Raw genomic sequence first — 57,671 nt, forward strand, 5'->3', positions numbered from 1 at the left:
AAGTAAACCACTTGAGCGACGTCTTTGCCGTCATCAATTGGCAGGTAGACGTCAACTGGAGCAGTTGGCTTGACGATGTTTCCATCTGTGTCAACCAGCTCGATGTCAAAGAGGTCGTAGTCGGTTCCTTTGAGGATGGCTGGTGTTTCAGGGTTGTTGGTTTCTTTGTGGAAGACCACTCTCAAGCCTGCCACCTTGGCATCCGCTGATTGAACCTCTGCAATGATACCTGAGTCAGTATCCTTAATCTGACGAGATGGTTGTATGGTATCAGGGGTAGTTGTGTTGTCGCCTTGGTTAGTATCGGTGTTATCACCTGAGTCGTTATCGGCGTTATCGCCTTGGCTGCCACCATTATTCTGGTCATCGCCCGGGGCTGGGGTGGTACCAGCTGAATCGTCGGTTGCGCCTGAATCTTGACCTGCATCACCTGACTGATTGCCTGAATCGCCCTGATTTACGTCAGTGTTGCCACCTTCATTGATATCGGTGTTGCCGCCTGCGTTGGTATCGGTGCTACCACCTTGATCAGCGCCGGTGTTGCCATCTACATCGGTACCCGCGTTGTCGCCCTCGTTGGTATCGGTGCTACCATTTTGCTCATCGCTTGGTTTTTCAGGTAGCTGGTCTTCTTCGGCCACTTGTTGTTTTTTCTCCAGTTTAGCGAGAGCTTCTGTGATAGTTGAGATATAACCATCAACGATAGCTTGATCTGAGGCTTTTTTATCCAACTGAATAGCCGAAATGGCACTTTCCAGAGCAACTAAACTTTCGTCCGTATACATGGTGAGGTCTTCTGGGATACTCAATAGCAACTCTTGCAAGCGGCTGTAATCGGCTGGCTTGTAAGTTAATCCCTCAATAGCTTGCTTAACAGAGGTCAGATAAGCATCTACTTCCGACTGTTGATGACGTTTTTTCTGCCAATCAATTGCTGACACAGCATTGACTAAACCAGTATAGCTCTCATCAGTGTAGTATCCTTTTGACAGATCCTGAGGTAGCTGATTTAACACTTCTAAAAGTGGGAGATAATTGGCACGTAAGTGAGTTGCATTAGCTTCTGCAAAAGCAGTTACGAGACGATCAAATTTCTCTTTCTCAAATACCGCACTCGGATTATCTGCCCAAATAGCAACCATGCTACCAATTGTAGGTACACTACCAGCAGTTGTTCCTGGCACTTGATTTATTGGTGTCCGACCAATACGTTCCAAAGCACTTGCAAGGTTATAGCCTCCTTGGTCATCGCGTCCCAAAACGTAGTACCATGCATCGTTGGTGTTAATCAGATGATGTCCTTTTTTATTAAAGAAAGCAGGTTTTGCCACATCATAACCACTCCAACCAGATGTCCAATAAGAAATTAACAAATCCTTGTCAAAGCTACCGCTAGCTGTATGATTATTGTAATAAACACCGTCGTTAAACGCCATCGGCTTCAAACCAGCGGACTTGACAATACTTGATAAATCGTTAGCATAAATTATGAATTTATCATAATGCCCATCAGCTTGCAAACGATAAAAGCCTCTAGCATTTGTGGCATCGTTAGCATACTCATCTAATCCGATATTGAAAATACCTACTTTACCAGCAAAGAAGTCAACATATTTCTTAATCAATGCTTTGGTAAAATCAACTGCCTCTTGATTAGTTAAATCAATCGTCGTCTTAGATAGTTTTCCGCCAAAGCTATATTTAGGATTAGCTATGCCAAGACTAGCCATAGCTTCCAAAATAGTATCCATATGACCTGGGCTATTAATCGTCGGAATTATGTTAATTCGACGTGATGCTGCATAAGTAAGAATATCTAGCATTTCTGATTCTGTCAGAGCATTACCATTTGGATCATCATAATATACTTTGTTACCATTTTTAATTGCTGCTTTGACAGCATCACTAGCATAGACTTGATTATTTACCTCAAGGGTCATGTCATCCAGTACAAAGCGCAGACCATCATTTCCAAGTAAAAGATGCAAATCAGTAAAGCCGAGTTCACTAATCTTATCAATCACTGATTTAATAATTTCAGGACTAAAGTATTTCCTTCCAGCGTCAAGAGAAACAATCTTCATATCCAACCAAGCTGCTGGCAAAGCTTCTTGTGGTAAATAAGGCAAAAGTAACTGCTTAATCTTTTCAGTAGCTATGTCCACTTCTACTTGCTGATTCCTAGTCTTATCTCGTGAAATAGAAGTCAATAGTTCTGTCAAGGCTTCTTGAACGCTTACTGGCAAGCGATCCAAATAATGCGAAGCTAAGTTCAATGCTTCATCAAATTGCTTGTAGTTAGCGTTGAAAACATCTGGATTACGGTCTGCAAAAGCTACTAACAGTTCATTCACTAATTCAGCTCTATAAGACATTCGGGGCTCGTCTGCCCAAGCTGCAACCATAGCTCCGATAACAGGTACTGTTCCTGTGGTATCACCTTGCAGTTTCGTATAAGGTGTTCGTTGAATACCACCTTTACCTTGATCTAAGTTGTACCAACCTTGCCCATTTCGATTACGACCAATAACGTAGTACCAGTCATCATTCGTATTGAGTAGCTTATGCCCTTTTTCATAGAGGAAGTTTGGTGTCGCAACGTTGTAACGGTTGTCTCCTTCTCCCCAACCAATCGTCCAGTAGGACACAATAATATCCTTATCAAAAGTTCCAGCTGTCGTGACATTATTGTGATAAATACCATCATTAAATGCCATTGGAACTAGTTGATGAGATTTGACAATCGCAGCAAGGTCATTTGCATAGCTAACAAACTTATCATACTCTCCACGCTCTTGCAACGTTTTGAAACCAAATTTAGGTTTGGTAATATCGTTAGCATACTCATCTAAACCGATATTAAAGATACTGGATTTTCCTGAGAAATAAGACGCATACTTATCAATCAAAGCCTTGGTAAAGTTAACAGCAAAATCATTGTTAAGATTGAGCGTTGTTAGAGAAGTTTTTCCATCATGCTTAAACTTGGCATCTGCAATGCCCAACTCCTCAATGGCAGTTACAATAGCATCCATATGCCCTGGACTATTGATTGTTGGGATGATGCGGATATTCTTGGACTGTGCATAGGCAAACAAACTATCCAATTCCGACTGCGTCAGAACTTGAGCATTATCACGAGAACGCTTGCTTTGTTCATAAGCTAAGTTCCCTCGTCTTAAGGCTTCTTTAACAGCTTCATTCGAATAAGTCTGCCCATTAGCTGATAGGCTCATGTCATCTAAGAAGAATCGCAAGCCATCATTTCCCAAAATCAAATGGAGATCCGTATAACCAATCTGACTCAAGGTATCAACAAGTTCTTTCAGGCTATCTAAATTAAAGTATTTTCGACCAGCATCCAATGAGAAAACTGTCATCGGCTTTTGGTTTTGCTCACTAGGTTGCTCTTGACTTATGGTTTGAGCAAGGAGTTGTGACTTATATTTGCTAATCACTTCACGAACTTTGTTAAAGACAGCTCTGACATCAGCTTCCACCTGGCGTTCCTGATTTACTCCAGTTGATTCCATAGCACCGTAGCGGTTACGACGACCTTCTGGGCGTCGCATATTGAGGACGAAGTGGTCAAGCTCCTCACCAGCCTCTGGAACCGTCGCTTTAATCCAACGTATTTTTTCAATCAGACGCTCGGCTTCTTTGATTTGTTCATAGCGTGGCGAAGTTCGTGGAGTCTTATCCGAACCTGTTTTATCCCCTGGGTAAATCAAGAAGGGGTCACCACTCTCCCACCACCAGTGATCTACAGTTTCCAGAGGTTCTTTAACCCATGCATCATAAGCCCAACGCAGATAGCCGTCAAGACCTAAGCTGTGGGCATACAGTAGCACCCAAGCAGCTTCCACAGGAGCACTTCGAGTGAAGGCATTTGGATACTGACCTACCATAGAATACATCGTTGTCGTCTGACCACGTTCACGACGTTCTTTAGCATATGAACGAAGAAGCTCTGGAGATGATTGTCGCGCTGGATTATCAATTTCTGTCATGCTAACAGAAATATCATCAATTTTATCCAATAATTCCTTCATTGCAGGTTCATAGTGGTCAATCGCTACACTGAGTTTCAGTGTTTTTCCGTCTTTGTTACGGTATTTAGAAAGTAAATCTAACACCTCTTTCATGACATCAGCGGGTCGCTCATCAAGGGCAATATAGGCCTTATCAAACCACCCCTTTTCATCCAAATGCGCAATATAAGCTGGTAAAAAAGCTCCCCAGGTCTCTTTCCACTGCTGACTACCTGGTGTTAAGCGTTGTGAACGTGGACGATTCTGCGCTTCATCAAAATAACCAACTCGGTTATCCCATGGTGCAATAGAGAATGATTTAATTTGTTGGTCAATACCCAATTCCATAGCCAAGCTAACGTATTTGTCAAAATGGTCAAAGTTAAATGTAAAACTACCATCTTCCTTTTTCGTCCATTTTACCATTGATGGGTACTTGTCATAGGTCTGGTTATTCCAAGGATCTTCGACAACCGTTGCAGTAATTGATTTTCCACCAACTTTTTGGTATTCGGACAATTGCTGACGTAAGATGGCTAAATGCTCTTCACCAAAAAGTTGCTCATCAGAAAGCCCATAATAGCGAGCCACCGTGTACGGATACTGCCATAATTCGACACTAAAGCGGTCAGTTTTTGGCTGCTCAAACGGCAAGACTTCAAAACTGTAAGGCACGACAATTGCTTCTTCAGCATTGGCTGCTTTATAAGTCAGACTACCAGTATAGACCCCTGCCTTAGCATCTTCAGGAACATCAATCGTTACCCAACTGCCTTTTAGGCTACGAGCAGGTATCGTGACACTCCCTGCCTTATCAATAATATCTGGCACCATCTCCCTCGGAGCATCTGGAATACGGAATTTATCCCCACCACGAGCAATATGAGCACTCGTTTCTCGAAGGAATCTTATCTTAACCTTATCAGATGAAATTATTCCACCTGTCGTCATAAAATCCGAAGCTGTTCCTGTCACTTCTTCCAAGTCATGATTCGCCGCTAGTAAAAGAACTTCTGCATTGATTTGATCATTTCGGAAAGCGAAGGGACGCTCTGAACGACTAGGAATATTTGTTCTGAGCTGATCATAATCTGTTTGCTTGTAGTGGTGTCCATTGCTCACCAAATGAGCTTCGAGATTAACCCTCTCTTCTGATGTCACCTCAACAGTGCTATGTACCTCAAACCGTCTAAGGTAAAATGAAGTATCTTGGGCTGGAACCAGTTTTATGACATGATTACCACTTAATAGGCTTGGTGTTGTATAAAGTAACTGATTTTGATTAGCCGGATCTTCATCGTCATCGCCATAGGCACTAAAGGAAGCAACCTTGCTCCCGTCGAGAAAAACATCAACCTGACCATTATAAGGTGCTTTATCGCCAAAGACATGAACTTGGTCCCCATTGAACCGTAAGGTAGCAGAAGGACTATCACCACCGAACAACACTTTGACATTGTCCGGATAATCAAACCAATCACCAGAGTACTTTATTTTACCTGATTCATCTTCTGCAGTTTCAGCCGTCGCCAAGATAACCTCTTTCTGCGACTCCGTTCTTGGTTTAACAGGCGATTCTTTTGGCTGTAAAGCTTGCAAAGCTGCTGTCAAAACCAAAACATAAGAGTCAACAAACTCCTGCTCTGACACAGGATGGTTCAGGCGAATACTAGCCAAAGCAGCCTTCAACTGATTCAAACTTTCCTCTGTATAGACATCTGTTTTTAACAATTCAACATTTGCACGTTCAACCAGCGGAAGTACAGCAGTATAATTCGCTTTCTCATCCGAAGTTTCCGTATTAATCGGTTGTAATTTGACAATAGCATCGTTGATTACTGTAATATAAGCATCTACCTCTGCTTGCTCAGAAGCTGGTTTGTCAAAAACAATCTGATTGACTACCTGATCCAGATAAGCCAAACTTTCTGGTGTATAGGCATCAGCTTTTAATAGTTCATTGACCGCTTTTTGAAGAACCTCAAAGACAGCAGAATAATCAGCAGTTTGTCTTGGGGTTATTTCTTCAGAGGTAAGAGAATTATTAGAAGTTGTATCTGCTACCTGAGCTTCAACAATCATAGTTGATAGGGGTAGAAAGGATATGGCTGTTAGTAACGTAAAACACCAACTTTTACCTCGTTTAAAAGTCCTATAACGAATTTTTTCTTGTTGCAAAGCACGAAAAAGAGACGTTTTCCTCATATTGTTCCGACCTCCTTAATAATATTGTTATCGTTTTCATTATATCAAAAAAACAGAACACCGTCAAGAAATTGGTGTCTTTTTATATAATAAGATTAAAAGTAAATCATAGATATTATACCTGTAATCATCTGTTAAGGTTGATACAGTGTTAAGGTATTTTATAATAGCTCGGTCAGAGATTGAACTTTTTCAAGATGTATTCACCTATTATTTAGCTGATACATCGCAACAATCTCACCTGCATAGGTTTCTCCTCTTTCGATAAAGCCATAGTGACGGTAGCAGGATCTGGCATGGTGATTTTCGGCTTCGTAAGAGAGCCAGATTGCAGCTCCTTCTCCAGCTGGATAGGATTTAATGTAGTTCACAATACTGTCCATCACAGGGATAAAGTAGCCTTTTCCTTGATAATTTTGATCAATCATCAAACGAAACAGCAGATAATTTCCAGGACTAATGGCTAAGTTGTCATCATAAACGATAAAGGTAAAGCCGATCAACAAATCCTGATCATAAATCTCTAGAGGAGCGACAAAATGACCAGCCTTTTGATAGACATAAGCCTCGGCAAGACTGATAGCGTTTGAGGCGACAAAAACTTCTTGTTCTTTTGTCACACTGAGACCAATAACGGACAAATAATTACTCAGTGTAATGTCTCTTAGATTAATGGACATCCTAGTTTTTCTCACATCTCTGGATTAAAATAATGCTTACGGCAAACAGGAATATAGGTTTCATTACCACCGATTTGGATTTGCTCACCTTCATAGACTGGCTTGCCATGCACCGTACGTAAAACCATGGTCGCTTTTTTGGAGCAATACTGGCAAATTGTCTTAATTTCATCAATCTTATCTGCTAAGAGCAAGAGGTATTTTGACCCTTCAAAGAGCTCATTACTAAAATCATTTTTAAGCCCAAAAGCCATGACAGGCACATGAAAATCATCGACCACACGAGCAAAGTCATAGACGTGCTGCTTGGTCAAGAACTGACTCTCATCAATCAAGACACAATAAGGTTTTTCAGGTAGATTTTCAATATAAGCATAGACGTCCATGTCATCTGTAATCGGCACCGCTTCACGCCGCATGCCAATCCGACTAGATACAACGCCAAATGCATCACGAACATCCAAGGCAGATGTCATAATAACAACAGGCTTGTTCTGCTCCTCGTAATTGTGGGCAACCTTGAGAATCTCAATTGTTTTACCAGAATTCATGGTGCCGTATTTATAGTATAACTGTGCCATCACAGCTCCCATCTAAATCTTTATTCTCCCTATTTTAGCATAATTCACTCTTTTTTTCATCAAAAATCAGCCCAAGGATAAGAAAAAGCAGTTCCGATAGGAACTACTTTTCATCAATGACAAGTCTTACTTTTTTGCCTTGAGTTGGAACAGAATAGACAATCGTCCTTATCGCTGTAATCGTGCGACCTTTTCGACCAATGATACGACCAATATCCTGCTGATCCAAATCAAGGTGATACTCCAAGAATTCTGGTGTATCTTCAATCTTAATGCTAAAGGCGTCTGGTTGCGACAGTAAAGGATCCACAATCGCAATAATAAGATTTTCTATTGTGTCCATAGGCTCAACCCATTATTTTGAAAATTTTTGCTCATGGAATTTTTGAAGAACCCCAGCTTTAGACAACAAGCTACGCACAGTGTCAGACGGTTGTGCACCATTTGCCAACCACTCAAGCACACGGTCTTCTTTGATGGTTACTTGATTCTCAGCCACAAGTGGGTTGTAAGTACCAACAGTTTCGATGAAACGACCATCACGTGGTGAACGTGAATCTGCAACATTGATACGATAGAAAGGTTTCTTCTTAGAACCCATACGTGTTAAACGGATTTTTACTGCCATTTTTAACTAATCTCTTTTCTATTTCTTTTTTGAGGTCAATAGCAGAGCTATAACCTTACTTTAACTATTCTACCATAAAATAATCAGGTGTCAAGAAAAAAACTTGACACCTTAAAAATATTTTTTTACTCATACCGTAGAGCTTCAATCGGATCCAACTTGCTGGCTTTATTGGCTGGCAAGAGGCCAAATAGGACACCGATAAAGGCCGAAAAGAGCATGCTACCGATGGCAATCGGAAGAGAAACCGACACCGCTACACCGTCCAGCATGGCGCTAGCAGTCGCATTGGTGACACCGACGATGCCGTAAGCCATCAATAAACCAATCAAACCGCCCAACAGCGTTAACACCATAGCTTCAATCAAGAATTGCATCATGATATTGCCACGAGTAGCTCCTAAAGCCTTACGTAAGCCGATTTCCCGCGTCCGCTCTGTCACAGATACCAGCATGATGTTCATCACACCGATACCCCCAACAAGCAGAGAAATCCCTGCAATAGACCCGATAACTGCCGTCATAATTCCGTAAACTTGATTGATTTGTTCCGTAATCTGACTCAAATCAAAAATACTGTAACGTCCTTCTGTTACACCTGTCAATTGCGTCAATTGATCTGCGGCTGCTTGACCAATTTCAGAAGCTCTCGCCACATCCGACACATGGACGTAGATGCTTGATGCTTCGTCTAAACCGTACTCAGCAGCCAGCTGACTATTAGCCATCACCGCATTACCACCTGAATTAAAGGCAAACAAATCTGTTCCCGCATTAGGATCCTCATAGACTCCCACCACCAGATAAGATTTCTCACCTACAGAAACCACACGGTTGAGGGCTTCTTCGTTCGAGCCAAAGAGTTTGACAGCTAACTTGGTATCTAGCATCATGACACGGGCAAACTGGCGATAGTCAGCCTTTTCAAACCGTCGACCTGCTAAAATATCATATTTTTTGACATCAAAATAAGTTTCATTTATCCCAGTGATGTTGACATTTTCAGCTTTTTTATTCCTGAACTCGACGGTGGATATGGTGTTATTTGTCAAATAGTAGTTATCCACCCCATCAACACGCTCAACCAGTTGCTGCATGAGCGAATCTGTAATCGGTGGTGGGGTTACAGGGACACTCTCAGTCGCCGTAAAAACTGAGAGACCAAAACTGATTTCGCCGTCTGCTTCCTCAGGTTTAGGTTCATAATAGATGTTGATGTCCTGCTTATCCTGTGAAAAACTGTTGGTGACAGACGTTTGCAGCCCATTTCCCAGTGCCATGATAACAACGACCGAAGCTACGCCGATGATAATCCCCAACATGGTAAGAAAGGAGCGTAGTTTGTGCCCTAAAATCGATGAGAGGGCAAATTTCCAATTTTCCATGAGACCTCCTTAACGATTTTGTCTATCTTCAGTAATTTCACCATCGCGTAGGACGATGACACGTTTAGCATAAGCTGCAATTTCTGGCTCATGAGTAACCATAACGATGGTTTTACCTTCATTATTTAAGGCTGTCAACAGTGCCATAATCTGCTCACCTGTTTTGGTATCCAGCGCACCTGTCGGCTCATCGGCTAAGATGATTGAAGGATTATTGACCAGAGCTCTTGCGATGGCAACCCGTTGTTTCTGACCACCTGATAATTCAGATGGCAAATGCTTCACACGATTCCCTAATTCTACTTTTTCAAGATAGCTTAGGGCCAATTCCTGTCTTTTGCTGCTAGGAACACCTGCATAGATAAGGGGTAACTCGACGTTTTGCAAAGCATCAAGTTTCGCTAAGAGAAAAAACTGCTGAAAAACAAAGCCAATTTCCTGATTACGCACCTGCGATTGTTCCTTTTCAGTGAGATCATCGACCTGGGTGCCATTGAGTTCATACTCACCTGAGGTCGGACGATCTAACAACCCAATGATATTCATCAGAGTTGATTTCCCCGATCCAGAAGGTCCCATAATGGCTAAAAATTCCCCCTCTTCCACGGTTAAATCAATCCCCTTTAACACCTGCAAGGCCTCATCACCATTGCGGTAGCTTTTCGTAATTTGATGAAGAGAAATCAGTTGTTTATTGCTTATCACTAGAGACCTCCGTTCCAAAGTCAGACAGGTCAATAACCTCCTCAGGTTTCAGTGTCTGACCATCCTTAAACTCTGGACTTGGGTTAGCGATGACCGTCTGTTCTGTTTCCAGACCTTCAGTGACTTCCTGATTGAGGGCATCAGAACGTCCTAGACTAACCGTCGCCTTTGACAATTTGCCGGTTGCCTTATCATAAATCCAAACGTAAGACTGTTCTCCCTCAGCGACGATGGCACCGGTCGGAACCAGCTTATTCACTGCCTTATTGGTCACTTCGATATTAACTTTAAAGCCTTGTTTTAAGCCTGTTGTCTCACCAGTAAAATTCACCTTAAATGGATAATTAGCTGAGTTTCCTGTACCTGCTGATGGGGTTGACGTCTCGCTTTCAGAAGGATAATTAGAGATGTAGCTGATTTTTCCTGACCAAGATTTATCAGGGAAAACTTTTGAGGTCAATTTGACGTCTTGATCAACAGCAGTTGTTGCTAAATCATATTCTGTAAGCATGCCTTCAACCTGCAGTTGTCCTTCACTAACAATGTGAACGACCACCTGTCCCCCTGTTTTTGACGGGTCAATGGAACGATTGACCTCGACAACCGTGCCTTCTACTTTACTCGTTTCAAGGAGTTTATCTAAGGCTTCCTTAGCCTTGTCGACATCCTGTTGCGCACTAGCATAGGCATCGTTTAAGTCAGCCAGCTGATTATCTGCACTTCGTTGGACTTCTGCCACATTGCTGCTAACGCTGCCGTCTTCGTTGACGGTTTCAGTTGCAGGCAAACCATAGGTCCTTAAATCGTAAATCTGACGACCGATTTTGTTGAGCGCACGGACGGCTTGATCGTAGGCTGCTTGAGCAGTTTTGGTGGAATATTGCACCAAGGGTTGACCAACTGTTACTTTATCACCAACATTGACATGAAATTCTGAAATCTCACCCTTACTGCTATCGAAGTAAAGTTTCTGCTCACTCAACGCCTTAACTGTCCCTGTGAGCAATTTAGAAGAGGCAATTGAACCTTCAGTGACTTGGGCAATCTGATAGGGCTCTACCATCTCTTGACCTTGCCCTGCTGATCCACGACCTAGCAGAAAGTATCCTCCTAAAACAGTCACTCCTATCAGACCTGCAACGATGCCCCATGTTTTTTTAGACATCTGAAAAGGGTTCTTTTTCTTTGTTGTCATAGCAACTCTCCTTTTGTGTGTTTTATTTAGGACAATTATAGGACGATACCCTCTTTTTGTCAAGTAAAAACCTTACCATTATATAAAAAACTGGGTTACCCCAGTTAAACGTTTACTTCACTTCTTGTTGATAAAAGGCTTCTAAAGCTTCTTGCCAGGTTGGAATGACAAATCCTGTCGCCTTAGTTTTCGCTAAGCTCATGGTTGAGTTGAGTGGACGCTTGGCCTTGGCTGGGAACTGGCTGGAGTCCACTGGCAAGACCTCAACGTCAGTATCTTTCAAAATTTCCTTTGCAAAATCATACCAGGTCGTATCCTCTGTCGCATCGTTGGAGAGGTGATAATAACCGTAAGGAATATTTTTTTCCACCGCGTAAACCATGAACTCAGCTAGCGTCCTTGTCCAAGTCGGACGACCGTGCTGGTCATTAACGACCGTTAACTGTGAACGGCTTTTGGACAAGTTCTGCATGGTGAACACAAAGTTCTTCCCGTAATTACCAAACACCCAAGCCGTTCTAATGATATAGAATTTGCTAGCCAGCTGCTCAACAGCCTCCTCGCCCAAGCGCTTGGTCCGCCCGTACTCAGTTTGCGGGTCAGGCGTGTCTTGCTCCAGCCACTCCTCTCCGACTGGCTTTTGCCCATCAAAAACATAGTCTGTCGAGATGTAAATCAAGGTCGCATCGTATTTATTCGCTGCTCTGGCGATGTTTTCTGTCCCTGTCACATTGACAGCATAGTTGAGTTCCTTGCCCTCGTCTTCTGCAGCATCGACCGCCGTATAGGCCGCACAGTGGTAAACCACACTTGGCTTGACGTCCGCAAAAACAGCATCCACTTGTTCCCACTTGGTGATGTCCATCTCCGCCACATCCACCGCTACATAAGTTTCTTGTCGTTCATCCAACAAATGGCAGAGTTCTGTCCCGAGTTGCCCTTTGACACCTGTTACTAAAATCATCAGATTATCTCCTTTAATTATCTTATTTTTATTTTACACTAAATTTAGGCAAACATCAGCCCTTTTCTTTAACAATATAAACAGGGCGTTTTTTGGTTTCAAGGAATATCTTGGCGATGTATTTCCCAATAATCCCTAAACAGAGCAACTGAATCCCTCCGATAAAGAGGATAATAGTGACCAAACTCGCCCAACCTGCCACAGGATCACCAAAGAGTAACTTCTTAAACACAACAGTAATAATCCCAACAATTGACAGCCCAAACGAGGAAACCCCAGCCCAAATCGCTAAGCTCAAAGGAGCATCGGAAAAGTTGATGAAACCATCAATAGAATACTTGAGCAAGCTCATAAAGTTCCAAGAGGTTTCCCCAGCTACCCGTTCACGGTTCTCATAGGAAATATAAGTCACGTCATAGCCGACCCAAGAAAAGAGACCTTTAGAAAATCGATTGACTTCGCCAAGTTCCAAGATGCTGTCAACCACCTGACGGGTCATGAGACGGAAATCACGCGCCCCATCAACCATCTCTGTCTCAGAGACCTTATTAATCAGGTAATAAAAGGTTTTAGCAAAAAAAGAACGAATCGGAGGCTCTCCTTTGCGGTCAGCTCGTCTAGTCCCCACTACATCGTAGCCTTGGTCAATCTTGTTCACCATTTCCACCAGAAGTTCAGGCGGATCCTGCAGATCAGCATCCATAACGGTCACCAAGTCCTCACAACACGCCTCGAGACCAGCCAAGAGCGCTGCTTCCTTACCAAAATTTCTCGAAAAGGACAGGTAGTGTACATTGGCAAACTGCCCAGCCAGCTCTCGCAAAAGAGCCAAGGTCTGGTCTTTTGAGCCATCATTGATAAAATAATAAGAAAACCGCACACGGTCAGCTAACTCTTGCTCTACCCGCTGACAGGTTGCTAGAAATGGGCGCAAGGTTTCTTGCTCGTTATAACAGGGCACGATGACAGCTAATGTTTTCATTGTCTGGTCTAACTTTCCTATGGTATAATAAAGGTTAACAATGCTTACAGTTAACCAATCAATCGTCCTATTATACCATAGAAAGTTAAAACATGTGTAAAAAATTCTCTCCGTCTCTTTTCCCTCTACTCATTATCGTAGGATTTTCAGTCCTTCTTCTCTGGGCACAGATTGCCACTCAAGCGACTATTGTTGGATCAGATGCTATTTTCCACTACAATCGCTTTTATGACACCGCCATGCAATTAAAAACAGGGGAGTTTGATTACTTTATCAGCACCTTTGGTTACCAGCAATCAGGACGGATTGTCAATGCCTTGTACGGTCCTTTTTTTGCTTACCTGCAAGGCGGTCTTCTTCTCATCAGCGGCACATGGTTTAAGTATCAACTTCTGTCGCGTCTCTTGCTCAGTCTTATAGCAGGCAGTGGGATGTACCGCTTACTACGCCAAGCAAAAGTTGAACAATGGCTCTCTTTGGTACTAGCCTTATTTTTCTTGACAACATTCGCTGTTCAATACTGGAGCATCCGTCAAGGTTTTTCTAGCTGGGGTGTAACTTTCTTTCCTTGGTGTCTCTTGCCCGCTATCGCTGCCATCCAAACCAAACAGGTCAAGCCCCTAACCCTTGCTGTGGCAGTTGCTCTCATGCTGCAAATCCATACCTTGAGCACCTTGCTCCTCGTCCTGACTTTCATCCCATTTTTTGCCCATGCTTTTTTGACCAGTCCAAGAAAATGGTTTTTCCTGAAGCAGATGATGATAGCCATCGGTCTTTGTCTCCTGCTAATGGCTAATGTTTGGCTACCGCTCATTATTTTGGGACAAGCTAATGAGTTGATTCAACCCTTTATCAATAAGCGTCTACCTGAAAGCACTATTGACCGCAGCAGCATTGTCCTCTTGTTTCAACCTGTCGGACTAGCTTACTTACTGATGGCTCAGTTACCTCTGACTGTTCTAGCCATAAAGAAAAAGGCTTCACCTCTTTATCATCTGAGCCTTCTTGCCTTTCTCATCATGTTCGGTCTATCAAGTAGCTTATTCCCCTGGGACAGCCTGAGCGGAAAAAATATTAAACTAGTTGAGTTAATCCAGTTCCCTTTTCGCTTTTTCCTGATTGCCACACCTCTCTTTCTCCTTGTCTTTGGGCAAGGTCTAACCATTCTCAACCGATGGAAAAAAACGATTATCGGCTTTATCGCTTGTTTGACCCTAGCTGGCGCCTACCAAAATATTCAAGAAGAATATGATATCATTGCTAGCCAATATGAAACTGACACGCCTATTCAACTACGAAAACACACCAAGCTATTAGGCAGTGCTGACGAGGTCCGACAAAGTCTACACAGTGCTGACCTTGAAAGATTTTTAACCTTGGCCGTCAAATCAACCCCCGACTATCTCCCACTCTACCATCAGACCAAGGAGAACAGGTACAAACTCTACGAAAAACTCGTTATCGACCAACATCATCTGGTTGAAAAAACAAAGCAGAATGGGCAACTGCTACTATCTTGGACATCAGATGCTGAAAAAACGATTCACCTTCCTGTCATTATCTACTCTGGTACTCAAACAAAGCTCAATGGCCAAGCGCTTCATCTAACACCTGAGCAACTTAGTCCTATCGGCACACCGACAGTCATGTCTCAAGTTGGCGAGAATAATCTTGTCCTGACCTACCAGCCAAATAGCTCTCTTTATCCTGCTATTTGGGGCAGTTTGATTGGTTGGTTCGGTCTTGTCTGCTCAGCTATTCTCATGAAAATGAAAAACAAACCACAAACGAAAACGTTTTTCTAAAAATATCCTCGCAATCACTAGGCATATTTGTTGCTATTTCACGCTAAACTCTAAGCAGGCTTAGCCTGCTAACCCATGACAGAAAATAATTCTTACTTTATACTATAAGGGAACAATACAAATCCGTGGTCTTTAATAGGGCTTTGCCTAGCCTGTACGCCAAACTGGATGAATAAGAGTCATGAGATAACTCGATTATGCCTTGAGTGTGGAAATAAAATGACTAAAAGCCTCTTATTCAATTGTTCAAAAAAGAATAAGAGGCTTTTTCTATGGAAGTAATGATTGAAACCTGTTGTGGCATTGATGTCCATCAGAAATCTATCGTTTGTTGTATCTTAGACGGTCCACTTGATACCAACAAACCTAAGAAAATCCAAAAGACATTTGGAACAACGACCGTAGCTCTTCAGAATGCCCTAGCTTGGCTTGAGGAAAATCAGGTGACTCATGTGTTCTTTGAATCCACTGGTCAGTACTGGGTGCCATTGTTCAATATCTTCTCTGATTCTGAGTTGACCTTAGTTCTAGCCAATCCACAGCACATCAAGAATGTGCCTGGTCGTAAAACTGATGTCAAGGATGCCGAATGGATTGCCCAACTGGAGCGGTGTGGCCTGATTGCACCCTCTTATATCCCAAGTCCTAAAGTCATGCAGTTACGATTACTCACTCGTCGCAGACGGTCTTATAAGCAGCGTCAAACACAAGTGAAAAACGAGATGCACAACCTCCTGCAACGGGCTAATATCAAATTGACCAGCTACCTGTCCGACATCTTCTCTAAGACTGGACAAGCACTCTTAACCTTATTTATCAACGGTCAGACCATTGATGTGGCTGCGGTTTCCTCTTGCATTCATAAACAGGTTAAGGCAAGTCCAGAGGAGCTCGTTGAGACCATGAATGGGAAATTGTCCCTAGAAGACCAATTTCTGTTAGACCAAAGTTTAGAAGAATATAGGCTGTATCAAACATTGATGACCACATTAGACAAAGAGATTCAGGCTTATATTCAAAAGCATTTCCCCGAGGAAAATAAACGTCTTCAAACCATTTCTGGCGTGAGTGAAGCTTGTGCGGCAGTTATATTAGCTGAGATTGGATCAAGTATCGAAGCATTTGAGACCGATGGCCACTTGGCTTCTTGGGCAGGTCTCTGTCCTGGTTCTTATGAAAGTGCTGGGAAGAAGAAATCTTCGCATATCACACAGGGAAATCGTTACATTAAACACGCTCTAACCTTAGCAGGGCTGACTGCCGGACGGTCTAAAGACCCAGCTTTTTCATCCTTCTATCACCGAATTTCCCAAAGAGGAAGCAAGATGAAAGCAGTCATTGCCTGTGCACATAAGCTACTCAGAATCATCTACAAATTACTCGCCACACAACAAAACTATCAACAAGAAAAGGCGTTAGGGCTGAGGCAACAGTTCTAACACCTAAAGTTTTTTAAAAATTCCAATTCCAGTATAACACAGGGAGTGACTTTTTGCGCTTTTTTACTGTATATTTTCAAATAAAAAAGGGTATACTCGTTAGGTAAAAAAATTGAAAAGGAGTTTCTTTACATGTTTAAAGAATTAAAAGCATTTTTGTTCAAAGGCGATGTCCTTAACCTTGCAGTAGCAGTTAGCATCGGTGCAGCCTTCAAAGCCATCATTGACTCACTGATTGAAAATGTTATCACCCCTCTTATCCTTAACCCAGCCCTCAAAGCTGCTGGTGTTGAGAAAATCGCTCAACTTTCTTGGAGCGGTGTTGCCTACGGTTCATTCTTGAGCGCTGTAATTAACTTCTTGGTTGTTGGTACGATTCTCTTCTTCATCGTTAAAGCAGCTGAAAAAGCACTGCCTAAAAAAGAAGAGGCACCTGCTGGTCCAACTCAAGAAGAACTCTTGATTGAAATTCGTGACTTGTTGAAAAAACAAGCCTAAAATTAATACTAAAGATTCGGAAAGGTTAAGTGGTCAAACGACAGCTCAGCTGCCGAGTCTTTTTTTATAAAACGCTTTTTATAGTTCTAAATCAAACAAAGAGTGGTCACTGTTTTTTCTCCAACTGACTAATATGTTTAGCTAGCACAGACCATAATCTCATCTAAAGACAGACTTCTTTTCCCCATAGCCCTCCATCTCCAGACCGATTTCCGTCAAAAACGGAGCTTTTCCAGCCTATTCTAGCTAAAATATGATAGAATAAGAAAGCATGACATTTTACAGAAAAAGGAAACTATTATGACTATCGGAATTGACCGCATCGGTTTTGCGACCAGCCAATACCGTCTTTCTCTGGAAGACCTTGCTCAGGCACGTGGTGTCGAACCTGCTAAATTTACCAAAGGACTGATGCTGGACAGCATGAGCATCACACCTATCACCGAGGACATCGTGACCATGGCAGCCTCTGCAGCCAGTCAAATCCTGACTGATGAAGATAGAGAAACCATCGACCTGATTATCTTTGCGACCGAGACTGGCATTGACCAGAGTAAGGCAGCCAGTGTCTTCCTGCACGGGCTCTTGGGCATCCAACCCTTTGCTCGCTCCATCGAGATGAAAGAGGCTTGTTATGCCGCCACAGCGGGCCTGGACTATGCCAAGCGCCACGTGGAAAAATTCCCAGACCGTCGCGTCCTCGTCATCGCCAGTGACATCGCCAAATACGGCATTGCCTCAGGTGGTGAAGCGACCCAGGGAGCAGGGGCGCTTGCCCTCATCATCAGTAGCAACCCTCGTACCCTCATCCTCAACGATGATAATCTGGCACAAACCCGCGACATCATGGACTTCTGGCGGCCCAACTACTCAACGACCCCTTACGTCCAAGGCGCTTTCTCGACCCAGCAGTACCTGGACTGTCTGACCACAACTTGGGCTGAGCACCAAAAACGCTTTGGCACCTCACTCGACCAGCTGGCGGCCTTCTGCTTCCACGTGCCCTTCCCTAAACTAGCCAAAAAAGGGCTGGACAGCCTCATGACAGATGACCTCACAAAGACCGATCGCGACCGTTTGACCAGCAACTTTGATGCTGCCATCACCTACAACCGCCAGATTGGCAACATCTATACAGGATCCCTCTACCTCTCCTTGCTCTCTCTTTTGGAAAATAGCAGAGCTCTGGAAGCAGGTGACCAGATTGGTCTCTTTAGCTACGGTTCTGGAGCGGTCTGTGAGATTTTCACGGCGACTGTCGTTGACGGTTTTGAGCAGCACTTACGGACAGATCGTCAGGCTGAACTGGACTTGCGCACCCCGATTTCGGTCGATACCTACGAAGCCCTCTTCTACGACGAAGCTCAGCTCGACGAGACAGGCTCAGCCAGCTTTAAGACCTATCAGACAGGTGCCTATGCCCTAACAGCCATTGACCAGCACCAACGGATTTATCATAAGGTAGACTAAGATGAGCACATGGACAGGATTTTACAAGAAAAGCCGTGAGGAACGCTTGGCTATTCTCCAAAAAGAAAGGCTCCTAAGCCCAGAACACCTCAACCAGTTAGCAACCAACCAGCAACTGCCTTTAGAGATCGCCGACCAGATGGTGGAAAATCTGCTAGGTACTCTGAGCCTCCCCTTAGCGCTAGTCCCTGATGTGCTAACAGACGGCAAGGTCTACCAAGTGCCCTTTGCCACCGAGGAGCCATCTGTCGTTGCAGCAGCCAGCTTTGCCAGCAAGATCGTCAAGCGCTCTGGTGGCTTTACAACAACCGTCCACAAGCGCCACATGATTGGGCAAGTGGCCCTCTATGATGTGCCAGATTTGCTGGCAGCACAGACAGCCATCATAGACCAGACTGACCAGCTACTGGAACTGGCAAACGCTGCCCATCCCTCCATCGTCAAACGTGGTGGCGGTGCCAGAACCCTCCGTGTTGAGGTCGTGGAAAACACCACACCACTGCTGGTTACCTATCTGGAAGTTGATCCTCAAGAAGCCATGGGCGCCAATATGGTCAATACCATGTGCGAAGCCCTTGCCCCTGTCTTGGAAGAACTGACACAGGGCAAACGATTGATGGCTATCCTATCCAACTATGCCACTGAGAGTTTGGTCACAGCAACCTGTGCGATTGACCTGCGCCTGCTCAGCCGAAACACGGCAGAAGGTCTAGACCTGGCTGAAAAGATTGCACTGGCCAGCCAATTCGCCCAAGCTGACCCCTACCGTGCCAGCACACATAATAAGGGAATCTTTAACGGTATTGATGCGGTGGTCTTGGCGACAGGTAACGATTGGCGAGCCATTGAAGCCGGCGGCCATGCCTACGCCAGTCGCGATGGCCAGTACAGAGGTCTGGCAAGATGGACTCTTAGCGAGGATAAGACCCAGCTGCTTGGTCAGCTGACTTTACCCATGCCTATCGCTACTAAGGGCGGCTCGATTGGGCTTAACCCCAGTGTTCAGGTTGCCCATAACCTCCTTGGGCAACCGACCGCCAAGGAACTGGCTCGGGTTATCGTCGCTATCGGTCTGGCACAGAACTTGGCAGCCCTAAAGGCGCTGACCTCAACAGGCATTCAGGCTGGGCACATGAAACTCCACGCCAAATCCCTAGCCCTGCTGGCAGGGGCTAGCTCTGCTGAGACTGACCGTGTGGTCAAGGAACTCCTGAGTGCCCAGCACATGAATCTGGAAACAGCAACCGCTATCTTACAAAACATAAGACAAGAAAACTGATTGAGCTTTAGCCCAATCAGTTTTTGTTTAGCGACGCACCATGGTTTTGCGAATATCGAGCGCCACAGCAACGATAATCACAAGTCCTTGGATAACGTTGGTCATATCTGGTGATACACCAAGATAGGTCAAGCAGACTTTGAGAAGCTCAAAGACGAATACACCAAGGAGAATGCCTGGTACCGTTCCCTGACCACCAGCGGTAGACACACCACCAATCGTCGCCGAAGCGATAGCGTCAAGTTCATATCCGAAACCAGCCCCTGCACCAGCAGAACCTGTCTTAGCAGTCAAGAGGAAACCAGCTAGACCGTAGAGGAGGCCTGCCAAGAGGAAAATTTTGATTTTTGATAGGCGGACATTGACACCTGATACCTCAGCAGCATGTTCGTTACCGCCGATTGCGTACATGTACTTACCGTAACGGGTCTTGTTGTAAAGCACCCACATGCCTAGACCAACCAGAGCAGCAATGACTGTGATGTAAGGCACGACACCAAACAATTTGCCTTGTCCCAAATTAACAAATTCATTTTTGAACGTTCCGATTGGTTTACTTTGAGAGTAAATCAAGACTAAACCATAGGTCATGATTTGGGTACCAAGTGTCGCTAGGAAGGGTGGAACGTTGAGGAATGAGATAATTGTCCCGTTAAACAGACCGAGCAAAGCACCGACAAGAAGCGCTGCAATGAGGGGCACAATCATTGGCAAATCAGGCAGATTTGGGAAGAATTTCCCAACAAAGTCAGGCTTTTGTACCAAGGTTGCTGTGATGATGGCTGTCAAACCAACAATACGACCAGCTGAAAGGTCAGTACCTCGGGTAATCAAACACCCTGAAATCCCTAAAGCGATGATAAACCGCACAGAAGTATTGGCCATGATATTGGCAGCATTTCCTAGTGTAAAGAAATTATCTTTCGTCAAACCTGTGTAGAGAATCATCACAGCAACAACTATATACATGGAATTCTTGGTCAAAAAATCGCCAAGATTAAAGTTTTTTTTGGTGTCAGACATCTTATTCTCCTTCCTGTTCACTCACCATAAATTTGGTAGCAAGCGTCATCACTGATTCTTGTGTCGCCTCATCACGGTCAAGGAAACCTGAAACTCGCCCTTCACACATGACCATGATACGATCTGATACGCCTAGCAATTCAGACATTTCAGAAGTAATCATGATGATGGCTTTTCCTTCAGCTGCTAGATTATTGATAATCTGATAAATCTCATACTTGGCCCCAACGTCAATACCACGTGTCGGCTCATCCAAAATCAGAATATCAGGGTTATTAGCCAGCCAACGTGCTAAAATCACCTTCTGTTGGTTACCGCCAGACAGGCTACCAATTTGCGTCTTATTGCTCGGTGTTTTAACCCTTAGGCGCGATACATTGCTATCAACAACTTCATTCATCTTCTGCTCATTGAGCAAACCAAAGCCTCCAACATACTGTTTAAGGGCTGCGATAGAGGCATTATCAGTGATTGATAAGACACCAAAAATCCCGTTGTAGCGACGGTCTTCTGTCACCAGAGCGATTTTATTGGCAATGGCATCCGCTGGTTTCTTGATGGTAACTGGTTTACCATGCACAGAAACCTCACCTCGATCCAGCACCCTCAAGCCATACAGAGCTTCCATAAGCTCTGTCCGTTGCGCACCAACCAAGCCACCGATGCCTAAAATCTCACCCTTGTAAAGCTCAAAACTTGCGTCTTTGAAAGATAGAGAATTAGGAGAAGTCAATCCATCAGCCCTTAAAATCACCTCATCAGACACCACATTAGTTTTCGGTGGAAAGAGACTGGTCAGCTCACGTCCAACCATGTTTTGGATAATCTTAGCCGTGGTCATCTCACTAGCAGGCCAAGTTCCCACGTACTGACCATCGCGCATGATGGAGATGTCATCTGAAATTCGTAAGATTTCATCCATTTTATGGGAGATATAGATAATCCCGATGTTTTTCGCTTTTAGACTATCAATGATTTCAAATAATTTCTCCACTTCAGAGCTCGTTAATGATGAGGTTGGTTCATCCATGATGACGATTTTGGCATTGTGTGAGATTGCCTTGGCAATTTCGACAGATTGCATTTGGGAAACCGTCAATTCATTCAGCAAGGTTTTGGGGTCAATATAAAGCCCGACCTCGTTGAGAAGCGTTTTGGTCTCTTCGTTCATCTTAGCATGATCAACCAAGTTGAATTTGCCCAAAGGATAATTGCCCAAAAAGACATTTTCTGCGATGGTCATCATACGAATCGGTTGAAGTTCTTGATGGATCATCGAAATCCCAGCATCAATTGCCTCCTTGGACTCCTTGAAATCAACCTCTTTCCCATCAAAAATAATCTTTCCACCATCACGATGATAAATCCCAAACAGACATTTCATCAAGGTTGACTTGCCTGCACCATTTTCTCCCATTAGTGCATGCACTGTTCCTGGTCGGAGCTTGAAGGTCACGTTATCTAAAGCCTTGACCCCAGGGAATGTTTTGGTAATATTCGTCATTTCTAAAATATAATCACTCATTCACCATGTCTCTCTTTCTATTTTGACAAAAATGTGTCCCCACGCGACAGACAACGGACTGGCCAGCAGGCACGTGAGAACACACTGTTCATGAAATTGGGTTACTCTTTAGATGATTAATTAGTTGCTGTTCTTTTCACTTTTTGCACGTTCTTCGTAGCGTGCTTTGGCTTCCTTAGTTGTTTCTGTTTTGGCTTCTGCAGCTTTTAATTCTGCATCAGCTGCCTTAGTCACTTTAACATAGTTGACCCAGTAGTAAGAAGAAACATCTTCGCCCTTCATCAATTTCACAGCTACATCTGCTGCTGTATGAGATTGGTTGTAATGGTCGTTAAGCACTGTACCAGTCAACTCACCTTTTTCAAGGAGCTCCATAGCATCTGGAATAGCATCAACACCGACCACCAGAATATCCTTACCAACAGTCCGTCCTGCAGCCTTGATGGCTGTTACTGCACCGACAGCCATGCCATCGTTGTTAGCAAAAACAACTTCAAGTTTATCACCAAATTGCTCAAGAGCAGTTGCGGTCACTTCTTGACCTTTTGCAGTATCCCAGTTTGCCAAGTATGGTTCCGCTAGAGCTTCACGCTTAATGCCTGCATCGTCAAGGGCTTTAACAGAGTAAGCTGTTCGCTGTTGAGCGTCAACGTTTGCTGGGTCTCCAAAGAGTGTAATGTAGTTAACCTTACCGTCACCGTTGATATCACCCTTACTGTCTGTGGCAGCAATGATTTCACCTTGATAAGTTCCTGACTGGGTCGCATCCGCACCAACATAAGTTGTTTTGCCTTCCCAAATTTCAAGTTCCTCTACCTCTGGTTCACGGTTGATGAGAACAACTGGAATCTCAGCAGACTTAGCTTGATTGATGATGCTACCTGCAGCAGTTGGGTCAACAAGGTTAGCTAAAATCACATCTTTGCCTTGAGCGATAAAGTTATTGATTTGCTCAGTTTGGGTAGCCTGGTCTTGCTTACCATCTTGGATATCTAAGACATACTTGTCACCGGTTTCTTCGCTAAGCTTGTTGAAATAAGTTTCCAACTCCTCGCGATAAAGGGTCATAAAGTTGTCGTCAAATTTATAGATAGCAACACCGACCTGATAGGTTTTACCTGAACCACCACCAGAAGCATCTGAACCACCGCCATTACCACAAGCAGCTAAGGCAAGAACTGAGGCTGAGAGAGCTAAAAACTTCAAACTTTTTTTCATTTATTAAACATTCCTTTCTAAATGTTAAGAGTAACCAATTTTTTGAAATAGCTGTAAGCGATTTCGTTTACTCTTATATAGTAAACTTTTACTAAATATTTGTCAAGAGTTTTTATTGTTTTTTTTGAAAAAATTTTGCAGATCTGATGTTAAGAGATTTTTTAGATACCTTGATTTTTTATCGCATTCATGTTATATTACTAACATAAGAAAAGGAGGAATTAACATGATTTCATTAGAAAAAATACGTCAAAGTCTAAAATCTTTGAACCTAGCCATTATCATCGTCAACATCATCTTCGCTGCGATTACTGTTTTACTCGTTGCGTTGGCGGCTTTTGGATTTAGCGCGATGAACAATCCAGAGTACCAAGCACAAATCCAGTCTCAGCTGACACCCGAACAATTAGCTGCTATCCAAAATTCGAATCCTGCCTTGGAACTTGCTGCAACAGGCTTGGTCGCTTTAGCTTATTTGGTTGTTTTTGTCCTTGCTTTCTTAAATCGTAAGAAAATCGATGCCAACCAGCCTAGTTTGTTGCCTTACTATGTCGGTATCAGTGGTGTAATTTACAACTTCCTTACTTATGTTATCCAAGGTGTTGCCCCATCTATTTTTGCGATTGTTGTTCAGGGTGGGCTCTTGGCTTTGTACATTTTCAGTATCCAGAAAGCTAAACTGCTCCTGAATAACAGCACAAGCCATGCTGACATTAGCTAAATCACATTAAAATAACCATTTCCTAACTAGATAAAACCCAGAAACACGTACTGATTCGTGTCTCTGGGTTTTTTAGTTTTCTAAACTAGACGTTTTGGTATCCTTTAACATATTCTGCCAGCTGGCAGGTGAGGTCATGGCGCATAAAAGGCGTAATCAGGTAAATTCCCTTGAAACCTAGTTCCAGCGCCTTGTCAATCAGTGCCTTACTTTCTGCCAGTCCGATAGCTTCGCAGGCTTGCTTGTCCTCCTTGACGGCTTCTAGTCGCACAAGAAAGTCTTCCGAGAGGCTGATGCCTGGCACTTCGTTATGGAGAAAGAGGGCATTGTTATAGGTGACAATAGGCATAATCCCAATAAAGAAGGGCTGGTTATAAGGTGCTGTCAGCTCTGCCATTTCTTCCAAAATCGCCAAGCTGTAAATGGGCTGGGTGATAAAATAGTCGGCACCTGCCGCAATTTTTTTCTCAATCAGACGATGGGAACGAGACAGATTCTTGATATTGGGGTTAAAGGCTGCCGCGACCGTAAAATTGGTCGGCTTGCGCAGGCTAGCACCGCTGTGGCTCTGACCTTGGTTGAGCTGTTTGATTAGGCTCAGCAGTTTGAAACTGGTAAAATCATAAACGCTGGTCGCCCCAGGAAAATCCCCCATTTTGGAGGGGTCACCAGTCACCGCCAGCACATTATCAATGCCCAGGACATCCATCCCCAGCAACCGCGACTGGAGACCGATCATATTATGGTCACGGCAGGCCATGTGAAGGAGGAAGGGCGTGTCCACCTGCTCCTTGAGCAGAGCTGCCAGACTGAGGTTGCAAACCCTCGTGCTGGCTAGGGAATTATCCGCCAGCGTGATAGCAGCTAGACCAGCCTGATCCAGAGCCTTGACACCAGCGATAAACTTAGTCAAATCAAGGGTTTTAGGTGGGTCAATCTCCGCAATAACCGTCACGCCAGCCTTTACATAATCAACCAAAGTCGGTCCGCTAGAGGTCGTCGGGAGCAAGTGCACCGCTTGCCGCTCCTCCTTGACGATTTTTTTAGTAATTGGTGCCAGACCTTTCAAAGCCTTTTTAGCAGCTCGGATGTGGTCTGGTGTTGTGCCACAGCAGCCACCGATTAGCCGCGCCCCTTCAGCGACAAAAAGACGGCTAATTTGCCCGAAATAGTCGGCATTCTGACGGAAACTGTACTGACTGCTCTCCCCCTCTTCTTGCAGGGCCAGAAGACTAGCGTTAGGATACACAGACAGGTAGGACTGGGCAAAGAGGGGAAGCTGTTCCAGCGACTGCAACATGTGGTAGGGCCCTAAATGGCAGTTGAGACCAACCACATCTGCTCCCAGATTGGTCAGTTGACTAAGCACCTCCACGACAGGCTTGCCATTAGCTGTCAGTCCCACCTCTTGTAAGCTGACATTGGTCACCAAGGGCAGGTCGGTCAAGGGGCGCAGCGCTTTGACTACTGCTAAAAGCTCCTCCGTATCATGATAAGTTTCCAGCAAGAGCCCGTCCAGCTGATTGGTTGCGAGTAAGGACTCGGCCTGATCCAAGGTTTCCTTGACAATTGCCTCCAAACTCAATTCGCAGTGCCGAAGTCCCCGAGACGCACCAATGGTTCCCAAGACAAGGGTCGTCTCCCCAGCTGCCTGCCTGGCCAATCTGACAGCCGCTTGATTGATTGCGACCATCTGGTCTGCCAAACCATAGGCGGCCAATCGATGTCGCTTGACCCCGTAAGTATTGGTCTGGATGACATCTGCTCCTGCCTCGATATAGGCCCTGTGGATGGACAGGATTTTCTCAGGATGAGTCAGGTTGTAGGCTTCGTGACAGGTGTCCAAGCCATCCGCGTAGAGCAGGGTTCCCATGGCCCCGTCTGCCACCAAAACCTCTCTGTTTAAGCGTTCTAATAATCTTGTCATATCATCTATTTTCTATTTTTTTGACAAAAGGCAGAGCACCGCTGCCCTGCCCACTGTGAGGTGCCTATAGGCTCTCCCGTACCTCCTTGGTCGCAGCAACCAGAACCTTGAGCGCCGCAACGGTCTCCGCCTCACTACGGGTCTTAAGCCCGCAATCTGGGTTCACCCAGAATTGCTCCGTGTCCAACTGCTGGAGTGGGCGCTTGATGTTGGCCACTACTTCGTCTTGGGTCGGAACGCGAGGGGAGTGAATGTCATAAACCCCAAGCCCGATTCCCAGTGGGTAAACGGCGGTTTCAAAAGCCTCGATGATGTCCCCATGGCTACGGCTGGTCTCGATGGAAATGACATCTGCATCCAAGGCACGGATAGAGTCAATGATTTCCTCAAACTTGGAATAGCACATGTGGGTGTGGATTTGGGTGCTGTCGGCCACAGACGAGGTCGCAATCCGAAAGGCATTGACCGAATCATCCAAATAAGCCTGTTGCTTGCTCTTGCGGAGCGGCAAGCCCTCACGCAGCGCAGCCTCATCCACCTGAATGATGGCGATGCCTGCTTCTTCTAGGAGTTGAATTTCATCCTTGATAGCCAGTCCAATTTGATTAAAGAGCTCAGCACGCGAAATGTCCGTCCGCTCAAAGGACCAGTTAGTGATGGTGATTGGACCCGTCAGCATCCCCTTAACAGGACGATCCGTCAGGCTTTGAGCATAGGCCGATTCCTTAACCGTCAGAGGTTGGATGTGTTTAACATCGCCGTAGATAATCGGTGGCTTAACCGCACGAGACCCGTAGGACTGCACCCAGCCCAGCTTAGTTGTGGTAAAGCCAGCCAGCTTCTGACCGAAGAACTCAACCATGTCCACCCGCTCAAACTCGCCGTGCACCAGCACATCAATATCCAAATCTTCCTGAATTCGAATCCAACGCTCGATTTCCGCCTTGATAAAGTCCTCATAAGCTTCGTTAGTGATGTCGCCACGTTTCCAGGCCAGACGGGTACGACGAACCTCTGCTGACTGAGGGAAGGAACCGATGGTTGTGGTTGGGAGAATCGGCAGACCCAGTCTCTCCTGCTGAATAGCCTTACGCTTGGCATGGTCAGATGCCCGCTCGGTGCGGATATCGGCAATCTTTTCCAAGTCCAGATGACGGAAGTCGGCCGCTTGCAAGGCCTCAAAATCAGCGATGTGCTGGTCGTAGGCAGGGTTGTCAATACCGTCTAGTTTCTCCGCTAAGAGCTTGATTTCTGTCAATTTTTCATCAGCGAAGGACAGACCGCCCAAGAGCACAGGGTCTAAATCCGTCTCCTGTTTGGTGGTCACTGGCACGTGGAGGAGGGAGCAAGACGGTTGGATAACCAGCTCCTTCACACGACCTTTCAGGTCAGATAGCAGAGCAGAGGTCTGAGCAACATCATCTGACCAAACGTTACGACCGTCCACCACTCCAGCAAAGACTTCCTTGTCTGCCAAGCGACCGTCGGCAATCAGCGCCAGATTTTCTTCACGACCATGCACCAAGTCCAAGCCGAAAGCCGCCACAGGCAGGTCAGTCAAGTCTGGGCTAATCAAGGCTTCAAAGTAGGTCTGGAAGATGAGTTTAGCGGCTGGGACTTCCTGAGCAAAGTAAGTGTAAACCGCCTTAGCCAAGTCGAGGTAGTCATCCGATTCGTCGGTCACAAAAATTGGTTCATCAACCTGGATATAGGTCGCACCAGCCTCAACCAGCTCTGTAAAGACCTGTTTATAAAGTGGAAGCAAGCTATCCACTGCTGTTTTGATATCTGCTATACCATTTGACAGAGCCACATAGGTGATCGGACCCGTGATGACCAGCTTGGCCTTATCGCCCACCAGCTCATGCGCTTCCAAGTAGAGGTCAAGGAGACGGGTGTTAGTCAGTTTTGGCGTCGTGGTCGGGGTCCACTCAGGCACGATGTAGTGGTAATTCGTGTTGAACCACTTTTTGAGGGAAGAGGCCACATGGTCCTTGTTGCCCCGCGCCACCGCAAAGTAAAGGTCAATGTCCAGCGGCAGGTCACGGAAACGTTCAGGAATGATGTTGAACTGCAAGGAAAGGTCCAAGATGTGGTCATAGAGGGAGAAATCCCCAACGGGAATCAAATCCAGCCCTGCGGCTTCCTGCTTCTTGAGGAAGGCATGGCGGAGCTCCTTAGCCTGAGCAAAGAGGTCTTCTTGGCTAATATTGCCAGCCCAATAGCCCTCAATCAGCTTTTTCCACTCACGGTTCTCACCCAAACGTGGGTAACCCAAACTTGAAATTTTTGTCATAATGGTCTCCTTCGATAAGTTATTACTTCTTTATCATAAACCAAGTCTATTAAAAAAACAATTAGTATATATTTATAACCAGATATAGTTTTAAACTATAACGAAGCCTTATCAAGATTGTAATTTACAGGTGAATCACGGCAATGTCTCCTCTCTATGATGATGCCCAAAAAGTGAGGTAAAGACAAGCTGGTCTATTCACCTTTCCATCAGTTTTTACACCTTCCTAGTCTGACATCCCCTCTTGCTCCAAAATCTAACAGTAAATTGATGGCGCCATTTAACTACATGCCTATTTAATCCAATTGCTAATTACCCTATCGCCAAGATTTAGGAAAAGTAAAATATTCACATGTTCCCCCTCAAAAACCAAAGCATATCTAGCTACTTTTCACTTTCTCCAGAGAGCCATTAACCGCATTAGTGTTGGTCGTCACAAATAAGAACAGACACCATGACGAGTCTGCCATGGTGTTTTCATTTTACTATTTAAAGCAATAAATCTTTCTTAATCTAACTCCGTCCCTTGGCTGGCAATGACTTGTTTATACCAGTCAAAGGATTTTTTCTTACTCCGTTTAAGAGTACCTTTGCCCTCGTTATCACGGTCGACGTAGATGAAGCCGTAACGTTTTTTCATTTCGCCTGTTCCAGCTGAAACCAAGTCGATACAGCCCCAGGTGGTGTAACCAAGAAGCTCAACTCCATCTTCATGGATGGCTTGGCTCATGGTTTTAATGTGCTCGCGCAGGTAGCCAATGCGGTAGTCATCCTCAACATAACCAGTCTCATCTGGCGTATCAACTGCACCTAGACCATTTTCAACGATAAACATGGGCTTTTTATACCTGTCCCAGATGGTGTTGAGGGTAATCCGTAAGCCTAACGGGTCAATCTGCCAACCCCACTCTGACTCATCCAGATAAGGGTTTTTGATGGAAGCAAAGATGTTTCCAGCTGTCTGTTCATTGACCGCAGGGTCAGCCGACGCCACACTGCTAGAATAGTAAGAGAAGGAAATAAAGTCAACCGTATGCTCTTTCAAGAGCTCAGCATCACCATCAGCCATCTCAATCACCACCCCCTCACGCTCCAGTTGTTTGAGCGCATAGGTTGAGTAGCTGCCACGCTCTTGAACATCGATGAAGAAATAGTTTTCTCTATCTTTCTGCATGGCTTCCCAGTAGTCTGCTGGGTGGCAGGTGTGGGGGTAGTATTGGCCAGCTGCCAACATACAACCCACCTTGTTTTCTGGGTCAATCTCGCGGGCAATCTTGGTCGCCAGGGCAGATGCCACCAACTCATGATGGGCCGCTTGATACTTAACTTGGGTCTCGTTTTCACCCTCTTCAAAGTAGAGCCCTGCGCCCATGAACGAGGCATGAAGAATCATGTTAATCTCGTTAAAGGTCAACCAGTACTTGACCAGTCCCTTAAAACGGGTAAAGATGGTTCGGCAGAGGCGTTCATAGAATTCAACCATCTTGCGGTTGCGCCAGCCACCATAGGCCTTGATCAGCTGCATCGGGCAATCAAAGTGAGTGATGGTCACCAGCGGTTCGATGCCGTATTTACGGCATTCTTTGAAAAGGTCTTCATAATAGGCCAGACCAGCTTCATTTGGTTCTCCTTCATCGCCTTTAGGAAAAATCTGTGTCCAGGCAATGGATAAGCGGTAGGTTTTGAAGCCCATCTCTGCAAAGAGGGCAATATCCTCCTTGTAGCGATAGTACATGTCAATCCCTTCCTTAGCTGGGTAGAAATAGCCCTCTTCAAAATCAAACATTTTTTTCTTACCAGCGATGATGGGAAAACGATCCTTGCCAATCGGAACGACATCAACGTTAGCTAGACCGCGTCCGTCAACATCGTAAGCCCCTTCTCACTGGTTGGCAGCTGTTGCACCGCCCCACAAAAAATCAGCTGGAAATGGTTTGACGTTTGTCATGACTTACTCCTTTATGTCTCGAATAGCTTTGCTTACTGGGTTTATGATGCGTTTGAGGTCAAGTTCGCCCTTATCATAGGTGAATTCTAGGATAGCACAGTTGGGGAGGCGCAAGTCCATCGGCCCCTCCCAGTCAGAGGTCTGAATCAAGCCCCACATGGCTGCGCCATGACTGACCATGAGCGTTGTCCCTGATCGGCTATTGCCCAAGATCTCCTCAATGATCCGCCGTACACGACGGCCTACCTCACGAATATCCTCGCCACCAAAGGGAACAAGCAAGTCCTCAAAGGAGGTGGCACCCGCATGGTGCTTGGGCAAGAGCATCTCAGGCTGAGCTTCGAAAATACCAAAGTTCATCTCCTTGAGCCCCTTGAGCTGGGTGACCGGCAGGTCAGTAACGATCTTGGCAGTGTCTGTCGCTCGCTCCTGGGTGGACGAGTAGGCAGCGTCAAAAGCGATACCTGCCTCATCAAAAAACTGTCTGGCCGCTTGCGCTTGAGCGATGCCATTGTCAGTTAAGGGAGAATCACACCACCCCTGCACACGTTTTTGGGTGTTAAAGAGGGTCTCACCGTGTTGCATCAAGTAAAGTGTCTGAGTCATCTTCTCTCCTCCTCTTCAATCAACTTCAGATGGACAAAAGCCTTGTAAAGTTCGTCTCGTGTCACATCATCTGTCACATAATCCGCAGTAGCCTTCAAGCTGTCCCTCGCATTTCCCATGGCAACGCCAATATAGCAAGTTTCCAGCATGGTTTGATCATTTTCTGCATCGCCAAAGGCAATGGTATCATCTAAGCTCACTCCCAGATGCATCAGCAATTCTCTAATGGCACCTGCTTTATGTGTGTCCGGTTGACCTAAATCTCCAAACTCCGTTGCCTTGCCAGTACCACTCCAAAAACCAACCTCCGCCTGGCGAAAGAGTGCTTTAGCTTCCTCGTAGTCGGCTAGACTGTTTAGGCGAAAACTAATCTTAGCAACATCAGAACGATAAAGGTTTTCCCCATAAATCATATCTGGAAAAATGGATCGGATTTTCTCCATGGATTGGTTCAAGTCCGTATCATAAATGGTCGCTGCTTTTTCGACAAAATTTGGGCTAGCATAAAGACCGCTTGGAGATTCGAGGTAAAAGCCTAGATGTTTAGCTTTTAGCCAGTCTACCATTTCCCTTGTCTGATGATGTGTAAACACTTGGTTTTTTAATACCTGGCCTTGATAATCAATATACGCGCCATTACCACCGATAAAGCCATCAAGCCCCAAATCCCAGAGTTCTGGATAAATCTCTGCTTTACTACGACCTGAGCAAATGAAAACTTTATGCCCTGCTTGCCTAGCTCTGGCAATGGCAACCCGAGCAGACTCTGGTATCTTCATGTCATAGTCGACCAAGGTACCATCAATATCAAGAAAAATGTATTTACTCACCTGCTTCTCCTAGTTAGCGGCACTTAGTTATCATCCGATTTGTAGAGACTTTCGCCATTGGTAGCAATAACGTCCTTGTACCAATAAAACGATTTTTTCTTGTAGCGGTTGAGTGTGCCTGTGCCATCATCGTTGCGGTCAACATAGATGAAACCATACCGTTTGCTGAGCTCAACAGTTGACGCAGACACCAAATCAATTGGTCCCCAAGTCGTGTAGCCGAGTAACTCAACACCATCTTGAAGTGCTTCGCCAACCTGAATCAAGTGTTCATGCAGGTAGTTGATGCGATAATCATCTTCGACGGTCGGACCGTCTGGGCCATCAACCAGCACATCTTTTGCTCCCAGACCATTTTCAACAATGAACAGTGGCAACTGGTAGCGGTCGTAGAAATCATTGAGCACCAAACGAAGACCGACTGGGTCAATCTGCCAGCCTCACTCGGAAGCATCCAGATAAGGATTGGTGATGCCACCCATGATATTGCCACGTCCTGTTGCATAATCCTCTGGATTATGAGCCTTAGCCACGCTCATGTAGTAAGAGAAGGAAATAAAGTCAACGGTGTGCTCTGCAAGTAGCTCTGCATCATCTTCATCAAACTGAATCTCAATGTTATTTTCTTTGAAATACCGCTTGATGTAGTTAGGGTATTTTCCTCTGGCATGAATATCGCTGAACAGGTAGTTTTGATTGTTGAACTCACGCACTGCTAACTGGTCAAGCGGGTGAGAAGTCATCCCATAAGTTGGCATGGCAATCACCATACAGCCAATCTTGAAGTCAGGGTTAATCTCATGACCGACCTTGGTCGCCAAGGCTGACGCCACCAGTTCATGGTGAACAGCCTGATAGAGGTCTTGCTTGCTCAATTCTTCTACAGGGGTCGCGATACCACCTGACATAAACGGCGCATGCAAGACAGAGTTGACCTCGTTAAAGGTCAACCAATACTTGACCTTATCCTTATAGCGGGTAAAGACGGTACGGACATAACGCTCATAGAAACTGATTAAGTCACGGTTAGCCCAGCCATTGTACTGACGAGCGAGATGCAATGGCGTTTCATAGTGAGATAAGGTGACCAAAGGCTCAATGCCATATTTTGCTAACTCATCAAAGACCTTATCATAAAAAGCAAGTCCAGTCTCATTTGGTTCTAGCTCATCACCGTTAGGGAAAATCCGAGACCAAGCGATGGATAGGCGGAAAACCTTGAAGCCCATTTCAGCAAAAAGGGAAATATCCTCCTTATAGCGGTTGTAAAAATCAATCCCTATCAGTTTGAGGTTGTCCTCAGTTGGCTGGTCTGTAATCAGTGGGTTTTTATCACCAGGTTTTGCAGGCATACCACCGCGGGGGGTCACATCCTGCACAGACAAGCCCTTGCCATCAACGTTGTAAGCTCCTTCAAATTGGTTAGCAGCGGTTGCTCCACCCCAGAGAAAATCTTTTGGAAAAATAGTCATGATAAACTCCTTTTTATATCTTTGAAAATAGGCACCTTTTCAAACAAGTACTGTCTGAAAAGGAGCCTGTGTCATTGTCAATTAGCGAACTGTTGTCATGAGGTAGTCGCCTGTATGAGCTTGGCGCTCCTGACTGGTCAAGATGTCAGTAAAGGCATCGGTGTTGGTCACGATAATCGGGGTCACAACCGGCAGACCTGCTGCACGAATGGTGTCAAGGTCAAACTCAAGGAGTTTTTGACCAGCTTCAACGACATCACCAACTTCGACAAAGGACTTAAAGCCTTTACCAGCCAGGGACACAGTATCCATACCAATATGGATGAGGAGCTCAGCACCATTTTCAGTGGTCAAACCGATGGCGTGCTTGGTCGGAAAGACCAAGGTCACTTCAGCCTTAGCTGGGGCTACAACGACACCGTCAATGGGATCAATGGCAACGCCTTTACCCATAGCTCCAGATGCAAAGACTTGGTCTGGCACTTCTGCCAGAGGCACGATGGTCCCCATGAGAGGCGCTGCTAAGATTTCCTGTTTAATCTCTTTAAGCTCAGGCACTGGAGTCGGTTCAGACTTTTTTGCTGGCGCATCACCTCCACCGTAGAGGCTAGGCACTGGTGCAAAGTACTGAATGATAAATGAAATGACAATCGCTGCAACTGTACCGATAATTATGGTGTACATACCTGAAAAATCACCATCTGGGCTAAAGTAAGATGGGTACTGGAAGATACCGAGCGCACCAACTGAGTAACCCGTTGCTCCTGCAAACATGGTATAACCACCAATCAGACCTGATACCGCACAAGAGATGTAGAATGGAATCTTCATTGGAAGGGTCACACCGTAGATAGCAGGCTCAGTCACCCCAAAGATAGAAGAAATCAAGGCTGGGATAGAAACTGTTTTAACTTTTTGTTCTTTGGTTTTCAAGATGATGGCCAAAAGCACACCTGTTTGAGTGAAGTTAGGAAGAGATGCTGCAACTAGAATATTTGTCATTCCTGTTGTTGCCATCTGTTGGATAGCCAATGGTACAATCGCCCAGTGTAGACCAAACATGACAAGAACCTGCCAAAGTGTACCCAGAACGACACCGTAAAGAATTGGAATAAAGTTAGCAAGAGCTGAGAAAGCACCGTTAAGAAAATCAGAAGCAAAGTTAGCTACTGGACCAACCAAGAGGAAGGTTAATGGCACTGATACAATAATGGCCACAAATGGGACAATAAAGAGTTTGACCACATCTGGCGTGACTTTACGCATGTACTTCTCAATGACAAAAGCTACCCAAACAGCCAAGATAGCTGGCATAACAGTTGAAAGATATCCACCTGATGGTAAAGCAAACGGAATACCAAAGACATTGCTGATGCCTGCTTCTTGGAGAGCTGTCACAGACGTTGCCAAGGTTGGGTAAACCATAGCACCTGCGATAGCCAGAGCTGTAGACTCATTGAATTTGAATTTGCGAGCTGCAGTCAAAGCCACCATGATTGGCAGGTATTGGAAGAACCCATCCCCCGCTGCTGTCAGGATAACTGCTAAAGCACTCTTATCTGGAGTAATACCAGCTGCTGCCATAATAGCGACGATACCTTTGATGATCCCAGCCGCTGCCAAAGGACCAAGGAAAGGTTGGAAAATTCCTGAAATCAAGTCAATGAATCGCTCAAAGAGGTTACCGGATGCAGGAACATCATCACCTTCATCAGTATCCAGTGAACCGATGCCCTTAACGCCTTGTGCAATCACTGCCGCATAGACACCAGGAACATGGTTACCGATAACCACTTGGTATTGACCTCCTGCTTTAATAACAGTCACGATTCAATCGCGAGCTTTGAGGTAGTCAGTGTCTGCCTTGCTCTCATCCTTGAGTTCAAAGCGCAGACGGGTAACGCAGTGACGAAGACTTTTAACATTGTCTTTACCGCCAACGTGAGCGACGATATCCTTCGCCAACTCAGTGTAATCTTTTTTAGCCATATCAGGCTCCTCCAAAAAATTTTTTTGAATTGCTTGGTCTTTAACAAGCAAAAAACCTAAACAAATACCAAACAAAATGGGGCTGACACGGGTGTCAGTATTTTGTCTTGTATTCATTTAGGTTTTGCCTGCTATCCAGTAACAATCCTACCTCTCAAGTCTATCAGATTTGTCAAAAAATTGCAAGGGTTTTCGCTTTGCAAACTCAAAAAGTGAGCGAAAGTTCCGTCAGAATGACGACTTCACTCACTTCTATTGTCTTACTTAGTAGCCTCAGCAATAGCTGCGAGGACAGCTTCTTTGTTCCTATCAATCATTGCTACGCGAGCAGCAATTTGCTTAATCCCCATGTTAATCAAGCGATTAAGTCCTGGGTCTTCTAATTTTGTTTCAAAGAAAGCTCGGTATTGCTCCAGTTCGTGGTCTGTCTTGAAATTATTGGAGGGAACTTTAATGAAATCAGTACGGTCATTGCCCAAGGTCTCTGTCAACCAATCCCAGTTTTCACATGCCCAATCCCAAGCTTGTTGACGACTGAACTCATGACCAGACAAGTAAGCATACCAGCGTCCCAAATCTTGCGGCTTGACAAGCGTCTTATCCTTGAGTTGGCTTAAGAGCAACTGTAACCCGTCGTCTGAGCGATTCCATGCTAAAGCTGCCAGAACCTGGTAACGGTAGCTGCTATCAACAGTATCAACATATTCTCTAAGGTAGGTGGTGATAAGCTCGTCTGACGGTGCGGTTTTCATCTGTCCGATTAACACCGCCACGCGCATGTGAGCTGGTAAATCCTCTAATTTTTCTTGATTGTCTTGGAAAATAGCTGACGCTTGTGCCAAGGCAGGGGCATAATCAGCAGCAACCAAACTGTTCAGTGTCCATTCCCGCAAGATAGCATCTTCATCTGGCTCACCAGCAATAGCCTGCCAGCCAAGTCGCTCGTAGTGGTGACGATAAACCTGACAACACAGCGTATTAAACTGGTCATATTCTGGACTACCCTCGTCAACAAAGTCACTCAAGCCACCCAACAGCTCACGAATGCTTGACATCACTAGATAAGACGGCTCTTTTGCCAAAGGCAAGAGCAGAGGAACCAACTCGGCATAGGACAACTGGCCACTTTCAGCCAATAATCGACGTTCTTGCAGGATTTGACGTTTGTCAATCGGAGATAAATCAGGCAAGTCAGCCAACACAGCATCCAGTAATTCTCCCTCATAATTGGTTAAGTAATGGGCAGTGTTTTCTGTATTCAAGCGCAGTGCCCCTTGATTGCTAGCTTTCAGTTGACTGTAGTTAGAGATACGAATCTCTCTCTCAGACAGGGTATCTGGTAAGCCAGACCAGTTGCTGTTAAGCGGAATCTGCCAGAGACGTCCCTTGTCCTCATGATCACCGATGAAAAATTGTTCCTGACGAAGGATTAGGGTATCGTCTTCAACACGTGCTGTGACAAGAGGATAGCCCGGTTGCTCTAACCAAGAGTCCATAAAGCCAGCGACATCTTTACCGGACTGTTCTGCCAAGCAATCCCAGAGGTTTTGACCGATCGTGTTTTGGTACTGATGGGTCATAAAGTATTGGCGCAAGCCATTTCTAAAGGCCTCATCACCCAGCCAACGATGGAGCATCACCATCAGACGACTGCCCTTGGCGTAGACAATAGCGGGGTCAAAGAGGGTATCAATCTCGTCTGGGTGATGAACGTCCATATGCACAGACTGAACACCATCAGTCGCATCTCTTGTCAAGGCAGCAGGCACACCAGTTGCTTGGAAATCTTCTAAAATGTTCCAAGATGGCTCAATGGCATCTAGTGCCAGATATTCCATCATATTAGCAAAGCTCTCATTGAGCCACAAGTCATCCCACCAAGCCATGGTAACCAAATTACCGAACCATTGGTGGGCTACTTCATGGGCAATAACCAGAGCCAGATTCTGACGAACTTTAACTGTTGCATTTTTATCAGCGAGCAGGTAAATTTCACGGTAGGTAATCAAGCCCCAGTTTTCCATGGCTCCTGCTGAAAAATCCGGCAAACCAACGTGGTAAGACAGTGGAATAGGGTACTTGACACCAAAGTAATCCTCGTAGAATTCGATGACACGTGTGGCAATATCCAAGGCAAAATCCGTCTTGTCTAAACGATGCGCTCTAGTTGCAAAAACGCCGACGGTTGTTCCGTTTTTCGTTGTGGCTGTCTGACCATGCAAGTCACCGATAGCAAAGGCAAGCAAATAAGAGGACATGCGTGGCGTCGTGTCAAAGCGCCAAATCCCTGTCTCTTTACGGCGGTCAACGTCGATTTCGGGCATGTTTGACAAGACAATCTCGCCCTCTTCCTGATCGAAACGAATCGATAAATCAAATGTAGCCTTGGCCTCAGGTTCATCAATACTTGGAAAGGCTTGACGCGCAAAATGACTCTCAAACTGGGTTGAAATCACTTCTTTTTGCACCCCGTCTACAGTGTAATAAGACGGGTAAATACCTGTCATATTATCCGTGACCTGTCCTGAATATATTAAGGTCAAGCTCACCTGACCTGTTTCTGGCAACTGGATATGCACTGCTTCCTTAGCGTGGTCATGCTCAAAAGCTAATGCTTGCCCTGAAGAGCTCACTGAAGTAAGCGTCAAGTCTTTTTGGTGCAATGAGATTTTATCTGATTGCGCTTGACCAGACAAAACGAGTTGGCCTGTAAAGGTCTTATCTTTTCTGTTGATGTCCAAGAATAAGTCATAATGTTCTGGGACAAAAGTGTTAATGTAGCGTTCTACTGCGGTCATTTATTGCTCCTTATCTTTTTTTTTGATAACTATCTGTAAACTAGACAACAGATATAATATTTGTTCTAGTATAGCATATTTTTCTTAAAAATAAACTAAAAAACGAGGCCAAGCCATCCTCGTTAGATTTTTTCTTATTCAGATAGCCAGCACAAGCCTTATCAGACATCAGAGGCAGGCAGTGTTGTTCTAGCAGTGAACCTCACTGCCAAAAAGAGGCGAATAGCTGCCAAAACAAAGAAGACACCCCAAGCTAGCACCAAGTAATATGCACCTAGAAACGAAAAGACGATACTGCCGATAGGAATAGCAATAGTGACTAGAAAAGAAATGAAAGCCCCAACCTGCCCAAGCTGTTCATCTGGAACGTAACGCATCAGTGTCGCTGTTAAGATTGGAGCTGACCTAGCCCCCATAAAAGCTAAGACAAAAGCCCCCATAAGCATGATTAGAGAGGACAACTGAACAATCCCTGATAAGGCAAGGAAAACCATGTTCAGACTTTGAACCGTTATAATCGTCATCAGCTTCAAGTCCTTGAACAGATGATTGACCGTTAGACCGCCTAGCAAAGCACCAATAATTTGGACAACCCCCATGGCTGTAATGGATTGGGCATACGAAAACTGCCATATCGGAACATCGAGTAATTGGATATTCATCAGGGTCAAAAAACTGGTGGACAAGATATTTCCAATCAAAAGTAGCACAATCATCGGTAAAAAGGTTATCCCGTCTGACTTTTGAAAAACATGAACCGCTGTCTTGTACATTTTATGCAACTGCACCTTGACGGATTCCTTTGTATCAGAAAACACCACTTGGTGCTTTAGCTGTTTCCTGATTTTCCAATAGGTCAGAGCTGATAGGAAAAAGGTTACGGCATTGATGAATGCAATAAAGGAAAAGTTATTATTTGTCACTTCTAAGAGCCAGACACCAATCGGTTGGCTCGATAGCACAACTGTCAGACCAACCACTTGAAACAAGGAATTCGTCGCAACCAGTTCCTCATCAGGAACATTGTGCTTAAAAATCGGTTTGAGCAAAAATTGCAAATAGTTAGAGATAGTATCGCTAAAAATGTTTAAAAAAGCAACAGCCATAACAACTCCGTAATGCTTAAACCCAACAAGATAGGCTACCAAGAGAAAGAGAAGACCTTGAAAGGCACTAAGACCGATGAGGTATGTTGTCTTCTGTCGGGTTTTATCTGCCATGAAGCCAAGCCATAGGGACAAGAGTGCAGGTAAATAAGCAATGCTGTCAGCCAAGCCAACTAATAATTTAGAATCATAAACGGTTGCCAGATAAACCACAAAGACCATGTTATAGATGTTGGCACCAAGATTTTGCCAACTAGCGGCTAATAATCGACCAGCAATAAACTTATTTTTTAAGAGTTTGAGCATGCGTTGCCTCCTTGTCTTGATATTTTTTTAGGACAAGAGCAAACTCATCCACATCTACTCGTCCATACTTGACATAAAAACTCGTATTGAGCAACAATTTTCTTGCTGTGTTGAGATATTTGATGTCTGGCACAAGAGTATAAACATCTAACAAGGTATCGGCTATTCCCAGCATGCCATCATTGTAGCCCGGTCTCTGAGCAAACTCAAAGTCAATAGTATCGGCTAGCTTTATAATGTTTAGCAAGTACCGTTCTTTATCTAGGTACATGAGTCCTTGAATGTAACCAGCGTTCCCCTTGTCAATATAAGGTGAAGCACAGTTATTGCCGATAGACAAGACCTCACCTGATGTGGTCTTGACCAATGCTGACTGTACCTTGTCCAAACCATAAGACAGAAGCTCATCTGGCAAGTCATCTTTAAGTAAAATCAAACTCCCCAGCAATCCCGTCAAACCATAAAGAGAAGCTGTGTCTACTTGATAGCGAAACAGTTCTTTCTGGGCGAGACTTACTTGATAGATAGCAAAAGTGTCGTTAAGCAAAGATACACGCGACAAAAAGGAGGGCCCTGTCAACTCTTCCTTGTTTAGAGCAGTAGCATCCAATTCATAACTGAAATCAGCAGGAACTGTATCCATTTTCAACATCCTTAACAGGTTTCTTGCTGTCTTGATATTGGCGTTTGGTGAGAGTAAATAGCTGAAAAATCCCCTAAGGTCTGTCTTGATCCCGTAGTTCTCTAGTAGGTGATGTAAAATCCTAAGGTTAGTCTTCAACTCGCTAGCCTTTTTTACCTGCAAACGAGCCAGACAATAAAGCAAGAGATTGGCAACCTTATGGCAGTCTGCCACTTTGCCATCAAGCCCGTTCCACTCTTTTAGGGCAATGTCGTGATAGATGCCAGATAGAGGCTTATCTCCTTCTTGATAGAGGTACTCCAAATCCACAAAGTACAACTCACCAGCTCCATCAATAAGGAGGTTATCAGGGTGAATATCGTGTAAAATCAAGTTCTGCTGATGGAAATAGGCAACAAGTTCAAGCAACTTATCGGTCATATCTAAAAAATGACGAAAAAGTCCTAAATTATTCCTAAAATCATCTGTGTTTTCCGAACGGTAGGCAAAAACAGTGTAGGACTTGATGTAGGTGTAAAAATCTTCACCAATGATTTCTTCATAGATATAGTAGGTGTTCAACCATTCTTTAACCTTTTCGACGGTTTTGGGAACATAGTGGTTCAAACGTGTAGCCTGCTCGTATTCTTTAGACCTGAGTAACTCTTTTTTAAGATTGTCGTGCTGTAACACATGTGGTCGACTTTCTTTCATCACGATTGCTTGACCATCTGACAAACGACAACCAGCGTAAACGTTACCCCCGTTACTAGCTTTTTTTATGCTGTCAATCTGATAATGGTTTCCCAAATAACTGTCTTCTACCGTGTCATCAGGTTGAATATCATCAATCCATGATGGTAAATCAAAGTAATTTCTTTGAACATCTTGCCACTCTTCTTGATTGGAACCGATAAGCGTTGGAAAACCATCTTTAATATGCTTTAAGTCTAGCCGAATCGTCCCAAAGCGATAAAAGAGCAGTTTGGAATCTTTATAGGGTCGGTCACTCATAATATAAATCCCTTCCCAATCTCGAGGCAAGGCGTCATATAACCAATCAAGTAAGGTTAAAAAGTGCTGATGGTTTTCTGGATAGATGGTGAAAAATTTACCGGATTCCGCCATGGTTTCTTTGACAGAAAAGTTTGTCCAAACTTCTTTGTCGTCCTTGAGATATTTATAAGCAACCTGCTGCTCATCTAATAGGGGAATCAATATATTTTTGATATCTTGATAATTTTCCCAAGTAGCAGAAACATGGATTTTATAGCCAAAAACTGGGAGTTTTGTCGCATCGATATGGCGTAATTTAAAACTATTTTTGTCCATAATCACCTCCATTTTTCTTTTTCGCTTTTTTAAAAAAGATTGGTCTCTCATCACTTTTAGAAGTATTTGAAGTCTCTTTATTTCCAGTATTAAACTGTTCCTTATTCCAATGACCTGAAAACTCCTTTTCATCATAGGTGCAGTTATTTGTGTATAATTTCATCTTTTATGCTCCTTAGTGAGATTGTTAAAAACAGAGAACCGAAGCTCTCTGCAAAAAAAGAAAACTAACAACCAAAGGTCAAAACCGGACAACCATTTGTCGTGATTTCAATCTGCTGAACAAGAGGTTTCTTGTTAATTGTCTTTAAAAATTTTGTCATATCAACAGCTCCTTGCTGTAAAATTAGTTATATTATGCCACTAAAAAAGTAGAATGTCAATACTTTATTTTCAGATTTTTTATAATTTTGTAACTTCTGCGACCTGAGATATTGTACGGGTATAAACGGCAAAATCACCCAACAATTACAAGGAACAAAAAAGGAGTGGGACAACTACCCTAAATGGGTGTTTGTCCTGCCTCCGTTGTCTTTCTTACAACTCGATAATCTTACCAGTCTTCAAGTAGACCACCCACTCGCAGACATTTTTAGCGTAATCGCCGATACGCTCGAGGTAAATCAGGACTTGGAAATACTCCTTGCCTGAGAACACGGTTTCTGGTTGCTCACGGATACGCTCAACAGCTAAGTTTTGAATATCCTTGAACATCAAATCAATCTCCTCATCACGCGCAGCGATTTCGTAGGCTTTTTCCTCATCACCAGTCATGTAGACCTCAAGAGCGTCTTCGACCATGTATTTAACGGCCTTGCCCATCTTTTTGATTGCTGCTTCTACTTCTGGGATGCGCTCCTCACCCTTCATGCGAATGGTAGCTTTGGCAATAGCTGACGCGTGGTCACCCATGCGCTCAACATCGCTTGAAGCCTTGAGAACCGTGATAACCGTCCGTAGGTCATGCGAAACGGGCTGTTGAAGTGCGATAATCTCTAGCGATTTCTTCTCCAACTTGGTTTCAAAATTATTGACCACTTCATCTTGCTCAATCACTTCCTTTGCCAAGACACGATCATGGCTAACAAAGGCACGGACAGTCTTGTTAATTTGGGTCAAGACTTCCGTTCCCATGGCATAAAATTGATTATGGAGCTTTGCTAATTCTTCATCAAATTGTGAACGTAACATACGCTACCTCTTTTCTGTTTTGCTTTGCTAAAGGTCACTTTAGATACCTCTAGCGTTTGGTTGTTCAGGCGAATACACGAGGTGACAGCCTTAACACTTTTACTATCCGAACTTACCAGTAATATAATCCTCAGTTCGTTTATCACTTGGATTCAGGAACATTTCCTTGGTTGTTCCATACTCAATCAGCTCACCATCAAGGAAAAAGCCTGTTCGCTCTGAAATCCGTGACGCTTGTTGCATAGAGCGTGTGACCAAGAGAAGAGTATACTGATCCTTGAGTCCATAGAGAGTCTCTTCAATCTTACCTGCTGAAATAGGGTCAAGAGCTGAGGTCGGTTCGTCTAGTAAAATAATTCTAGGGCTGGTTGCCAGAACCCTTGCAACACAAACCCGCTGTTGCTGTCCACCTGACAGACCGATGGCTGAATCATGTAGCCGATCTTTCACCTCGTCCCAGATAGAAGCCCCTTTTAGAGAGGTCTCGACAATTTCATCCAGCACTTGCTTGTCCTTGACGCCATTTAAGCGCAGACCATAGACCACATTTTCATAGATGGACATGGGGAAGGGGTTAGGCTGTTGGAACACCATTCCGATTTCCTTACGTAGTTCAACCGTGTCAGTCCGTGGACTGTAGACGTTATGACCGTTGTAAGTTACAGAACCTGTCACTGTTGCTTCAGGATTAAGATCGTGCATGCGGTTGATGGAACGCAGCAGTGTTGACTTTCCAGAGCCTGATGGACCGATGAGCGCAGTGATGGCTTTCTCTTTGAAATCCATGCTCACACCGTTAAGGGCCTTTTTCTTACCAAAATAGACCGATAAATCGTTGATGCTTAAAATAGAATCTGTCATACGTCCTCCTATCCGAATCGACCCGTGATGTAATCGCGTGTAGATGGCAATTTAGCATTTTGGAAGACCTGAGAGGTCTTGTCATACTCAATCAAATCACCCAGATAGAAGAAAGCAGTATAGTCGCTAGCGCGCGCTGCTTGTTGCATGTTGTGGGTCACGATGATGATGGTGTAGTTTTTCTTCAGCTCCATCATGGTCTCTTCTAGCTGCATGGTTGCAATCGGGTCAAGGGCTGAAGCAGGCTCGTCCATAAGTAAAATATCAGGTTTAACAGAGATTGCCCGTGCAATGCAAAGTTTCTGTTGTTGCCCTCCAGATAAGGATAGGGCTGATTTGTGCAAATCATCCTTAACCTGATCCCAGAGCGCTGCTTGCTTGAGTGATGTTTCAACAAGTTCATCAAGCACTTTTTTATCCCTGACACCAGCTCGTTCATGGGGGAAGGTGATGTTATTGTAAATCGATTTTGCAAAAGGATTAGGACGTTGGAACACCATGCCGATGTGTTTGCGCACCTCGTACACATTCATGTCCTTGCGGTTAACATCGATACCCTCATAAAGGATTTCTCCGGTCACTTTTGCGATGTCAATGGTATCATTCATCCGATTCAAACTACGTAAGTAGGTTGATTTCCCACAGCCTGAAGGTCCAATCAATGCTGTAATTTTATTTTTTTCAAACTGCATATCGATGCCCTTGATGGCCTCTTTTTGCCCATAATAAACGTGCAAATCTTTGGTCTCTAAGGCAACAGTTTCTGGCGAAAACGTGATAATGTGACGTTCATTCCAGTTATAGTCAGCCATATCGTCTCCTTTTTAATGTTAGAAGATAGCATCCTCTAAGAGCCTATTTTTTTGTATGTCGTTGTGACAGACGACATCGGTGCTGTCTACCATTTGGTTTTAACAGCTTAATGTCTATTTACTCTGCTGATGTTAGTTTCTTGTAAAGCGTCTTACCAATGTAGCGAGCAGAGAGGTTGAAGATTAAGATAAAAATCAGCAAAACTGCTGCTGAACCAGTTGATACTTGAATAGCATCCGGAATGGTACCTTCACTATTAACTTTCCAGATGTGTACCGCCAGAGTTTCAGCTTGGCGAAAAATTGAAATCGGACTGGTGACACTCAACACATTCCAGTTACTCCAATCAAGTGCTGGAGCTGATTGTCCGGCAGTATAGATAAGTGCTGCTGCCTCACCAAAAATCCGTCCTGAAGCCAAAACAATCCCAGTAACAATCCCCGGCAGAGCCTCCGGAATAACGACATAAATAACCGATTCCCAGCGAGACAACCCCAATGCCAGACCAGCTTCACGCTGAGTATGATGAACATTGCGCAGACTATCTTCGATGGTTCTCGTCATTTGCGGCAGGTTAAAGACAGTCAAAGCTAGAGCACCTGAAATGATAGAAAATCCATATTCAAATTGAACAACGAAAATCAAATAACCGAAAAGTCCGACAACCACGGATGGTAAAGAGGATAAAATTTCGATACAGGTTCGAATAAAATTAGTCAACCAGCCTTTTTTGGCATATTCTGCCAAATAGATGCCAGCTCCCATGGATAAAGGAACCGAGATGAGCAAGGTAATAACCAGCAGGAAAAATGAATTGTAGAGCTGAATACCAATACCACCGCCTGCTTGATAGGATGAGGATTTCCCTGTTAAGAATTGCCAGTTGACATGAGGTAGCCCCCTCAGCAGGATGAAGAGTAAGAGAGCGGTCAAAATAGTCACGATAAGTCCTGCAATGGTGTACAGAACTCCTGTCATCAGCTTGTTAATCTGTTTAGCGTGCATAGTTTTTCTTACCCTCTCTCGTAATCAATTTCATAATCATATTGAAGATTAAACTCATGACCAAAAGAACCAATGCTAGAGACCAGAGCACATTGTTTTGAACGGTTCCCATAACCGTGTTACCAATCCCCATAGTCAATACAGACGTCAAGGTTGAGGCAGGGGTGATCAGTGAGGTTGGAATAACAGCCGAGTTACCAACTACCATCTGGATTGCCAGCGCCTCACCGAAGGCACGTGCCATACCAAAAATAACAGCTGTAAAAATACCTGGGCGAGCCGCATTGAGGATAACACGCCAAATAGTTTGCCAACGTGTCGCTCCCATGGCGAGACTAGCTTCTTTATAGTGACGAGGAACAGCTTTTAGACTATCTAGGGTCATAAAGGTAACTGTTGGCAAAATCATGACAAAGAGGACAAAAATTCCTGATAAGATACCAAAACCAGTTCCACCAAAAATGCTTCTGACAAATGGTACAACGACTTGTAAACCGATAAAACCGTAAACAACAGATGGAATACCCACCAAAAGCTCAATAACCGGTTGCAAGATCTTAGTGCCATACTTGGGAGAAATTTCCGTCATGAAGACAGCCGCACCGATGGCGATAGGGGTTGCAATAAGCGCTGACAAAATGGTAACGATAAAAGACCCTGAAATCATGGGCAAGGCACCCATTAAGGGCTTGCCATCGTCTCCCTTAACATTGGGTTGCCACTCCTTACCAAAGAGAAAGTCTATCGGATTGATGCCATCCACAAAAAATGTCGACAGGCCTTTTTGGGCAACAAAAATTAAAATCATAAAGACAATAAATACAATCAGTGCCAAGCAGGCAAAGGTAATTGTCTTGCCGAATTTTTCTAAGCGTGAATTTTTTGACGACGATAGCAATTTTTTTGCAAGTTCTTGATTTTTCACAACGTCTCCTTTATTTAGGGGTGACCTGACCATTAGCGTCCTTGATGACTTTCATCTCTGAGATTGGGATATAACCAATTGTTACAACAACTCCTTGTTGCACTTTATCCGTCATCATGTAATCCAAAAATTCCTTGGTTAAACCAGTTGGCTCTCCCATGGTATACATGTGTTCATAAGACCACAGTGGCCATTTATTGGTCGCAATGTTATCAATTGTTGCTGCATAACCATTGAGCTTTAAGCTTTTGACTGAATCATCTAAATAGGACAAAGCAAGATAAGAAATCGCTCCTGGTGTTTGAGAGACAATCGACCTCACCGTCCCGTTTGAGTCTTGTTCTTGACTTTGCTTGGCAGATTGCCCATCCATGACAACACTATCAAAAGTTGATCGTGAACCAGAACTAGCTGCTCGGTTGATGATGGAAATCTCTAAATCTTTACCACCAACTTCTTTCCAGTTGGTGTACTCACCTGTAAAGATTTTTCGTAACTGCTCTACAGTTAAATCATCGACCGTCACTTCTTTGTTGACAATGACAGCGAGACCTGCAACAGCAACCTGATGATCGACCAAGCTTGCAGCGTCGATGCCGTCTTTTTCTTCTGCAAAGAGGTCACTGTTGCCAATTTGAACAGCTCCTGACTGAACCTGCGATAAGCCTGTACCGGAACCACCACCTTGAACATTGATGGTCTTACCAATATTTGTTGAGCCAAATTCATCAGCCGCTGCTTCAACCAAAGGTTGCAAGGCTGTTGAACCTACAGCTGTAATTGACTCTCCACGGTCAATCCATTTGGCACAAGCTGACAGACTGAGACCAAAGAGGGCAACAGCCAGTCCCTTAAACAATTTTTTGTTCACAATAATTTCCTTTCAAGCGTGGTACAAATTGTAGCACTTCCATTATACTATACCATAGTCTCCCTCTATTTGTATAGAGGTTAGTGAAGACGAAGCCCTTTTGGAAAATGATTTTTTATTGTTTGACCAACAACTTTTGCAAAACCTAGACCATTTCCTTGGACAACAAGTTGATACCAGCCATTTAGCAGGGGCTCAGAAAGTGTCACCGTTAGACCACGAGCATAATCTTCAAATGCTTCATCACTGATGTTGACTGTTTGCTTGACTTCGCTAGGCTTTAGGGCAAGACCGAGCGCAAAGCTAGGTTCAAATCGATTTTTCTTAAACGTCCCTAAATGCAAACCATTGCGCGCAATTTTTACACCTTTTAGAGCTGGCAAGTCACGTGGTAACAGATAGAGTTGTTCACCAAAGGTTTGCAAAACACCGTCCAATTCAACAAATAAATGCTGTCTCGCAAAATCTTGCCAGAGCTGATGTTCCTGCTTGGTCAGATTAGTTTTCTCAGGCTTAATACGTTGGCGCTCAGAAGAGCGTGTGTCTTCTAACACCGCGACAAATTGACCTTCACCCCTGAAACGATGGGAATACATCCTAGCGGTCTGCTCTTGCTCAATCCCCGCTGACATACCGTTTATTTTCGGAATATCAACCAATTTCAAAAAGTTATAGGTCTCTAACAGCCAAGAAACGACCGCTTCATTTTCTTCAGGTGACCAGGTACAGGTTGAATAGACTAGCCTCCCCCCAGGTGCCAGCATATCAATGGTATCCTGTAAAATAGCCTGTTGCAGCTTGGCACAGGTGACTGGATATTCGTTATGCCAATACTGGCAGGCAGCGGGATCTTTTCTAAACATCCCTTCTCCTGAACAGGGACCGTCAAAGACGATAAGGTCAAAATAGTTTGAAAAAATTCTTGCCAAACGATCTGCACTGTCATTGGTAACAACCACATTTCTCGCCCCAAAACGCTCAATGTTTTCGACCAGAACCTTGCTCCGTTTGGTCGAAATCTCATTGCTAACAAGCAAGCCTGTGTTGCCCAGATAAGAGAGGATATGGGTCGATTTTCCACCTGGCGCCGCCGCTAAATCAAGCACGCACATCCCCGGTTTAATGCCTGCAACCTGAACCACCATCTGAGCAGCTGGCTCTTGCGAATAAACCAAGCCTGTCACATGTTCAGCTGATTTACCAGAAATCTTACCGTAGTAGCCCCAAGGTGTCTGGGGAATCGGATTGGAAAAGCGTTTTTGCGCTTCCTTTAATGGATTGACACGAAAAGCAGAAACAGCTGGTTCTTCAAAACTCGCCAGAAACTCATCTGCCTCTTGACCTAGTAAGGCTCGATATTTTTCAACAAAATCATTTGGTAATGTCATGAGTCTATTATACTACACAAGGGTAAACAAAAGCAAACTCCCTAGCTCGAAAGTAGAGAGTATCAGTGCTTTATTGCCTTGTCAAAATTGTTTTGACATCCAACTGCTCCTGTGCCGGATAAAAGATGACCGACTGTCGACTGAGCATATCTAATTTTGACCCATCCAAGGTCTCAAGGAGATAGCCCAACTCTTCTCCCATGATGGCAGCGGCTAAATAATCCCAGGGACAGAGGTAAGAGGCATAGCCCCAGATCTGACCAGCTAGCACACGCGCCATGCTCAAACCAGCACAGCCATAATTTCTAACACCTAGTGAGCGATTGAACAAGTCTGCCAGATGATAGGCGTTTTGGGCATAAAGACGGGTATTGCTTGCGACTACGGACTGATTGAGCAAGCCTCCACCCATCAAGGGCAGAACCTCCCCATTGCAGGTTACAGGAAACCCTTTGCCGCCGCTGTACAGCTTGTCTGCCATGACATCATAAATCAATCCAAACTGTCCGACGCCATCTTCCAAATAGGCCAACATCACTGCAAAGTCCTGCTGCTGGGTCACAAAGTTAACTGTTCCGTCGATAGGGTCAATGACCCAGACTGCGCCTCTAGAAGGGTTAGTTTTTAGGTTGTCCTCCTCAGCTAAAAAATGGTCATTAGGGTACCTATCTTGAATCGAATCAACCAAAAATTGCTGACACGCCTTGTCAACATTGGTCACCAGATCGGTTGCTACTGATTTGGTTTCAACCTTAATCTCAATCCCCATCTGTTCTTTAATCAGAAGTCCAGCCTGACGAATGAGTTGCTGGGCAAAAATAAACTTATCGTTCAAGTCGCAGTACCCCCGTTCCTTTTTCCTGGGCGACTTTCACCGCTCGATAGATGGAGTAGCCACTGACCTGCTCAAACTCACGTCCAAGTCTCTTTTCTTCACTCTTAGACCTGACGACAGTCTTGAACATAGCATAGCTGTTTAGAAAGTCTGTCACCTTGATCTGATCCTCGTAGGCATCTTCAACCATGGTTAAAAAATGAAGCACTGCGGTCATGTCGTCAGTGCTCCAAGATAAATCAATAGGATAAGTGTATTGTTTAGTCATAATACCGATCAATCTCCGCTCTAATGGTAGCCTGTTTTAGTTCGTGCTTGCGGTAATCCCGAGACAAGAAGGCACGAATCTCATCTTCGTTGAATCCTATCTGCATTCGTTTTTTGTCCATCAAAATTGGACGACGCAAGAGATTTGGGTTTTTCGTAATGAGGGTCAACAGTTCTGAAACGGATAGCTCATCAACATCAATATTCAACTTTTGGAAAACTTTTGACCGCGTTGAAATAATATCCTCCGTGCCGTTTTCAGTGAGTGAGAGGATCGTCATCAACTCATCACGTGACAGAGGACTGGTAATGATATTATGTTCCCGAAAAGGGACCTTATGCTTGGTTAGCCAAGCTTTTGCCTTCCTGCAGCTTGTACAACTGGGAGAGATGAATAGTGTTAACATACTTTTATCCCCTGTAACATAGTCACTTCCATTATACAAGTTTTTTGCTCAAATTTCTATACTTTTTCCCAGTTTTTTGAGATTTTTTTATCAAATTCTAGCTGTTCAACCAACTTTTCAACAGAATCGAACTTAATCATGTCACGAATTTTGCTCAGCCAAAGAATTTCAATGGTTTCACCATAGATGTCCTCATCAAAATCAAACAGATGAGCCTCTAAACGTAGGTCTTGACCGTCAAAGGTCACGTTTTTACCGACGCTTGTCATAGAGCGGTAACGATTGCCCTTGACCAGAATATCCGCCACATAGACACCATCAGCAGGTAAAAAGGTTCGGTCGATCGGTGCTAAATTAGCGGTCGGAAATCCCATGGTTCGCCCCCTAGCATCGCCATGTACCACAATGCCACGGGTTGAAAATTCATAACCCAAAAGACGATTGGTCGTCTCGATATGTCCTTTTGAAATGGCGCGACGGATACGGGTTGAGCTGATTTTCTCACCATCATCTTGTAATTCAGGCACAATGACTACCTCACAGGAAGCCGCTGTTTTTAAGTCATCGGCTGGCCTTTTATCATGTCCAAAATGGTAATCAAATCCGACAACAACGACCTTGGCTTGCAGGCCTTCAATGTAGCGGGAAATGAACTCAGCCGAACTAGTTCTGGCAAAATCGCTCGTAAAGTCCATCAAGTAAAGCTGATCCACACCATACTCTGCAAACTTGGCATAGCGCTTCTCAGGATAGGTCACATGCAGGAGCAAGTCGGGCGTGAAACGGGCAAAAGCTAATTTTGGTGACTCATAAAAGGTCAGCACAGCAACTTTTAGCTGTCTGGCCTGTGCAATGGCTCTTGCCTCTTCAAAAAGTTTCTTATGTCCACAATGAAGGGCATCAAAATATCCTAAAACCAAGACGACTGGTTCATCCACAATCAACTCTTGGTCGGTTTTTAATCTAAAAATATCCATAGCATTTATTGTAACACAAGTCAGCGATAGTCAGATAAAAATAGCTCACCTTTTGAGATGTTAGTGCAAGTCCTCTGCAAATTTATTAAGTCGCCTTAAGCGATGATTCACACCACTCTTGGTCAAGGGAGTTTCTAAGCTATCTGCCAGCTCCTGAATGGAATAATCCGGATGCTGTATCCTCTTTTGAGCGACCTCCTGCAAGTCAAGAGGCAAGCTATCTAATCCCACTCGTTCAATGATTTTGCTGATGTTATTGATTGTTTTCATGCTGGCGGTTATAGTCCGTGCAATATTGGCAGTTTCCGCATTATTAGCGCGATTGAGATCGTTTCTGGTTTCGCGATAAACTTTGACTTCTTCAAACCTATCTTTAGCATCAACAGCACCTATGACCAAGAGGAAATCCATAATGTCTTCAGCTTTTTGGAGATAGGTCATCGTGCCGTTTTTATGGTTAATGACCTTAGCATCAAGCATAAATTTTTGAAGCAGGCTCGCCAAATCCTCAGCATGATCTTGGTAAACCGAAAAAATCTCCAATTGATACTTGCCTGTTTCAGGGTCTGTCAGTGACCCTGTTGCCAAAAAAGCCCCTCGCAGGTAAGACTGTCCAGCCCCATCATTAGTCAAGATGGTTGATGATACGCCAGTCTCAAAACCAAAAAAGCTGTCTGCTAGCTGTAAATCGGCTAAAATCGCCTCTACTCCTGTCTCTAAAACCACCTGATAAACACGATTTTTCTTGAGATTGGAGCGCGTGTGGTAGCGGATTTCAGGCTGAATGGCATAAAACTGCTCAATCATTTCATACAGGTGGCGAGCAATTTTTGCCTGTTCAGTGGTCAAGGTCAGCCTGAGACCTTGGCTGGTTAAGCCCAGACTCCCTGATAATTTCATCATGGCAGCGAGTTGGTACTTGTCTGCGGTTGTACTGGTTAATACTTCTTCTTTCACTCTGGCTGTAAAGGTCATCAGTAGTTCGCTCCCAATAAGGTCATCAGTTCCTCAACCACTAGGTGCCCATCGTGAAAAGCTCCGCCATTTTCCAAACGTAAAAAGTTTGACGAAATTACCCGTTTAACCTGTTGTCGCAATCCTTCAAAATCATGCTCTACCTGCACCAAATCCTGATTAAAACGATGAGACACCATGTAGTCATGTGGCACTGGAGCGATATTTACAAGAACCGTATCCACCACACCATCACCTAGGTGTTTGGCAAGAACTCGCACGTGGTCACTGTCGCTAAAATGCTCTGTCTCTCCTCGCTGGGTCATGATGTTGCAAACATAAGTAATCTGAGCTTTTGTCTTTATCAAGGCTTGTTGGATTTCTGGAATCACCAAATTAGGCAAAATTGAGGTAAATAGTGACCCAGGTCCAAGGACAATCATATCGCTATCCATAATCGTATCAACAACTTTTCGACTGGCTGTCGGTTGTTGTTCATTGTAGGTATTAGTAACATAGACACGCTCGATTGTCCCTTGGTAATTAGCAATATGGCTCTCGCCAGATACTTGATGACCATCGGTAAAAACGGCATGTAAGGTTAAGGGCTCCTCACTAGCAGGAAAAATCTTGCCTGTCGTGTGGAAAAACTTGGTCAAAATCTGCATGGCTTGGTAAGTGGACCCTTGCATTTCTGAAATACCGGCAATAATCAGATTGCCTAGTGGGTGACCCGATAGGCTATTTTGTCCTTGGAAACGGTACTGAAAAATCTTCTCATAAAACTTTGGCATGTCACTCATCGCTACCAACACGTTCCTCAAATCTCCTGGCGGTGCTAGTCGCATATCTTGCCGAAGGGTACCCGATGATCCTCCGTCATCAGCTACGGTAACAATGGCCGTGATGTCAACATCTTCGTGACGGAGACTACTGAGAATGACCGGAATGCCTGTTCCACCGCCAATAACTGTTATCTTAGGCTTTCTCATGACCGGTTCACCGTCTCCTTTCGTTTATCCTTATCTCGGTGACTCTCGTTGACGGTCCACTCCTTGGCAATATCTGCCGCCAAACGATGAGCGAAAGCAACACTGCGGTGCTGACCTCCCGTACAACCGATTGCAATGGTTAAAACGGACTTGCCTTCCTTTTGATAACCAGGTAGAATCGGCGCTATCAGACGGTACAAGTTATGATAAAAATCCTCAGATACTTGAGAAGCCATCACATAGTCAAAAACAGGTTGATCCAATCCAGTCTGCTCTCGCAATTCCGGAACATAGTGAGGATTTGGCAAGAATCTCACATCAAATACCAAATCAGCATCGATAGGCAAGCCATACTTGAATCCAAAACTCACGACTTCAATACGAAACTGACCCTGCTGATCTGCTTGTGCAAACTGCTCTGCAATGGTTTGTCGTAACTGACGAGGCGTAATCTCTGTGGTCTCCACCACATTCTGACTGAAACTTTTAAGTGGCGCCAAGAGCTCTCGTTCGCGCTTTATCCCGTCCAGAACTCGACCAGCCGCTGCTAAAGGGTGACTACGACGGGTCTCCTTGTACCGTGAAACAAGCTCACTATCTGTCGCGTCTAGAAATAGGATTTTGAAATCAAGCTGCTCATTGCTTTCTAAACTATCCAACATCTGGGTGATTTCAGCAAAAAACTGCCTACTTCTCATGTCGACGACTAGAGCAACGTGGTCATAATCATTGGTTTGTCCAACCAACTCCAAAAACTTTGGAACAAGGGTAGGTGGCATGTTATCAATGGTAAAGTAGCCTAAGTCTTCAAAAGACTGGATAGCAACGGTCTTCCCCGCACCGCTCATCCCAGTAACGACAACTAATTTGATGGGTTTGGTCATCTGAACTCTCCTTTGTTTAACGATTTACTCCTTCGTTTCGTTTATTATAGCACAAAGACCCCTTAAAGGACAGGACAAGGTGCATCAACTTTGACTCATCCATAGGCTTGAACCGTTATTCTCCCAACACCCCCTCTACCAGCAAGACAATCATCTATTCAGCTGTCAGAATTGTTAACAACTTATTAGCCATTTTCGGTGAGACGAGCATATGAATTGATGAAGCCGTGTTAGCTGCGACACGGGTTAGAATTCCAAAGTTATCGTTATTGCTTTTTTCCAAAATAAAAAACAAAAACACCTTGAAAATTCTGAATATTTAGTGTAAAATGGTCAGCACATTATCTAAAGGAGTATGTATGAAAAAATATCTATTGGCCTGCCTAACAGCTCTATTTTTGGTTTTTAACACCAGATCAACAACTGTTTTGGCAGAAGAAGATGTCCTACGAGTCGGCATGGAAGCAGCTTACGCTCCCTTTAACTGGATCCAAAGTGATGACAGCAACGGTGCAGTCCCAATTGATGGCACCAACCAATACGCCAACGGCTACGATGTCCAAGTCGCCAGGAAAATTGCTGACAGGATGGGCAAAAAATTGGTCATCGTCAAAACCTCTTGGTCTGGCTTAATTCCAGCCCTGACATCTGGCAAAATCGACCTCATCATCGCAGGCATGAGTCCCACCGAAGAGCGAAAACTCGAAATCGACTTTTCAGAGAGCTACTACACTTCCGAGCCTGTCCTTGTCGTACGCACGGACAGCGACTATGCAAAAGCGACCAGTCTAGCTGACTTTGCAGGGGCGAGGGTGACCTCCCAGCAAGGGGTCTACCTCTACAACCTTATTTCTCAGATTGAGGGCGTCTCCCAGCAGACTGCCATGGGGGATTTTGGTCAAATGCGCCAAGCTCTCCAGTCTGGGATTATTGACGCCTATGTCTCTGAGCGACCAGATGGAATTTCGGCCCAATTGGCCTCTAAAGACTTCACCATGGTCTCTCTCAAGGAAGGGTTTGAAGTTAGCGAGTCCGATGTCGCTCTGGCAATTGGTATGCGCAAAGGCGATAAAAACCGCGAATTGGTCAACCAAGCCTTAGCAGATTTCCCAGCTGAAGAGCAGACCAAGCTCATGGACAGTATGATTCCCCTCCAACCCATAGAAGAAATTATCGAGGAGAAAGTTTCCTTCTTCAATCAGGCTTGGAACATTTTCACAGGCAACTGGAAAGCTCTCCTTAGCGGAACAGGCATGACCCTGCTCATCTCTATCTTAGGCACCATCTTCGGTACAATGATTGGTCTTGCGATTGGGGTCTTTCGTACCGCACCAAGAGCGATCAACAAGGCAGCCCGCCTTGCCCAGCAAATCGGCAACTGGCTCATCCACATCTATGTCGAAATCTTCCGTGGCACCCCAATGATTGTTCAATCCATGGTCATCTATTATGGTACCGCCCAGGCCTTTGGTCTCAACCTTGACCGAACTCTCGCTGCCATTTTCATCGTCTCTATCAATACAGGAGCCTATATGAGTGAGATTGTTCGCGGTGGTATCCACGCCGTGGACAAGGGGCAATTCGAGGCGGCGACCGCTCTTGGCTTTACCCATCACCAGACCATGAAAAAAATCGTTCTTCCACAAGTCATTCGTAACATTCTGCCATCAACAGGGAACGAATTTGTCATCAACATCAAGGATACCTCTGTCCTCAATGTCATCTCCGTAGTCGAACTCTATTTCTCTGGAAATACCGTCGCTACACAAACTTACCAATACTTCCAAACCTTTGCGGTTATTGCGGTCATCTATTTCATCTTGACCTTTACCGTGACCCGTATCTTACGCGCCATCGAAAAGCGGATGGACATGGATGAATATACCACAGGAGTCAACAATTATTGAAGAAACATGTTATCACACTACTCCTTGTCCTGCTTTTACCTTTATTAACCGTCAAAGGCAGTGCATCTGATGATGAATTTTTGCGCATCGAAACTGATGCCGCATACGCTCCTTTTAGCTGGACCCAATCAGATGCCAGCAACGGTGCTATTCCCATTGAAGGCACCAATCAATACGCTAACGGTTACGACATTCAGGTCGCTAAAGCCATAGCAGAGCAGTTAGGTAGGAAACCCCTTGTGGTTAAAACCAGCTTTACAGGTCTGATTCCTGCTCTTACTTCTGGCAAGGTTGACCTGATTATCGCCGGTATGAGCCCGACTGACGAACGTCGCTTACAAATTGATTTTTCAGAGACCTACTACCGCTCAGCACCTGTCTTAGTTGTTCGATCAGATAGCCCTTACGCTCAAGCTAAGCAGCTCAGCCATTTTGCAGGAGCAGCTATCACCTCCCAACAAGGGACCTACCTTTATGACCTTATCTCACAAATTAAGGGTGCCCACCAAGAAACAGCCATGGGGGATTTTACCCAGATTCGGCAAGCTCTCCTTTCTGGTGTTATCGATGCTTATGTGACTGACCGCCCTGATGGTATCGCCGCCGAAGTTGCCTCACCCGAATTCAAAATGATTGTTCCCGAAGATGGTTTTGAGGTGAGCGCCTCTGATGTCGACCTAGCAATTGGAATCCAAAAAGGCAATGATACACTCAAAGCAACCGTCAATCAGGTCTTGGCCAATACCCTTAAAGACCAACAAGCACTGATGGATCAAGTTGTCCCTTGGCAACCATTGGTTGAGACCGACGCCGATAGCCAACCAAATTTTATCCAGCAGATGCGACAGATTTTAAAGGACAATTGGCAAACCTTTCTTAGTGGTACAGCCATGACCTTGCTCATCGCCATTACAAGCACCGTTATCGGTACTAGCATTGGCTACGGTATCGGTGCTTTCCGTACAGCTCCTAAAGCCAATCACCCCCTACTAGCTATCTTGCAAGGGCTACTGGGACGGTTGATTACCATTTATGTTGAGGTCTTTCGAGGGACCCCGATGATTGTTCAATCTATGGTCATCTACTACGGCACTGCCCAAGCTTTTGGGGTAGACTTAAACCGGACATGGGTAGCAATTTTTATCGTAGCTGTCAATACAGGGGCCTACATGAGTGAGACCATCAGAGGAGCCATTCTAGCTATTGACAAGGGACAATTCGAGGCAGCAACTGCGCTTGGCTTTACTCATGGCCAAACCATGACAAAAATTGTGTTACCACAGGTTTTTCGCTATACCTTACCTGCTATCGGTAATGAATTCGTTCTCAATATTAAGGACACCTCTGTACTCAATGTGATTTCAGTGGTGGAGCTCTACTTCTCTGGAAATACGGTCGCCACACAGACCTATCAATACTTCCAGACTTTTACCCTAATCGCTATCATTTACTTTATCTTAACCTACACTGTGACTCGTCTCTTGCGCCACCTTGAGCAGCGCTTGGATGCTGATGACTACACAGGAGGTATGACCGTATCAATCGGAGGGACACATGACTAAGCCAATTTTAGACATCAAACAACTTGAAAAATTCTATGGACAGAACCAGGTGCTCAAAGGCATTTCACTGACGGTACAAGCTGGGGAGGTCATCTCCATCATCGGCTCGTCAGGTTCTGGAAAATCCACCTTCTTGCGTTCCATCAACCTTTTGGAAGAACCGACAGCTGGGGATATTTTATTCCATGGCAAAAATATTGCAGACACTGACTTTGACCTTCACACCTATCGAGAAAAAGTCGGCATGGTCTTTCAGTCCTTCAATC

44 protein-coding genes and 4 pseudogenes (1 of these 48 running past the window's edge) are annotated in these 57,671 nt (G+C 44.6%); 9 read left to right on the forward strand and 39 right to left on the reverse strand.

From position 1 onward, the window contains the following. From ACERC5_RS02935 to ACERC5_RS02985, 11 genes and pseudogenes are all read right to left on the reverse strand, one after another. Positions 1-6,113: glycoside hydrolase domain-containing protein (locus tag ACERC5_RS02935; protein ID WP_373660153.1), on the reverse strand; the 6,113-nt coding region annotated here is incomplete at its 3' end. A 21-nt stretch (positions 6,114-6,134) separates the two neighbouring features. After that, positions 6,135-6,236, reverse strand: a pseudogene (locus ACERC5_RS02940) (KxYKxGKxW signal peptide domain-containing protein); the annotation flags it as partial. Between the two features lie 203 nt (positions 6,237-6,439). Next, complete coding sequence (locus tag ACERC5_RS02945; protein WP_373658415.1) at positions 6,440-6,916, reverse strand: GNAT family N-acetyltransferase; 477 nt, start codon at positions 6,914-6,916, stop codon at positions 6,440-6,442. Between the two features lie 11 nt (positions 6,917-6,927). Further along, positions 6,928-7,497 (reverse strand): thymidine kinase, encoded by a 570-nt coding sequence (locus ACERC5_RS02950; RefSeq protein WP_373658414.1) that lies wholly within the window; start codon positions 7,495-7,497, stop codon positions 6,928-6,930. A gap of 103 nt (positions 7,498-7,600) precedes the next feature. Continuing rightward, on the reverse strand, positions 7,601-7,840 hold the full coding sequence (locus ACERC5_RS02955; RefSeq protein WP_373658412.1) for a KH domain-containing protein: 240 nt from the start codon (positions 7,838-7,840) through the stop codon (positions 7,601-7,603). A gap of 12 nt (positions 7,841-7,852) precedes the next feature. Then, complete coding sequence (rpsP, locus tag ACERC5_RS02960; RefSeq protein ID WP_018368603.1) at positions 7,853-8,125, reverse strand: 30S ribosomal protein S16; 273 nt, start codon at positions 8,123-8,125, stop codon at positions 7,853-7,855. Positions 8,126-8,250: 125 nt separating this feature from the next. Continuing rightward, positions 8,251-9,510, reverse strand: coding sequence for an ABC transporter permease (locus ACERC5_RS02965; protein WP_373658411.1), 1,260 nt, complete (start codon positions 9,508-9,510; stop codon positions 8,251-8,253). A gap of 9 nt (positions 9,511-9,519) precedes the next feature. Next, positions 9,520-10,215 (reverse strand): ABC transporter ATP-binding protein, encoded by a 696-nt coding sequence (locus ACERC5_RS02970; RefSeq protein WP_373660140.1) that lies wholly within the window; start codon positions 10,213-10,215, stop codon positions 9,520-9,522. Next, on the reverse strand, positions 10,202-11,410 hold the full coding sequence (locus tag ACERC5_RS02975; protein WP_373660142.1) for an efflux RND transporter periplasmic adaptor subunit: 1,209 nt from the start codon (positions 11,408-11,410) through the stop codon (positions 10,202-10,204). The genes ACERC5_RS02970 and ACERC5_RS02975 overlap by 14 nt, the downstream gene beginning before the upstream one ends. Positions 11,411-11,522: 112 nt before the next feature. After that, positions 11,523-12,374: a dTDP-4-dehydrorhamnose reductase gene (gene rfbD, locus ACERC5_RS02980; protein ID WP_373660143.1), complete on the reverse strand. Its 852-nt coding sequence runs from the start codon at positions 12,372-12,374 to the stop codon at positions 11,523-11,525. A gap of 55 nt (positions 12,375-12,429) precedes the next feature. Then, positions 12,430-13,356 carry a glycosyltransferase family 2 protein gene (locus ACERC5_RS02985; protein ID WP_373660144.1) on the reverse strand — a complete coding sequence of 309 codons (927 nt, stop codon included), beginning with the start codon at positions 13,354-13,356 and terminating at the stop codon, positions 12,430-12,432. A gap of 92 nt (positions 13,357-13,448) precedes the next feature. Between ACERC5_RS02985 and ACERC5_RS02990 the strand changes: the two genes are divergently transcribed. From ACERC5_RS02990 to ACERC5_RS03010, 5 genes are all read left to right on the forward strand, one after another. Then, positions 13,449-15,161, forward strand: coding sequence for a hypothetical protein (locus ACERC5_RS02990; protein WP_373660145.1), 1,713 nt, complete (start codon positions 13,449-13,451; stop codon positions 15,159-15,161). Positions 15,162-15,433: 272 nt separating this feature from the next. Then, the gene (locus ACERC5_RS02995) at positions 15,434-16,600 is read left to right on the forward strand and encodes an IS110 family transposase (protein WP_373660146.1); all 1,167 of its coding nucleotides are present in this window, start codon (positions 15,434-15,436) and stop codon (positions 16,598-16,600) included. 132 nt (positions 16,601-16,732) lie between these two features. After that, the gene (gene mscL / locus ACERC5_RS03000) at positions 16,733-17,098 is read left to right on the forward strand and encodes a large conductance mechanosensitive channel protein MscL (RefSeq protein ID WP_373658405.1); all 366 of its coding nucleotides are present in this window, start codon (positions 16,733-16,735) and stop codon (positions 17,096-17,098) included. A gap of 300 nt (positions 17,099-17,398) precedes the next feature. Beyond that, positions 17,399-18,568 carry a hydroxymethylglutaryl-CoA synthase gene (locus ACERC5_RS03005; RefSeq protein WP_373658404.1) on the forward strand — a complete coding sequence of 390 codons (1,170 nt, stop codon included), beginning with the start codon at positions 17,399-17,401 and terminating at the stop codon, positions 18,566-18,568. 1 nt (position 18,569) lies between these two features. Continuing rightward, positions 18,570-19,847 carry a hydroxymethylglutaryl-CoA reductase, degradative gene (locus ACERC5_RS03010; protein WP_373660147.1) on the forward strand — a complete coding sequence of 426 codons (1,278 nt, stop codon included), beginning with the start codon at positions 18,570-18,572 and terminating at the stop codon, positions 19,845-19,847. 27 nt (positions 19,848-19,874) lie between these two features. Here the strand turns inward: ACERC5_RS03010 and ACERC5_RS03015 are convergent, their stop codons facing one another. The 3 genes from ACERC5_RS03015 to ACERC5_RS03025 form a co-directional block, all read right to left on the reverse strand. Beyond that, a complete protein-coding gene (locus ACERC5_RS03015) occupies positions 19,875-20,870 on the reverse strand; it encodes a beta-methylgalactoside transporter (RefSeq protein WP_018368613.1) in 996 nt (331 codons plus the stop codon). Between the two features lies 1 nt (position 20,871). Then, positions 20,872-22,395, reverse strand: coding sequence for a sugar ABC transporter ATP-binding protein (locus tag ACERC5_RS03020; RefSeq protein WP_373658402.1), 1,524 nt, complete (start codon positions 22,393-22,395; stop codon positions 20,872-20,874). Positions 22,396-22,515: 120 nt separating this feature from the next. Next, the gene (locus ACERC5_RS03025) at positions 22,516-23,613 is read right to left on the reverse strand and encodes a galactose ABC transporter substrate-binding protein (RefSeq protein ID WP_373658401.1); all 1,098 of its coding nucleotides are present in this window, start codon (positions 23,611-23,613) and stop codon (positions 22,516-22,518) included. Positions 23,614-23,839: 226 nt separating this feature from the next. On the opposite strand from ACERC5_RS03025, the gene ACERC5_RS03030 reads away from it, so the two are divergent. Beyond that, a complete protein-coding gene (locus tag ACERC5_RS03030) occupies positions 23,840-24,334 on the forward strand; it encodes a hypothetical protein (RefSeq protein ID WP_373658400.1) in 495 nt (164 codons plus the stop codon). 85 nt (positions 24,335-24,419) lie between these two features. Here the strand turns inward: ACERC5_RS03030 and ACERC5_RS03035 are convergent, their stop codons facing one another. From ACERC5_RS03035 to rapZ, 25 genes and pseudogenes are all read right to left on the reverse strand, one after another. Next, positions 24,420-26,261, reverse strand: coding sequence for a bifunctional homocysteine S-methyltransferase/methylenetetrahydrofolate reductase (locus tag ACERC5_RS03035; protein WP_373658399.1), 1,842 nt, complete (start codon positions 26,259-26,261; stop codon positions 24,420-24,422). Positions 26,262-26,325: 64 nt separating this feature from the next. Further along, a complete protein-coding gene (gene metE, locus ACERC5_RS03040) occupies positions 26,326-28,557 on the reverse strand; it encodes a 5-methyltetrahydropteroyltriglutamate--homocysteine S-methyltransferase (RefSeq protein WP_373658398.1) in 2,232 nt (743 codons plus the stop codon). A 508-nt stretch (positions 28,558-29,065) separates the two neighbouring features. Further along, positions 29,066-30,505, reverse strand: a pseudogene (locus ACERC5_RS03045) (6-phospho-beta-glucosidase). 3 nt (positions 30,506-30,508) lie between these two features. Continuing rightward, entirely contained in the window at positions 30,509-31,111 is a 603-nt protein-coding gene (locus ACERC5_RS03050; protein WP_373658397.1) for a histidine phosphatase family protein, read from the reverse strand. After that, positions 31,108-31,941, reverse strand: coding sequence for an HAD family hydrolase (locus ACERC5_RS03055; RefSeq protein ID WP_373658396.1), 834 nt, complete (start codon positions 31,939-31,941; stop codon positions 31,108-31,110). Before ACERC5_RS03055 ends, ACERC5_RS03050 begins: the two co-directional genes overlap by 4 nt. Positions 31,942-31,964: 23 nt before the next feature. After that, positions 31,965-33,413, reverse strand: a pseudogene (locus ACERC5_RS03060) (glycoside hydrolase family 1 protein). 81 nt (positions 33,414-33,494) lie between these two features. After that, positions 33,495-35,402, reverse strand: a pseudogene (locus tag ACERC5_RS03065) (beta-glucoside-specific PTS transporter subunit IIABC). Positions 35,403-35,662: 260 nt separating this feature from the next. Beyond that, positions 35,663-38,200 carry a M1 family metallopeptidase gene (locus ACERC5_RS03070; protein ID WP_373660148.1) on the reverse strand — a complete coding sequence of 846 codons (2,538 nt, stop codon included), beginning with the start codon at positions 38,198-38,200 and terminating at the stop codon, positions 35,663-35,665. Between the two features lie 161 nt (positions 38,201-38,361). Next, complete coding sequence (locus ACERC5_RS03075; RefSeq protein WP_373658394.1) at positions 38,362-39,612, reverse strand: MFS transporter; 1,251 nt, start codon at positions 39,610-39,612, stop codon at positions 38,362-38,364. Then, positions 39,590-41,566, reverse strand: coding sequence for a hypothetical protein (locus ACERC5_RS03080; protein WP_373660150.1), 1,977 nt, complete (start codon positions 41,564-41,566; stop codon positions 39,590-39,592). Before ACERC5_RS03080 ends, ACERC5_RS03075 begins: the two co-directional genes overlap by 23 nt. Then, on the reverse strand, positions 41,553-41,729 hold the full coding sequence (locus ACERC5_RS03085; protein WP_373658392.1) for a hypothetical protein: 177 nt from the start codon (positions 41,727-41,729) through the stop codon (positions 41,553-41,555). The genes ACERC5_RS03080 and ACERC5_RS03085 overlap by 14 nt, the downstream gene beginning before the upstream one ends. Positions 41,730-42,103: 374 nt before the next feature. After that, entirely contained in the window at positions 42,104-42,757 is a 654-nt protein-coding gene (phoU, locus tag ACERC5_RS03090; RefSeq protein ID WP_018368628.1) for a phosphate signaling complex protein PhoU, read from the reverse strand. 102 nt (positions 42,758-42,859) lie between these two features. Next, complete coding sequence (gene pstB, locus ACERC5_RS03095) at positions 42,860-43,618, reverse strand: phosphate ABC transporter ATP-binding protein PstB (RefSeq protein ID WP_373658391.1); 759 nt, start codon at positions 43,616-43,618, stop codon at positions 42,860-42,862. An 8-nt stretch (positions 43,619-43,626) separates the two neighbouring features. Then, complete coding sequence (gene pstB / locus ACERC5_RS03100) at positions 43,627-44,430, reverse strand: phosphate ABC transporter ATP-binding protein PstB (protein ID WP_373658390.1); 804 nt, start codon at positions 44,428-44,430, stop codon at positions 43,627-43,629. A gap of 118 nt (positions 44,431-44,548) precedes the next feature. Next, on the reverse strand, positions 44,549-45,436 hold the full coding sequence (gene pstA, locus ACERC5_RS03105; protein WP_373658389.1) for a phosphate ABC transporter permease PstA: 888 nt from the start codon (positions 45,434-45,436) through the stop codon (positions 44,549-44,551). Further along, positions 45,426-46,361 carry a phosphate ABC transporter permease subunit PstC gene (pstC, locus tag ACERC5_RS03110; protein ID WP_373658388.1) on the reverse strand — a complete coding sequence of 312 codons (936 nt, stop codon included), beginning with the start codon at positions 46,359-46,361 and terminating at the stop codon, positions 45,426-45,428. Before pstC ends, pstA begins: the two co-directional genes overlap by 11 nt. A 10-nt stretch (positions 46,362-46,371) precedes the next feature. Continuing rightward, complete coding sequence (locus ACERC5_RS03115) at positions 46,372-47,232, reverse strand: phosphate ABC transporter substrate-binding protein PstS (protein WP_373658387.1); 861 nt, start codon at positions 47,230-47,232, stop codon at positions 46,372-46,374. A gap of 80 nt (positions 47,233-47,312) precedes the next feature. Continuing rightward, positions 47,313-48,620 (reverse strand): RsmF rRNA methyltransferase first C-terminal domain-containing protein, encoded by a 1,308-nt coding sequence (locus ACERC5_RS03120; protein ID WP_373658386.1) that lies wholly within the window; start codon positions 48,618-48,620, stop codon positions 47,313-47,315. A gap of 70 nt (positions 48,621-48,690) precedes the next feature. Continuing rightward, positions 48,691-49,455, reverse strand: coding sequence for an inositol monophosphatase family protein (locus tag ACERC5_RS03125; RefSeq protein WP_373658385.1), 765 nt, complete (start codon positions 49,453-49,455; stop codon positions 48,691-48,693). Next, entirely contained in the window at positions 49,445-49,723 is a 279-nt protein-coding gene (locus tag ACERC5_RS03130) for a UPF0223 family protein (protein ID WP_373658383.1), read from the reverse strand. The genes ACERC5_RS03125 and ACERC5_RS03130 overlap by 11 nt, the downstream gene beginning before the upstream one ends. Further along, the gene (locus ACERC5_RS03135; RefSeq protein ID WP_018368637.1) at positions 49,716-50,129 is read right to left on the reverse strand and encodes a Spx/MgsR family RNA polymerase-binding regulatory protein; all 414 of its coding nucleotides are present in this window, start codon (positions 50,127-50,129) and stop codon (positions 49,716-49,718) included. Before ACERC5_RS03135 ends, ACERC5_RS03130 begins: the two co-directional genes overlap by 8 nt. 56 nt (positions 50,130-50,185) lie before the next feature. Next, positions 50,186-51,106: a bifunctional riboflavin kinase/FAD synthetase gene (locus ACERC5_RS03140; protein ID WP_373658382.1), complete on the reverse strand. Its 921-nt coding sequence runs from the start codon at positions 51,104-51,106 to the stop codon at positions 50,186-50,188. 60 nt (positions 51,107-51,166) lie between these two features. Further along, on the reverse strand, positions 51,167-52,081 hold the full coding sequence (whiA, locus tag ACERC5_RS03145) for a DNA-binding protein WhiA (RefSeq protein WP_373658381.1): 915 nt from the start codon (positions 52,079-52,081) through the stop codon (positions 51,167-51,169). Next, positions 52,081-53,052, reverse strand: a complete 972-nt coding sequence (locus ACERC5_RS03150; protein WP_373658380.1) for a YvcK family protein — start codon at positions 53,050-53,052, stop codon at positions 52,081-52,083. Before ACERC5_RS03150 ends, whiA begins: the two co-directional genes overlap by 1 nt. Next, positions 53,049-53,936, reverse strand: a complete 888-nt coding sequence (rapZ, locus tag ACERC5_RS03155; protein ID WP_373658379.1) for an RNase adapter RapZ — start codon at positions 53,934-53,936, stop codon at positions 53,049-53,051. The genes ACERC5_RS03150 and rapZ overlap by 4 nt, the downstream gene beginning before the upstream one ends. Positions 53,937-54,295: 359 nt before the next feature. Between rapZ and ACERC5_RS03160 the strand changes: the two genes are divergently transcribed. The 3 genes in view from ACERC5_RS03160 to ACERC5_RS03170 are tightly spaced (each overlapping or abutting the next) and all read left to right on the forward strand, a layout consistent with a single transcriptional unit that may run on beyond the window. Beyond that, complete coding sequence (locus tag ACERC5_RS03160; protein WP_373658378.1) at positions 54,296-55,843, forward strand: ABC transporter substrate-binding protein/permease; 1,548 nt, start codon at positions 54,296-54,298, stop codon at positions 55,841-55,843. Next, on the forward strand, positions 55,840-57,405 hold the full coding sequence (locus ACERC5_RS03165; protein WP_373658377.1) for an ABC transporter substrate-binding protein/permease: 1,566 nt from the start codon (positions 55,840-55,842) through the stop codon (positions 57,403-57,405). The genes ACERC5_RS03160 and ACERC5_RS03165 overlap by 4 nt, the downstream gene beginning before the upstream one ends. Next, positions 57,398-57,671: the start of an amino acid ABC transporter ATP-binding protein gene (locus ACERC5_RS03170; RefSeq protein WP_373658376.1), read on the forward strand. 470 nt of this gene lie beyond the right edge of the window; only the first 274 of its 744 coding nucleotides appear in the window; the start codon lies at positions 57,398-57,400; its stop codon lies beyond the right edge, outside the window. Before ACERC5_RS03165 ends, ACERC5_RS03170 begins: the two co-directional genes overlap by 8 nt.

The sequence above is a fragment of the Streptococcus sp. E24BD genome (assembly GCF_041807825.1).
In the GTDB taxonomy this organism is placed as follows: domain Bacteria; phylum Bacillota; class Bacilli; order Lactobacillales; family Streptococcaceae; genus Streptococcus; species Streptococcus entericus.

Coding starts and splice junctions, on each gene's coding strand:
- ACERC5_RS02945 (WP_373658415.1), bottom strand. CDS start 6,916: ATGTCCATTAATCTAAGAGACATTACACTGAGTAATTATTTGTCCGTT.
- ACERC5_RS02950 (WP_373658414.1), bottom strand. CDS start 7,497: ATGGCACAGTTATACTATAAATACGGCACCATGAATTCTGGTAAAACA.
- ACERC5_RS02955 (WP_373658412.1), bottom strand. CDS start 7,840: ATGGACACAATAGAAAATCTTATTATTGCGATTGTGGATCCTTTACTG.
- rpsP (WP_018368603.1), bottom strand. CDS start 8,125: ATGGCAGTAAAAATCCGTTTAACACGTATGGGTTCTAAGAAGAAACCT.
- ACERC5_RS02965 (WP_373658411.1), bottom strand. CDS start 9,510: ATGGAAAATTGGAAATTTGCCCTCTCATCGATTTTAGGGCACAAACTA.
- ACERC5_RS02975 (WP_373660142.1), bottom strand. CDS start 11,410: ATGACAACAAAGAAAAAGAACCCTTTTCAGATGTCTAAAAAAACATGG.
- rfbD (WP_373660143.1), bottom strand. CDS start 12,374: ATGATTTTAGTAACAGGTGTCAAAGGGCAACTCGGGACAGAACTCTGC.
- ACERC5_RS02985 (WP_373660144.1), bottom strand. CDS start 13,356: ATGAAAACATTAGCTGTCATCGTGCCCTGTTATAACGAGCAAGAAACC.
- ACERC5_RS02990 (WP_373660145.1), top strand. CDS start 13,449: ATGTGTAAAAAATTCTCTCCGTCTCTTTTCCCTCTACTCATTATCGTA.
- ACERC5_RS02995 (WP_373660146.1), top strand. CDS start 15,434: ATGGAAGTAATGATTGAAACCTGTTGTGGCATTGATGTCCATCAGAAA.
- mscL (WP_373658405.1), top strand. CDS start 16,733: ATGTTTAAAGAATTAAAAGCATTTTTGTTCAAAGGCGATGTCCTTAAC.
- ACERC5_RS03005 (WP_373658404.1), top strand. CDS start 17,399: ATGACTATCGGAATTGACCGCATCGGTTTTGCGACCAGCCAATACCGT.
- ACERC5_RS03010 (WP_373660147.1), top strand. CDS start 18,570: ATGAGCACATGGACAGGATTTTACAAGAAAAGCCGTGAGGAACGCTTG.
- ACERC5_RS03015 (WP_018368613.1), bottom strand. CDS start 20,870: ATGTCTGACACCAAAAAAAACTTTAATCTTGGCGATTTTTTGACCAAG.
- ACERC5_RS03020 (WP_373658402.1), bottom strand. CDS start 22,395: ATGAGTGATTATATTTTAGAAATGACGAATATTACCAAAACATTCCCT.
- ACERC5_RS03025 (WP_373658401.1), bottom strand. CDS start 23,613: ATGAAAAAAAGTTTGAAGTTTTTAGCTCTCTCAGCCTCAGTTCTTGCC.
- ACERC5_RS03030 (WP_373658400.1), top strand. CDS start 23,840: ATGATTTCATTAGAAAAAATACGTCAAAGTCTAAAATCTTTGAACCTA.
- ACERC5_RS03035 (WP_373658399.1), bottom strand. CDS start 26,261: ATGACAAGATTATTAGAACGCTTAAACAGAGAGGTTTTGGTGGCAGAC.
- metE (WP_373658398.1), bottom strand. CDS start 28,557: ATGACAAAAATTTCAAGTTTGGGTTACCCACGTTTGGGTGAGAACCGT.
- ACERC5_RS03050 (WP_373658397.1), bottom strand. CDS start 31,111: ATGACTCAGACACTTTACTTGATGCAACACGGTGAGACCCTCTTTAAC.
- ACERC5_RS03070 (WP_373660148.1), bottom strand. CDS start 38,200: ATGACCGCAGTAGAACGCTACATTAACACTTTTGTCCCAGAACATTAT.
- ACERC5_RS03075 (WP_373658394.1), bottom strand. CDS start 39,612: ATGCTCAAACTCTTAAAAAATAAGTTTATTGCTGGTCGATTATTAGCC.
- ACERC5_RS03080 (WP_373660150.1), bottom strand. CDS start 41,566: ATGGACAAAAATAGTTTTAAATTACGCCATATCGATGCGACAAAACTC.
- ACERC5_RS03085 (WP_373658392.1), bottom strand. CDS start 41,729: ATGAAATTATACACAAATAACTGCACCTATGATGAAAAGGAGTTTTCA.
- phoU (WP_018368628.1), bottom strand. CDS start 42,757: ATGTTACGTTCACAATTTGATGAAGAATTAGCAAAGCTCCATAATCAA.
- pstB (WP_373658391.1), bottom strand. CDS start 43,618: ATGACAGATTCTATTTTAAGCATCAACGATTTATCGGTCTATTTTGGT.
- pstB (WP_373658390.1), bottom strand. CDS start 44,430: ATGGCTGACTATAACTGGAATGAACGTCACATTATCACGTTTTCGCCA.
- pstA (WP_373658389.1), bottom strand. CDS start 45,436: ATGCACGCTAAACAGATTAACAAGCTGATGACAGGAGTTCTGTACACC.
- ACERC5_RS03120 (WP_373658386.1), bottom strand. CDS start 48,620: ATGACATTACCAAATGATTTTGTTGAAAAATATCGAGCCTTACTAGGT.
- ACERC5_RS03130 (WP_373658383.1), bottom strand. CDS start 49,723: ATGACTAAACAATACACTTATCCTATTGATTTATCTTGGAGCACTGAC.
- ACERC5_RS03135 (WP_018368637.1), bottom strand. CDS start 50,129: ATGTTAACACTATTCATCTCTCCCAGTTGTACAAGCTGCAGGAAGGCA.
- ACERC5_RS03140 (WP_373658382.1), bottom strand. CDS start 51,106: ATGGATATTTTTAGATTAAAAACCGACCAAGAGTTGATTGTGGATGAA.
- whiA (WP_373658381.1), bottom strand. CDS start 52,081: ATGACCTTTACAGCCAGAGTGAAAGAAGAAGTATTAACCAGTACAACC.
- ACERC5_RS03150 (WP_373658380.1), bottom strand. CDS start 53,052: ATGAGAAAGCCTAAGATAACAGTTATTGGCGGTGGAACAGGCATTCCG.
- rapZ (WP_373658379.1), bottom strand. CDS start 53,936: ATGACCAAACCCATCAAATTAGTTGTCGTTACTGGGATGAGCGGTGCG.
- ACERC5_RS03160 (WP_373658378.1), top strand. CDS start 54,296: ATGAAAAAATATCTATTGGCCTGCCTAACAGCTCTATTTTTGGTTTTT.